The 57,671-nt window shown below is 42.5% G+C and carries 49 protein-coding genes and 1 riboswitch (1 of these 50 running past the window's edge); of the genes, 12 read left to right on the top strand and 37 right to left on the bottom strand.

Translation table 11 applies throughout. The features are described 5' to 3' along the window. Positions 1–2,186, bottom strand: the 5' portion of a protein-coding gene (locus tag SLU01_RS03630) for a M14 family metallopeptidase (RefSeq protein WP_246110857.1). It extends 556 nt beyond the left edge of the window; only the first 2,186 of its 2,742 coding nucleotides appear in the window; its start codon is at positions 2,184–2,186; its stop codon lies beyond the left edge, outside the window. A gap of 138 nt (positions 2,187–2,324) precedes the next feature. Continuing rightward, positions 2,325–3,080, bottom strand: coding sequence for a DUF6904 family protein (locus tag SLU01_RS03625; protein WP_147055449.1), 756 nt, complete (start codon positions 3,078–3,080; stop codon positions 2,325–2,327). Between the two features lie 334 nt (positions 3,081–3,414). Here SLU01_RS03625 and SLU01_RS03620 point away from each other — a divergent pair, with 334 nt between their 5' ends. Both SLU01_RS03620 and SLU01_RS03615 read left to right on the top strand, forming a co-directional pair. After that, a complete protein-coding gene (locus SLU01_RS03620; protein ID WP_147055447.1) occupies positions 3,415–4,584 on the top strand; it encodes an EAL and HDOD domain-containing protein in 1,170 nt (389 codons plus the stop codon). Between the two features lie 110 nt (positions 4,585–4,694). Next, on the top strand, positions 4,695–6,083 hold the full coding sequence (locus SLU01_RS03615; protein ID WP_147055445.1) for a DUF6612 family protein: 1,389 nt from the start codon (positions 4,695–4,697) through the stop codon (positions 6,081–6,083). A gap of 518 nt (positions 6,084–6,601) precedes the next feature. Here SLU01_RS03615 and SLU01_RS03610 read toward each other — a convergent pair. Then, positions 6,602–9,559, bottom strand: coding sequence for an S-layer homology domain-containing protein (locus SLU01_RS03610; protein ID WP_147055443.1), 2,958 nt, complete (start codon positions 9,557–9,559; stop codon positions 6,602–6,604). A gap of 221 nt (positions 9,560–9,780) precedes the next feature. Here SLU01_RS03610 and SLU01_RS03605 point away from each other — a divergent pair, with 221 nt between their 5' ends. Continuing rightward, the gene (locus tag SLU01_RS03605; RefSeq protein WP_147055441.1) at positions 9,781–10,329 is read left to right on the top strand and encodes a DoxX family protein; all 549 of its coding nucleotides are present in this window, start codon (positions 9,781–9,783) and stop codon (positions 10,327–10,329) included. 119 nt (positions 10,330–10,448) lie between these two features. Here SLU01_RS03605 and SLU01_RS03600 read toward each other — a convergent pair whose 3' ends face one another. The 7 genes from SLU01_RS03600 to SLU01_RS03570 form a co-directional block, all read right to left on the bottom strand. After that, a complete protein-coding gene (locus SLU01_RS03600; RefSeq protein ID WP_246110862.1) occupies positions 10,449–11,891 on the bottom strand; it encodes a sensor histidine kinase in 1,443 nt (480 codons plus the stop codon). Positions 11,892–11,974: 83 nt separating this feature from the next. Beyond that, positions 11,975–12,622 (bottom strand): response regulator, encoded by a 648-nt coding sequence (locus SLU01_RS03595; RefSeq protein ID WP_147055532.1) that lies wholly within the window; start codon positions 12,620–12,622, stop codon positions 11,975–11,977. Positions 12,623–12,725: 103 nt separating this feature from the next. After that, entirely contained in the window at positions 12,726–14,453 is a 1,728-nt protein-coding gene (locus SLU01_RS03590) for a methyl-accepting chemotaxis protein (protein WP_170232570.1), read from the bottom strand. A 323-nt stretch (positions 14,454–14,776) separates the two neighbouring features. Continuing rightward, positions 14,777–16,213, bottom strand: coding sequence for an aspartate ammonia-lyase (gene aspA / locus SLU01_RS03585; RefSeq protein ID WP_147055435.1), 1,437 nt, complete (start codon positions 16,211–16,213; stop codon positions 14,777–14,779). A 224-nt stretch (positions 16,214–16,437) separates the two neighbouring features. Then, positions 16,438–18,243: an ABC transporter substrate-binding protein gene (locus tag SLU01_RS03580; protein ID WP_147055433.1), complete on the bottom strand. Its 1,806-nt coding sequence runs from the start codon at positions 18,241–18,243 to the stop codon at positions 16,438–16,440. Between the two features lie 34 nt (positions 18,244–18,277). Then, positions 18,278–19,774 carry an ABC transporter permease gene (locus SLU01_RS03575; protein WP_147055431.1) on the bottom strand — a complete coding sequence of 499 codons (1,497 nt, stop codon included), beginning with the start codon at positions 19,772–19,774 and terminating at the stop codon, positions 18,278–18,280. Positions 19,775–19,787: 13 nt separating this feature from the next. Beyond that, positions 19,788–21,209 (bottom strand): ABC transporter permease, encoded by a 1,422-nt coding sequence (locus SLU01_RS03570; protein ID WP_147055429.1) that lies wholly within the window; start codon positions 21,207–21,209, stop codon positions 19,788–19,790. 117 nt (positions 21,210–21,326) lie between these two features. Between SLU01_RS03570 and SLU01_RS03565 the strand changes: the two genes are divergently transcribed. Further along, entirely contained in the window at positions 21,327–23,060 is a 1,734-nt protein-coding gene (locus SLU01_RS03565) for an ABC transporter ATP-binding protein (protein ID WP_147055427.1), read from the top strand. A gap of 110 nt (positions 23,061–23,170) precedes the next feature. On the opposite strand, the gene SLU01_RS03560 is transcribed toward SLU01_RS03565, so the two are convergent. Next, a complete protein-coding gene (locus SLU01_RS03560) occupies positions 23,171–23,434 on the bottom strand; it encodes an excalibur calcium-binding domain-containing protein (RefSeq protein WP_147055425.1) in 264 nt (87 codons plus the stop codon). 232 nt (positions 23,435–23,666) lie between these two features. On the opposite strand from SLU01_RS03560, the gene SLU01_RS03555 reads away from it, so the two are divergent. Then, the gene (locus SLU01_RS03555; protein WP_170232569.1) at positions 23,667–24,308 is read left to right on the top strand and encodes a metal-dependent hydrolase; all 642 of its coding nucleotides are present in this window, start codon (positions 23,667–23,669) and stop codon (positions 24,306–24,308) included. A gap of 140 nt (positions 24,309–24,448) precedes the next feature. Here SLU01_RS03555 and SLU01_RS03550 read toward each other — a convergent pair whose 3' ends face one another. Continuing rightward, positions 24,449–24,745, bottom strand: coding sequence for a hypothetical protein (locus SLU01_RS03550; protein ID WP_170232568.1), 297 nt, complete (start codon positions 24,743–24,745; stop codon positions 24,449–24,451). A 239-nt stretch (positions 24,746–24,984) separates the two neighbouring features. On the opposite strand from SLU01_RS03550, the gene SLU01_RS03545 reads away from it, so the two are divergent. Both SLU01_RS03545 and SLU01_RS03540 read left to right on the top strand, forming a co-directional pair. Beyond that, on the top strand, positions 24,985–25,872 hold the full coding sequence (locus SLU01_RS03545) for a PucR family transcriptional regulator (RefSeq protein WP_170232567.1): 888 nt from the start codon (positions 24,985–24,987) through the stop codon (positions 25,870–25,872). 111 nt (positions 25,873–25,983) lie between these two features. Next, on the top strand, positions 25,984–27,090 hold the full coding sequence (locus SLU01_RS03540) for an ABC transporter ATP-binding protein (protein WP_147055417.1): 1,107 nt from the start codon (positions 25,984–25,986) through the stop codon (positions 27,088–27,090). 75 nt (positions 27,091–27,165) lie between these two features. Here the strand turns inward: SLU01_RS03540 and SLU01_RS03535 are convergent, their stop codons facing one another. From SLU01_RS03535 to SLU01_RS03475, 13 genes are all read right to left on the bottom strand, one after another. Next, entirely contained in the window at positions 27,166–28,107 is a 942-nt protein-coding gene (locus SLU01_RS03535; protein WP_147055415.1) for an ROK family protein, read from the bottom strand. A 10-nt stretch (positions 28,108–28,117) separates the two neighbouring features. Then, positions 28,118–29,134 (bottom strand): SIS domain-containing protein, encoded by a 1,017-nt coding sequence (locus SLU01_RS03530; protein ID WP_147055413.1) that lies wholly within the window; start codon positions 29,132–29,134, stop codon positions 28,118–28,120. Between the two features lie 14 nt (positions 29,135–29,148). Then, positions 29,149–30,081, bottom strand: coding sequence for a 1-phosphofructokinase (gene pfkB, locus SLU01_RS03525; protein ID WP_147055411.1), 933 nt, complete (start codon positions 30,079–30,081; stop codon positions 29,149–29,151). After that, positions 30,078–30,920: a class II fructose-bisphosphate aldolase gene (locus SLU01_RS03520; protein WP_147055409.1), complete on the bottom strand. Its 843-nt coding sequence runs from the start codon at positions 30,918–30,920 to the stop codon at positions 30,078–30,080. The genes pfkB and SLU01_RS03520 overlap by 4 nt, the downstream gene beginning before the upstream one ends. 443 nt (positions 30,921–31,363) lie before the next feature. Further along, complete coding sequence (locus tag SLU01_RS03515; RefSeq protein ID WP_147055408.1) at positions 31,364–32,095, bottom strand: GntR family transcriptional regulator; 732 nt, start codon at positions 32,093–32,095, stop codon at positions 31,364–31,366. Positions 32,096–32,154: 59 nt separating this feature from the next. Further along, positions 32,155–33,360 (bottom strand): N-acetylglucosamine-6-phosphate deacetylase, encoded by a 1,206-nt coding sequence (gene nagA / locus SLU01_RS03510; RefSeq protein ID WP_147055530.1) that lies wholly within the window; start codon positions 33,358–33,360, stop codon positions 32,155–32,157. A 26-nt stretch (positions 33,361–33,386) separates the two neighbouring features. After that, complete coding sequence (locus tag SLU01_RS03505) at positions 33,387–34,031, bottom strand: YesL family protein (RefSeq protein WP_147055406.1); 645 nt, start codon at positions 34,029–34,031, stop codon at positions 33,387–33,389. A 62-nt stretch (positions 34,032–34,093) separates the two neighbouring features. Beyond that, complete coding sequence (locus SLU01_RS03500) at positions 34,094–35,707, bottom strand: extracellular solute-binding protein (RefSeq protein WP_147055404.1); 1,614 nt, start codon at positions 35,705–35,707, stop codon at positions 34,094–34,096. Between the two features lie 15 nt (positions 35,708–35,722). Beyond that, on the bottom strand, positions 35,723–36,601 hold the full coding sequence (locus SLU01_RS03495; protein WP_147055402.1) for a carbohydrate ABC transporter permease: 879 nt from the start codon (positions 36,599–36,601) through the stop codon (positions 35,723–35,725). 12 nt (positions 36,602–36,613) lie between these two features. Continuing rightward, entirely contained in the window at positions 36,614–37,594 is a 981-nt protein-coding gene (locus tag SLU01_RS03490) for an ABC transporter permease (RefSeq protein WP_147055400.1), read from the bottom strand. Between the two features lie 27 nt (positions 37,595–37,621). Continuing rightward, positions 37,622–38,773: a Gfo/Idh/MocA family protein gene (locus SLU01_RS03485; RefSeq protein ID WP_147055398.1), complete on the bottom strand. Its 1,152-nt coding sequence runs from the start codon at positions 38,771–38,773 to the stop codon at positions 37,622–37,624. A 112-nt stretch (positions 38,774–38,885) separates the two neighbouring features. Further along, positions 38,886–39,911: a LacI family DNA-binding transcriptional regulator gene (locus SLU01_RS03480; RefSeq protein WP_147055396.1), complete on the bottom strand. Its 1,026-nt coding sequence runs from the start codon at positions 39,909–39,911 to the stop codon at positions 38,886–38,888. 372 nt (positions 39,912–40,283) lie between these two features. Beyond that, a complete protein-coding gene (locus tag SLU01_RS03475; protein ID WP_373866387.1) occupies positions 40,284–41,093 on the bottom strand; it encodes a YitT family protein in 810 nt (269 codons plus the stop codon). Between the two features lie 238 nt (positions 41,094–41,331). Here SLU01_RS03475 and SLU01_RS03470 point away from each other — a divergent pair, with 238 nt between their 5' ends. Next, on the top strand, positions 41,332–42,405 hold the full coding sequence (locus SLU01_RS03470; protein ID WP_147055392.1) for an S-layer homology domain-containing protein: 1,074 nt from the start codon (positions 41,332–41,334) through the stop codon (positions 42,403–42,405). 151 nt (positions 42,406–42,556) lie between these two features. Here the strand turns inward: SLU01_RS03470 and pgoN are convergent, their stop codons facing one another. Next, positions 42,557–43,399, bottom strand: coding sequence for a glyoxal/methylglyoxal reductase (gene pgoN, locus SLU01_RS03465; RefSeq protein ID WP_147055390.1), 843 nt, complete (start codon positions 43,397–43,399; stop codon positions 42,557–42,559). A gap of 175 nt (positions 43,400–43,574) precedes the next feature. Here pgoN and SLU01_RS03460 point away from each other — a divergent pair, with 175 nt between their 5' ends. Then, positions 43,575–43,946, top strand: coding sequence for a winged helix-turn-helix transcriptional regulator (locus SLU01_RS03460; RefSeq protein ID WP_147055388.1), 372 nt, complete (start codon positions 43,575–43,577; stop codon positions 43,944–43,946). 121 nt (positions 43,947–44,067) lie between these two features. Here SLU01_RS03460 and SLU01_RS03455 read toward each other — a convergent pair whose 3' ends face one another. The 8 genes from SLU01_RS03455 to SLU01_RS03420 all read right to left on the bottom strand — a co-directional run bounded on the left by SLU01_RS03455 (position 44,068) and on the right by SLU01_RS03420 (position 50,349). Next, positions 44,068–44,799, bottom strand: coding sequence for a hypothetical protein (locus SLU01_RS03455; RefSeq protein WP_147055386.1), 732 nt, complete (start codon positions 44,797–44,799; stop codon positions 44,068–44,070). 17 nt (positions 44,800–44,816) lie between these two features. Then, complete coding sequence (locus SLU01_RS03450; RefSeq protein ID WP_147055384.1) at positions 44,817–45,590, bottom strand: hypothetical protein; 774 nt, start codon at positions 45,588–45,590, stop codon at positions 44,817–44,819. 20 nt (positions 45,591–45,610) lie between these two features. After that, positions 45,611–46,021: a hypothetical protein gene (locus tag SLU01_RS03445; RefSeq protein WP_147055382.1), complete on the bottom strand. Its 411-nt coding sequence runs from the start codon at positions 46,019–46,021 to the stop codon at positions 45,611–45,613. Between the two features lie 331 nt (positions 46,022–46,352). Beyond that, positions 46,353–46,961 (bottom strand): class D sortase, LPxTATN-specific, encoded by a 609-nt coding sequence (srtD, locus tag SLU01_RS03440; protein WP_373866386.1) that lies wholly within the window; start codon positions 46,959–46,961, stop codon positions 46,353–46,355. Positions 46,962–47,055: 94 nt separating this feature from the next. After that, entirely contained in the window at positions 47,056–47,715 is a 660-nt protein-coding gene (locus tag SLU01_RS03435) for a TasA family protein (protein ID WP_147055380.1), read from the bottom strand. A 30-nt stretch (positions 47,716–47,745) separates the two neighbouring features. Beyond that, positions 47,746–48,351: a signal peptidase I SipW gene (sipW, locus tag SLU01_RS03430; RefSeq protein ID WP_147055378.1), complete on the bottom strand. Its 606-nt coding sequence runs from the start codon at positions 48,349–48,351 to the stop codon at positions 47,746–47,748. Continuing rightward, on the bottom strand, positions 48,326–49,462 hold the full coding sequence (locus SLU01_RS03425) for a SipW-dependent-type signal peptide-containing protein (RefSeq protein WP_281288359.1): 1,137 nt from the start codon (positions 49,460–49,462) through the stop codon (positions 48,326–48,328). The genes sipW and SLU01_RS03425 overlap by 26 nt, the downstream gene beginning before the upstream one ends. A 296-nt stretch (positions 49,463–49,758) precedes the next feature. Continuing rightward, the gene (locus tag SLU01_RS03420; RefSeq protein WP_147055374.1) at positions 49,759–50,349 is read right to left on the bottom strand and encodes a TasA family protein; all 591 of its coding nucleotides are present in this window, start codon (positions 50,347–50,349) and stop codon (positions 49,759–49,761) included. A 555-nt stretch (positions 50,350–50,904) separates the two neighbouring features. On the opposite strand from SLU01_RS03420, the gene SLU01_RS03415 reads away from it, so the two are divergent. Next, the gene (locus SLU01_RS03415; RefSeq protein WP_147055371.1) at positions 50,905–51,558 is read left to right on the top strand and encodes a LuxR C-terminal-related transcriptional regulator; all 654 of its coding nucleotides are present in this window, start codon (positions 50,905–50,907) and stop codon (positions 51,556–51,558) included. Between the two features lie 69 nt (positions 51,559–51,627). Here SLU01_RS03415 and SLU01_RS03410 read toward each other — a convergent pair whose 3' ends face one another. Together SLU01_RS03410 and uppS are read right to left on the bottom strand one after the other, a co-directional pair. Then, entirely contained in the window at positions 51,628–52,266 is a 639-nt protein-coding gene (locus SLU01_RS03410) for a response regulator (RefSeq protein WP_147055369.1), read from the bottom strand. 160 nt (positions 52,267–52,426) lie between these two features. Next, positions 52,427–52,509: riboswitch (cyclic di-GMP riboswitch) on the bottom strand. 255 nt (positions 52,510–52,764) lie between these two features. Next, positions 52,765–53,571 (bottom strand): undecaprenyl pyrophosphate synthase, encoded by an 807-nt coding sequence (gene uppS / locus SLU01_RS03405; protein ID WP_147055367.1) that lies wholly within the window; start codon positions 53,569–53,571, stop codon positions 52,765–52,767. 315 nt (positions 53,572–53,886) lie between these two features. Between uppS and SLU01_RS17875 the strand changes: the two genes are divergently transcribed. Beyond that, the gene (locus SLU01_RS17875; RefSeq protein WP_170232565.1) at positions 53,887–54,027 is read left to right on the top strand and encodes a hypothetical protein; all 141 of its coding nucleotides are present in this window, start codon (positions 53,887–53,889) and stop codon (positions 54,025–54,027) included. Positions 54,028–54,479: 452 nt separating this feature from the next. Beyond that, positions 54,480–55,103 carry a hypothetical protein gene (locus SLU01_RS03400; RefSeq protein WP_147055366.1) on the top strand — a complete coding sequence of 208 codons (624 nt, stop codon included), beginning with the start codon at positions 54,480–54,482 and terminating at the stop codon, positions 55,101–55,103. Between the two features lie 66 nt (positions 55,104–55,169). On the opposite strand, the gene SLU01_RS03395 is transcribed toward SLU01_RS03400, so the two are convergent. Continuing rightward, positions 55,170–57,671: hybrid sensor histidine kinase/response regulator (locus SLU01_RS03395; RefSeq protein ID WP_147055364.1), on the bottom strand; the 2,502-nt coding region annotated here is incomplete at its 5' end.

The raw sequence follows: 57,671 nt of genomic DNA, 5'->3' as shown, positions 1-57,671 counted from the left end.
CTGCCTGCCACTTTCGGTTCAACGATCCATTTCGTATCGACCGGTCGATACGTAGGCAATGCAGTAGCTTCGAATACATATTTGTCTACAAGCGGTGCGATATCTTCCGTCCTTACAACAAAATCTCCTATTTCGAAGCCATGCTTATCTTCTTGAACGATTCCAACGTGTTTTTCTTCCTTTAGAAGTTCATTCACCAATTTAATCGTGTCGTTGTTTACATTTTTCAATACTTGCATTGCTTTACCTTCATCAACTTCACTCGTTGGGACTGCCACTTCCGTCACTTCCGCCGTGATTCCTTCCAGTACGTCTTCTTCCTTCATGCGCACATCAACGATATTGAATCCTCTTAGTGCCGGGAAGTTGGCAACGACCGGATCATACATCGCTTCCCAATCGGAAACATCATCCCCCGCGTATAGCATCGCGTTCGCCAAGCCTCTTTTTGCTTGTTTCATCGGAACGACAAACGTCCCTTCCGGATAAGTCGTCGGTCCAATCTTGACGACATCTGTCGTTTGTTCAACTTTTACACCATTACGTATCAAATAGTCGACCATATTGTAAACTTCCGATACGTTTTTCTGATTGAAAGAGTCGATCGGAATCACATAGTAATCCGGGAAGAAGTTTTCATGCTCTCCACGCACCCTACCAATGGACTCCCCTGCTGCATTAGTCAGAAGCGGATCCACAAGTCGATTGTCTTCCCCATTGAGACCGCGGTTGAAAATTTCAAGCTGCCGCGTGAATAAGTCATCTTTATTTTCAAATACATAATTAATCATCCCTAAACCTGCGCCCACCATTGCATCATATGCGTTTTGACTAAGCGTCGGAACTTCCACAGTATGCCCAAGCGTCCCGTGAAGCATGGAGAAAATCGGTGTGTAAGAAGGCCCCATGTCATCCCAACCATCCTTATACCCTTCGGATGCTAGGAAATAGGAAGTTAACTCAGAATTCCCGATTCCCGCCTGTCCCATCGCATGCGCTTGCGGGATCATCCCTTCCATGAGCAAATCATATTCGAAGTTCGGGTTATGCGGTGGTGTTGCAGGCTCAATTAAGAACCCTTTCACATATCCATGCCCCTCCATCATCGCAAGAGGTGTCCACTTGGCAATCACTTGATTCAACTGAATCGTTTCAATTTGCGTCTGGTACGCATTATCACGATTTAAATCAAAACCGTTCACGTTTGCTCGCGTATTATGGACACGGCCATCTGGGTTGTGCGAGAAGTTGAAAATGAAAATAATATGGTCTAGTACTTCGTCAACGTTTAGTACCACTTCTGTGTCATTTCCATTATCATCAGTCGTTGTGAATGAAACCTCTGATTCTAACGCAAATTGTTTCAATAAACCAGTTTGGAAATCAATTCCTTCAGCTTCATCTGGATGAATGTTATTGAACCAGATTGGAATTTGGTAATCGCCCAGCGTTCCATCTTTCAGCTTTGCCAGTAATTCTTCAGGTGTTTCTAGCGCAGCAGGCAATGTGTTTTCCAAATAGTTAGTCACTGCGTCTTCATCCTTCGCAAGAACAACAAGGTGCATGTCCTTTCCTTCGACGCTCTTTCCTGGACTTTCATAATGTAAATACCGTTCATTCAAGGAGCCGGCTTCTTCGAAGATTTGATCAATCGATGGTTTGATTTCATCCCATTCAAGGAATTCATCATACACATTCAGCTGAACGGTCGTCGCTGCTTTTGCTTCATTGTCCCCATCAATTAAAGCAAGCTCATAGTCCCCAAGCAATTCCTTGTAAATAACCCGGATAGACCTAGGCGATAAATCTTCCGTACCGAATGGCAAGCCAAACTCCAACTCGGCAGCAATCTTCGTCGTTCCATCGACATAATAAGGCTCTTTTGTTACGAGAATGAACGGGTTCCCGGAATACGATTTGGAATCTGCATCCCACTGTTTCCATTCATCTAGCGTCTTCCCACCAAATTGGAGTTCCAAATTCTCCAAATCTACCTTTCGACCAAAATCAGCCTCAATCGTCACATCCCGAATTTCGGTTAACGACAATACCGAACGACTGACATCCAGCTCCGTCGTTACAGCAACTTCGACAGCCTCAACCGACTGGGCCGCCTGCGCAGAATACGGCAACGCAAGCGAAAACGCCATAAACAATGCTAAAAACCCAACCAAAAATCGTTTCAACCTCTCATCTCCCTCTACCATTTTTTGTATTGCAGATTAGTAGTCTACAATACTCCGACTATACCAAATTAACAGTTAAATAGACAGCGTTTTACTTCGGAATCTGAAATAAAAAAAGGACCGCATTATGCAGTCCGATTACCATTCGATCTCCTCTATATTATTCTCTACAATGATGACTTCTTTCCATTCAATGCCTTGCTGTATTGAGGCTATTTCTACTTTGCGTTTAATCCTCATATAACTATCGCCTTTATCGGCAATCCGTTTTGCAGCTATGCTTATATTTGCAAGACGCTTTTCGCTGTTCATCCGTAAAAACTTGTTAGTAAGATAATCGATATATTGCGTGACATAGTTTTGATAATATCCGATGAATGTAGGTGTCAGGTAGCTTTTGATCAAGCGAAACTTATCCCAACCAATCGTTTTCTCAAGGCATTCACCGATCAGTGATTGGAATTGGCGCACATTTGCATGTATCGGGTCCCAGTAGTGGGCCTTATGCTTTGCCGCCAGTTCGACGTAATCATTTAATACGAAGCCAACGAACAATAACTCCGGCCAAAGTACTTTCATTTGAAAATTAACGTTACTCTCGGATACTTCTGAAAGGGTAATAGAAGATATTGTTTCTCGGTCTATACCGTTCGGGACAAAGACCATTTCCCCTTGGCCAACCATCGCATCCTCTAAATCTGAGCATAGTCTTAAGACCCGATGCCGTAATTGATCGTAACCGGCATATTCCCCTTCTTCCCCAATGATTGTAAGCAATGAAGCATGAAGCATACTCAAATCATGGACATCACCAGAAAGATAGACGCCTGCATAATTTGGTGTGTTTTCTAAGCAAATCATAAAAATCTCCTGCCAATCTAAGATGATAGTCATACTATACTCCTATAGTATAGTCCAATACAACTAATTTATTTTACGTAAAATAAGCGCCCATTTAATCATTCGATCAATAGTACAATGCCAGTTACCTGGTTTATCCTCATTACTACCTATAAACAAAGTACTCCAATTTTCATTACTTACTAGTGGTGTATTCCGTTTAATCGAATATATTAATACATCTATCTATGTAATTAGTATTATGTTATTATGAACTATAGTTATTATGAACTGTTTACATTATTAGTATATAAGATCTTGATTAACACCAGAAAACTTGTCGATAACCACAGGCCAGGGCCCTTAAAGTACTTAATGAGGTGAAGTAATGGAAATCTTCGTTGGGAAACAACCCATTTTAGATATGAACGGCAATTTGTTTTCATTTGAATTACTTTATAGAAATAGTGCTAAGAATACTTTTCCAGACATTAACCCTGAACTTGCAACGATTGGAGTTATTGTCAATACGTATCTCGCACCAGGTTTCGAACAAATTACGGCAACTAAAACATTCGTCAACTTTTCATCTTCCCTTCTTTCGACTGACATCTTTGACTCCCTAATACCGGAAGATATTGTTATCGAAATTTTAGAGGATATTGAAATAACGCCAGCCCTATTATCGAAACTGAAAAAGTTAAAAGAAGCGGGATTTCAATTGGCGCTAGATGACTTTGTTTTGAATAAACATCACATAGAGTATCATCAGCTATTTCAATTAATCGATTATATTAAAGTGGACTTTATCGCAACGACACTGTCGCAACGAACGGAAATAGAAGAACTCAAACTCAAATTTCCCCATATAACGCTGCTGGCGGAAAAAGTTGAAACGGAAGAAGAGTTCGAAGAGGCAAAAGCATTGGGATATGGTTTATTCCAAGGTTATTTCTTTGCGAAGCCTGAAGTATTGAAAAGTGAAAAATTACCGTCAGAAACCTTGCTCTATTTTGAGGTTATTAAACTATTGAATAAAGAAGAACCAAACATTGATGAAATAGCAACAGTGATCATGCGGGACATTTCACTAACCTATAAACTCTTAAAGTATTTGAATTCCTATATCATCAACCCAGCAAACACAGTTGTTTCCATTAAACAAGCTATCGTATTAATGGGTTTACAGGAATTTAAAAGGTGGATGCAGTACTTGATGATTTACCAATTAGGGGCTGATAACGAGAATGGTTGGCATAAGGCGCTTGTTCATTATTCTCTGGAAAGAGCAAAAATGTGTGAAATGCTCGCCGCTAAAAGCGGGAAAACCAATACAGATGCGTATTATGTGCTTGGACTTTTTTCTCTTATAGACCGTCTGCTAAAACGAGAACCAACTGATGTATTTCCTTTATTGCCAACTTCTATGGAGATCATACACACATTACTTGGTCGGAAGACTGAAATGATACCCTATCTTCAACTCGCCAAAGCATACGAGCGCCAAGATCTTGTAGCGGCAACCGAACTTGCCGAACAGCTAGGCATTCAATGGTGACATGCAATCTAAATAATGTTTTCATATTTTATGAAACTTTTTCCACCCCCCTGCGTATATGTAGTATGTCCAAGCTTTTTTGGGCTAACTATTTATAGGGGGTTTTGTTGTTGAGAAAACTTGCAACGTGGGTCTTGGCGTTTGTGTTTGTACTTTCATTCGCTTGGCCAAGTATGACGGCATCTGCTCAAGATGGGGCTATGAAACTTGTCGTTGATGGAGTAGAGGTAGAAGGTTATGAGAACGCATTCATGTCACAAGATAAGATTCTAATCCCAGTGGATGACCTTTTCAAAGAGGCTGGTTTCAAAGTAACAAAAGAAGCACCTGGAAAATTGAATGTGACAAATACTTACTTAACGCTTGACTTCAGCATTGCTGATCAGCAAATTACTGTAAATGGCGAGGCAACTAATGAAGTATTCCCGCTTACGTTGAGAAATTACGGGAATTATATTTCAAGCGATTTCCTTAATTCATTGGAAGGATTTGAAGTAACGGTTTCCGAGGATACTGTAAACGTTACGACAAATCGTGTACAAGACGTCGATGCGTTCCTTGAAAAAATGCTTGCTGCAGACTTGAAGAGCTATGCAGCGAAAATGACATTGGATCAATCAATGGAAGCTGACTCTGAGGAATTTTCCATGAACATGTTAATGGATATGGACATGAGCATGACAACTGAACCGATCAGCATGCATATGAAACAATCATTATCCATGACCATGGGTGAGGAAAAAGAAGAAGTTGAAACTGAGTCTTATTTCACAAAAGACGGGTTCTTCATGACCGAAGGTGATGAGTGGACAAAGTTCCCTGCCCAACTGACAGACGGATTGTTGGAAGCAACGATGGCTCAAGCTGACCCGTTGGCACAAATGGAAATGATGAAAGCATTCATGAAAGGCATTCATGTTTTTGAATACGACGATGTCTACATTGTTGTTCAAACGATGACGAATGATGAATTCAAAGAAATGATGGAAGAAGCAATGTCTTTGATAACAGGTCTAATTCCTGGATTGAATGACGACAGTGTGTCTGACGTTGAAGCGACTCTTGTAGAAGAAACTACTTCTGAAGAGGAAGCCACTACAGAGGAAGATGCTACAGCTGTTGAAGAAGAAGCAGTAACCGAAGAAACGGTTGAAGCTTATCTTGAAGAAGGTGCAGAGGACATCGATCTAGGGTCAATCCTTGAAATGTTGAACATCAACATCGATGAGTTCTACTCAGTGACAGTCCTTGACAAGGCGACATTATTCCCACAATCAGTCTCTGGCACAACAGTAATCACAATGTCGATGGATGGCGAGACAGTTACAATTACACAACTGATCGAAGGCATCTACAGCCAATTCAATGCTGTGAAGACAATTGAAGTTCCTGCTGATGTCATTGAAAATGCGGTTGTTATGGAATATGACGAAGTCGAAGCTGTAGACGTTGAGGAAGAAACAACAGATGAAGCTGAAACCGAAGAGGAAGCAGCTTAATATGTTTGAAAAGCCGTATGCAGAATAACCTGCATACGGCTTTTTTGTCTGGTGACATGCCCCTAGCAGCGAAAGTATCGGCCTTTACCGCATGGACATTAAAAGTTGTTTAATTGACCGTGGGAGCCTAACTTTACCGCGAACGGGACATTAAAAGCTGTTTAATTGACCGGAGGAACCTAATTTTACCGCGGCTGGGACATTAAGAGCTGTTTAATTGACCAGAGGAACCTAATTTTATCGCGAACGGGACTTTAAGAGCCCTTTAATTGACCAGAGGAACCTAATTTTATCGTGAACGGGACTTTAAGAGCCCTTTTTTAATAGACCGTGGGAACCTAATTTTACCGCGGCTGGGACATTAAGAGTCGCTTATTCGACCAATCATACTTATTTTGTCGATCCATTGGGCAATTAAAGAAAAAAGCTGTTCAGAAAATCAGTTTGCACTGACTTTCCGGGCAGCTCCTTCTCTGTATTGAATATGGACTTATTGTATCAGCAGATCCTTTGAAAAATTAGTTTACATAGATATACCGCTTAAAGAGTGCCTTATTCCCTTGTCTGTCTTGAACAGGGGAAGAACGATCCTCGATAAGTCCAACTCTTAACTGGTTCTTTATGCTATTCAAATTGACATTAACCGTATTAGCTGTATTCCGATCAGTAGATGGGGAATTATATACGTTTTCGACAATGACGTCACCATTATCGTAGATATCGTTCCCATTGATATCAAAATAAATGATATCGCCTTTATTAGGAACAGCTTTTGCAAACGAAGCTTTAATAATCGCAGCGTATTCATTTGCCGCGGAGTTTGGTTTATACACAAACGCAATGGAATTCGAATGTAACGAATATCCATTAAATGTGATGTCCAAATCATATTTATCCAAAGACACAATCTCATGGCTGAAGCCTAGCAGGAGTGTGGAGCTATCCTGTCCAACGGATGCATAATTTAGTTCCGGCTGATATCCGCTGACAAATGTTACATTGCCCGAACCTGGTGCTGCAAGTATGTTTCCTGCATTGTCTCGGATATTGTTCACGGTGAATAAAGCATTTTTGGTCTCTGTAATACCGGTAGATGGTACATGGACTGTCACTACTACAGTTGTTGCCCGATCAGCAGTCCCCTGAGTGATGTCTGCTGTGACATATGAACCATTCGGCAATGGCTTTCCATCCCACGTATAATTAGTAAGTTCCTGAACGGAAGCCAAGTTCACTCCACTATCAGCATCGCTAACTGTGTATGTTGCTGCTTGTTCCCCTAGATAAGAGCCATTCGGTAATGTGCCATTTGTAACGAGACCTACAACAGGACGGGTACCGTCAAATGATGTTACATTTTCCACGACAAATGTTTGATTTGTGATTGCGTTCGGATTAGGAATGCCTGCTTTGTCTACAACTGTATTCGCCGGTAAACGTAATTGATATGTCCCATTTGGCAAAGGATGGCTAATCGTAAGTGTATTATTTGCAATTACAGCATTTCGGGAATTGTTATAATTTAAGTAAATTGGTGTTGCCACACCCGTCCGTTGATCGATGAGCAAGACTTCATTATATCTTCCAATTGCAATATCCTCCGTGAAATTCGCAACAATTTTACCATCTTTATATTCAATTGTTGTAAATGAAGGCGCAGTCGTATCCCGGCTGATTGTAACATTTGTTGAATAAAGTGCAGCGCTATTGCCAACTGTATCTTTTACGTCGGCATCAATAAATAGGACTGCATTGTACGAATCTCTATAACCGACTCCCGTCCCTTCCAAGACAACTGTTTTTCCTTCTTTCCCGGCAGTTGCCTTCAAATTGATAACCGTTCCATTCGACTGGACAAGGCGTGCTTTCCCTGTGAAGGACGCAATATTCATTTCTTTATCATACGTCACTTCTACCCTGTTTTCGCCTATGACACTTACATCTTTGACAGTTGGTATTGCTGTATCAGCAGTAATTGTAATGGAAGCTTCCACTGGATTTGGCGATGCTAAATTATTCTTATAGTCCTTTACATTCAGCAACTTAACCTTGGCAGTTGTTCCTGCCGCAACTTGCTTTCCTCCAGTAACAGTTAACCGATTCGGGTTGGATGGATCATTTGCGACCGTTGCCGCCACGTCATTCACATATGCAATGGCACCAGCCGCACTGACAGGCTCATCAAACAGAATAGAAAATGAGTTCGTCGAAGTTTTGGCAGCTGCGGAACCAGAAACGTATTTCGGTGCGACATCATCTTTAGCTTTCAAAATCACTGTATGTTCCTCAATTTTCCCACTTGACACTGCTTGTATCGCATCTGTCGATTTAAACGCATACTCCCCGTCAAAAATCCAATTTGCTGTAATCGTCAACGTTTTACCGTCTTCCGAGAGGCTTCCTGTCAAATCACCAGGATTTACAGTTGCCCCCGTCACCATCGTAAAGCTGATGTTACGCACTTTATTCGATGAATCAAGCACGGATGACTTGGATACCGGAGTGGCGAATTTCACCTCTACTTGTTTCGCGTTAACTGTTGTCACATCAGTAATAAAGCGGTCTTCCGCAGCGTAGTCAAATGTGATGACAATTGTTTTTTCCGCTGTCGCCTCTCCTTTAGTGACCGTGACGACATAGTTGTCTGCCGTTTTCCCAAGTTCCACTTTTGCTGTGACGCTCTTTTCGGTAATCAATGAAGTGGCATACTTTTGTACTGCTGCAAGTTTATTTTCATCTGTTGCCAAAGGACCGCGAGAAACAGTGACTGCACCCGCTTTTAATTGTCCAATAGCCGCATCCACTGCCACTTGATCTTCATCCACCTTAGGAATGGCAAATGCTTCGCTTCTGAATACAAATGAAGCCATTTGGCCACGTGTCACAAATGCGTTTGGTGAAAAAGTGGTAGGGGTCGTGCCTGTTGTGATTTCGTGCGCATAAAGTGTTCTAACGAATTCCATATGCCATTGTTTATCATTAATATCTTTAAATGGCAGCTGAAGGGAGTTTACATCTTCCAATTCAAATCCAAGAGTAATGATTTTCGCCATTTGTGCTCTAGTCAAGCTGTCACCAGGTTTAAATGTGTTATCCTCATAACCTGAAATGATCCCCGCTTCTACAAGAGCGGCAATATAGCTATAGTAAGGGCTTGTCTTGCTCACATCTTTGAATCCAGGATCGCTGACATTCTTCACATCCAAATCCAGTACTAGCGCTAAAAGCTTCGCCGCGTCTTGGCGAGTAATGTTCTGGCCTGGCTTGAACGTGCCATTCGAATACCCACTGATCATGCCTGCTGCTGAATATTTCATTACCGCTTCGTAGAAATGATGACTCGGAATATCTTTTACATCTGTAAACGTTGGTGCGTCCGCTTTCGCTAATCCCGGCGCCACCGCCATCACTCCCGTAGCCGCAACCGTAGTTGCCAATGCAGCTGTGAACATTTTAGTACGTCTGTTTTTCTTCATCCTAATGCCTCCAATTTATTTTGAATGTAAATATGTATTCGAGTCTAACTCTAGCAATCTAATTACCTACTAACAGTATAGTTTAAGCAAAAAATTCATGCAACACGGTACACAACTCTATATTCCAGAGATAATAATGGTCCCACAATAATGACATTATTATGAACATTATAGATAAATAGTCACAGGTAATGTATAATTAATCAAAAGGAGGTGTTTTTATGAAAAAAGACAGTACTATAGTCATCCCGGAAAACCCAGTATCACGGTTTTTATTTAGCGACTCCCGTTCTGGACTTATTTGGTTAGTCATTCGTTTGTATGTCGGATTCGCTTGGTTGGAAGCCGGTTGGGGTAAAGTAAGAAGCGATGCATGGACCGGAGAAAATGCCGGAGCAGCAATTCAAGGTTTCGTCAATGGGGCATTAGCTAAATCCCAGGAAGGCGGAGATGTAACTGGTTGGTATGCTTCTTTCATGGAAAGTACTGTGTTGCCGAACGCAAAAGTTTTCGGTTTCCTTGTTGCCTACGGAGAATTGTTAGTCGGGCTTGGTTTGATTGTAGGATTATTAACAGGGATTGCAGCTTTCTTTGGAGCATTCATGAACGTCAGCTTTCTGTTCGCTGGAACGTTAAGTACAAACCCATTGCTTTTCATCCTTGGCACTTGGCTAGTGCTCGCATGGAAAGTCGCGGGCTGGTACGGACTAGACCGCTGGGTGCTGCCAAAGCTCGGAACACCTTGGAACAAGAAAAAACTCCAAGAGTAGAAGCGATGGACTAATTATAGGGTTTCTATCATTGCTATTTACGCTGAAGGAAGCCAGCCTCTTTCGTAGGCTGGCTTCCTTTCGATAAAACACATGCGCTACCCAAACAACACCTTCACCTATTTCGGAATTGCAATCCTTACTGTTGTTCCCACATTCTCCTCAGAAATCACCTCAAAAGAGCCACCGCATGCTTCAGCACGTTCTTTCATGCTAAACAAACCGATTCCTTTTCGTTCCGCACCACCCTGTTTTAAATAGTCTTCGATAGAAAATCCGATACCGTCATCTTGGATGATAAGTCGGATTTCATCGGGGGTGTTTGCTAACGTGATTTCAATAGATTTCGAGTTTGCATATTTTGCGCAATTCATGAGAGCCTCTTGGCAAATCCGGTACAGTGCAGTTTCAACTTCTGGGTCCATCCGATTCTTATCGCCTGACGTGTGTAGATTGATTTGTAAATTATGTACTTTTTCGAGTCGGTCTGTGTAAATTTTCAACGCAGGAAGGAATCCGAAATCATCAAGTGAGCTCGGTCGTAAAGAATGAGCTATATCCTTCACTTCTTTCATTGCCTCTGTGGTCATTATTCTTGCTTTTTGTAAACTTGGTGGTTTTTCGTCCCCTGGAATTTCGTGTTCCGCCATATTCAATTTCATTAAAATCGTATAGAGCGATTGGCCAATACCATCATGCAGCTCACGTGACACTCGTTTTCTTTCTTCCTCGTGTGCTTGCAATACGAGTTTTGACATGTTCTCTTCAGCTTCAAAAAGCATATGTTCTGCCTCCCTCCATTTGGTCTCCGCTTCTTCTTTATCGGATAAGATATGTTGGATTTTCGGATAGAACAACGAACGAAATAAATACATATACCCTATGAATTTATAAATATGACCAACTAGATTCTCGAAATCATACACTTTATCGTAAAATATAAAGTACAATTCACCAATTATAATGATGAAAATAGCCATGCACAGTTGGAGAATCTCCAATTCTCGGGAATTCCTGTACTTAATGAGTGAAGCTATGAACGCAACGAGCATGAAGAAACAGATGATGTATTCTAAACTTATCTTTGTGGCCGTAATTCCAAGTTCATTGTCAAGCAACAGCGGTAGCCAATCTTGCCTGAAAAATAGGATTGCACTCGCGATACTAACCGAAAGAACAGTGAACAGCAGTGCATGCAACCGCCGCCAAATAACTACTAAGGAAGGTAAAGCGACCGCAATAGCTATCCCAATGCTTTCTGTCAATCTTGAAAAGATCCAAAGCCAAGTCACCTGGTTTCCGGTAAACTCATCTGTGTAAAAAGGCATCCCTATGTAAAGAAGCACGTGAAGTAAATCGAATAAACCGACTGCTAAAAAAACTAGACCGATGAAGAAATTCACATCTCGGGAGCCCCTTGACGCTGAAGTCATCATAGCTAGAATAAAAATGGATATTGACACAAAAACACTAAATAACTCCAACAGTATATGAATGATTAACAATTGTGTCCCTGAAATGGTGATATTGTCACCTGTAAAAAACGAACGGAAGGCGCCCATAAGCAAAACCGCTATCATGCACATATAGAGATAGCGCAGTTCATACTTGCGCAGACTGGTTGGACTTTCTACTGTCATTTCACTCATGAGAAATCCAGAAACCCGTTTTTCGCTGCGTATTCCACTAACGCCGGTCGGGTTTTCAAATTTAATTTTTCCATGATCTTGGAACGATGTGTTTCAATTGTTTTAATAGAGACATACAATTGCTCGGCGGCTTCGCGGTTCGTATATCCTTTCGCGAGGTAGGATAGCACCTCTTGTTCACGACCCGATAGCTTCATTAAATGGTCTTCATGTGTTCCGCTCGATTTTCGGATATAATCTTCCAAGAGAAGTTTTGTCGCATTCGGATACAAATAAGCATCCCCAACGCTAACCGTCCGGATTGCTTCGAGCAAGTCGTTTTCATGATGACTTTTCAATAAATAACTCGATGCACCCGCCTGCAATGTACGGAAAATGTATTCTTTATCCTCATGCATAGTCAAGACAATGATCTTGATTTTGTCACTTGTCTCGATGATTTGCTTTATAGCCACCATGCCACTTTTCTTCGGCAGATTCAAATCCATAACAACAATATCGGGAACCAAATCCAATGCTTTTTGGACAGCGTCCTCCCCATCTTCTGCTTCCCCTATAACTTTCATGTCCGGCTGGCTATCAATCATCATTTTGATGCCAGCCCTGACTATCGCATGATCATCTACTATCAGGATAGAAATCATGATTCTAGCTCCCTTGTACAGTTTTAATAGTTCGATCATATCATAAAATTTCACCTTTTCAGGTTGAAACTTTGACAATTACTGTACAAGTCTGACTTTCATACTAACTCAATTTAAATTTACCGATGATTTCCTGTAAATCAGACGCCATGTTTGCCAATGTCTCGGAAGCAGAGGTAATTTCCTCTACAGTTGCACTTTGCTGCTCTGCCGCTGCCGCAACTGAAGTACTATTGTCAGCTGTTTTAATCGCGATTTCCTCTGCATGCCCAACAGTATGAAGAAGGTCCTCTCCTCCTGCATTAATTTCCTGGATGGACGCATTGATATTTTGGATTTGAATAGCTACGTTTTCAATATCAGAGTGAATGATGGAGATCGATTGACTTGCCGATTCAACTAAATTCCGACCTTCGATAATTTCCGTTTCTTCTTCTTTCGCGGCTGCAATCGTTTGTTCCACTTTTACCTGAATCTCATTCACCAATTCACTTACTTGGCTCGTCGCATACTTCGATTGCTCGGATAGCTTACGTACTTCATCGGCAACGACAGCAAACCCTTTGCCGTGTTCACCAGCTCGTGCCGCTTCGATTGCTGCATTTAAAGCTAGCAAATTTGTCTGGTTAGAAACGTTGTCAATCAACGAAATAATTCTCCCAATTTCTTGGGAAGTATCACCGAGGGACATAATCACTTTTGACATATCATCACTAGATGACTGGATCACATGCATCTGGTCTTTCGTCCTGCCCAATATTTCAAAACCAACTTGTGTATTCTTCTCTGTTCCGATGGCGAATTCTGAAAGGACCTCAACACTATCCGTAATCATTTCAATCTCTTTATTGATTGTTTGGACCGTATCTTTTGCATGCCTTGTCCCTTCCAATGTGTCAGCTGTCTCCTCAGAAATAACAGAAATTGAAGCTGCTACTTCCTGACTCGCACTGCTTGACTCTTCCGCACTTGCACTCAATTCTTCCGACGTTGCGGCCACTTCCGCTGCGTTCACTTGGATACCCGTCACCATTTCTCTTAAACTCCTAAGCATACCGTTAAATCCAAGAGCTAAATCACCTAATTCATCGTTTCGATTAATCTGCAATTCATCCGATGACAAATCTCCCTTTGCCAGCTCCAGCATATGATCACGCAATGTAACTACTGGCTTAATCATTCTAGATATAACAACGAACATGATTGCTAAACCAATAATTGCTGTCAAAGTGACTGTAAGGAATAAAGAAGAAAGCAATTCATTGGCAGATTCATTGAAATCCTTGTAGAACGCGCTCCCGGATAAAATCCATCCCCACTCTTCAAACATTGTAGAATATGCAATTTTTTCCGAACCGTCATGAATATATTCAGAAAAACCGCCACCAGCTTCCGCTTGCTCAATAAAATTTTCCACATAGCGGACTCCGTTCGGGTCTTCCAAATCAATGGCGTCTTCTCCTTCAATCGTCGGGTGGGCAATAACTTTTCCGTCGGTGGATACAATTGTAAAATATCCATCGGCTCCAAAATGGTAAACCGATTGCGGATCCCTCTTCCCATCCCCCACTAATGGCCCGATCAACTCGATCTTAGCCATCTGCTGTGCCTCTTCCTCCGTCATCATCCCTTTATCCACTTCATCTTGCAGTAACACAAGGGTGGATACTGCGATCTCGACTTTATCCTTTATTTCATTCCTACCTAAATCAGCAAGTGAATCACTTGCCGTAAAGTAGGAGTAAATGCCGATGAATATACTCGGCAAGAGAACTAAAACTGCTGTCAACATGACCAATTTTGTTCGAATCGATCGTAATTTCAATTTCATAATCATTCCTCCATGATGAGAATACTGTTTTACTTTTCGGCGCGCACTATGTAATGGAATATCAAGCCTTCAAACTGTTGAAAGCAGTATCAGCCTGCCATATAGGAATTTGCACTTCATCAAATTATGGACCTTCTTTCCTAGGTGGACTATAAGGAAAAACCCTATCAATTTTGGAGAAATGCCGTAAGAGGTTTGGTGCATGGTGCATGACACCATAAAAATCAATTGGAAAGCAAGTCGGATAAAAAGTGATGGCGGGGTTTAGCTTTTCTCGCCTTAAAAAGAAAAAAGCCAATCGAATGTGATTGGCTTTCCGTCTATTAAGATATTGTCTGAGTAGCTTTGCTTTCTTCTTTTTCTACTTTCTTCAATTCCGTCATTTGATACGGATTCAATAATGTATCAAGTTCATCATTGGTCAGTACTTTGTAATGAAGGCATAAATCTTTAATCGGTTCGCCGGTCTCGAATGATTCGCGGGCGATTTTCGATGACATTTCGTAGCCGATGTATGGGCTGAGTGCCGTCAATGTACCGATGCTTTTTTCGACATACTCACGCATTTGTTCCGTATTCGCTGTGATGCCGCTAATGCAGTATTCACGGAATACTTGAATGCCGTTTTTCATGATTGTTAATGACTGCAATAAATTATAAACAAGTACCGGTTCCATGACGTTCAATTCAAATTGGCCCGCTTCCGAAGCAAGACTGATAGTATGGTCGTTACCGATAACTTGGAATGCGATTTGATTCATCACTTCCGCCATGACCGGATTCACTTTCCCGGGCATGATTGATGAACCGGGCTGTCTTAATGGAAGATTAATTTCACTTAGACCCGCTCTAGGACCAGACGCCATAAGCCGTAGATCATTAGCCATTTTAGACAGATTGATCATGGAAATTTTCAAGGTTGAAGACAATTCGGTATATGCATCAGTATTTTGTGTCGAATCGATTAAATTGCCAGCGGTTTTTAATGGCAATTCACTGAACGTGCGAAGCTGCTCCGCAACGTTTTCGATGTATTCGGCATTCGCATTCAGGCCTGTTCCGATTGCCGTCGCACCCATATTGACTTCAGAAAGATGTATTTTTGTCCGAGCGACCCGTTCGATGTCGCGTTGAATGACACTCCGGTAAGCACCGAATTCTTGTCCCAATCTGATTGGAACAGCGTCTTGCAAGTGGGTTCTTCCCATTTTGATGACACTATCGAATTCCTGCTCCTTCGCCTTCAATTCATTGACAAACTGCTCCATCGTTTCCAATAGTTCGTTAACGAGTTGAAGTGTAGCAATCTTGATGGCTGTCGGGAAGGCATCATTTGTCGATTGGGACATATTTACGTGGTTATTCGGACTAATTTTAGAATAATCGCCTTTTGCATGTCCCAAAATCTCAAGCGCACGGTTCGCAATGACTTCATTCGCATTCATGTTGAATGAAGTTCCCGCTCCCCCTTGAATCGGATCGACGATGAAATGATCGTTCAATTTTCCTGAGATGACTTCGTCTGAAGCCTCAACGATTGCCATACCTACTTCTTTCGGCAGATCATTGACGAGGTAATTCGAAATAGCCGCAGCCTTTTTCACAATTCCAATCGCGCGAATCAATCCCGGATGCATGCGTTCTTTCGTGATTGGAAAGTTTTCAGTTGCTCGCATCGTTTGAATGCCATAATACACATGATCAGGAACTTCTTTTTCCCCTAAGAAATCTTTCTCGATTCTTCCAGATAATACGTTCATTGTCCTATTCCTTTCTGCTCTATATTACTAATCAGGCTTAAATTCGGTAACGCAACAACCGCGGTTCTTTACCGTTTCGCCTTCTATGTATCGTTGCCGCGTAGCTCCATCCTTATAGTACGCCTTTTATCTCAGCAAAGCCATGCTTTTTTAAAAAATCGGTGCCTGCCACCCGAACAATTCAGAATTGTTCGGGTGGCAGGCACCATAAATTTTTGTTTATGTTATTCCGCTATATACTCTTTCACTTTCGCCGGGTCGGCGATCAACTCGTTACCTGTTTCAACTAATGGACTTACCGTCGAATAAGCTTTCTTTTTATTCCCATGGTAGAAGTTGCGGAACTCATCCTGATTGATGGAGTAAAGTACCGCTTTCCGTAAGTTTTCATTTTTCGCAACTTCACGGTCGACTGCATTAAATAGCAAGTACGTGACGGCATTGCTGTCGTTCTTTTGCAAGACAAGTTTGTCATCATTTTCAACCAACTCATATTTCGTTTCCGGCACACCGTTGAACAGATGGATTTCACCGTTGCGCAAAGCTGATAATGCACTGTCCGAGTCTTCAATAAAACGGACTGTTACATTAGAGATTTTTGGTTCAAATTCACTGTCCGCCCGATAAGCAGGGTTCTTCGCAAAGTCGGCTTGGTAATCGTTCTTCTGCACGAGGATATACGGGCCGCTCGCATATAAATGATTCTTATACGTAGCGCCTTCAGTTACTGTGCGTTGATCGCCGTATGGAATGTCTTTATTGACATCAAAAGCTGCCACGTCATATGTGTTGATGCTTCCAACTTGCTTTTTCGAAACGATTCCTGCTGATTGGTGCGCCAAATAGTTTAGCACTTGCGGGAATGGCTCATTCGTCGTCACTTTGATGACTTGATATTTTCCTGCATTGCTGTCCGCAGCTGTCTTTTCTCCAACAAGTTCTGTAATGTCTGTCTCAAGCCCTAGTTCAAGTGCCTCGAGAACTGATCCTTCTACGCCTGATTGTTTCGCATCTTGCAGCTCCGCAATGTCCGTCACAATCTCAACGTCCTTTATACTCTCATGCAAGCTGTAAGTACGGTGATCTGGCACAGCGTCTTTGTTTTTCGCGCGGTTCAATGAAAAGACGACGTCATCCGCCCCAACCCGCTCTCCTGTATCCACTGCCTTTCCATCCGCCACTGCTGCAAAATTGATGTCGTCACGGAGTAAGAAGTAATAATCCGAATTCCCGTCGCCAATCGCATAATTATATGAAAGCGAACCATCGGAAACGACTTGATCGTCATCCGTTAAATTGACAAGGCGCACATACATATTCGTGTTCAACGTATTGATCGAGCCGTCATTCCCTTTGATCGGATCAAGTGACGTCAACGAACCGATTGCCTGCTGGGTGATCAACGCATCCGTATCACGCTTCGATGCATCATTGAAATCAATCGTTTCCCATGCGATTGCCCGTGATTTCGCAAGACGGACCGTATCCGGGTTCAACACATCTTTATTAACACCTTGCGCTTTGAATGAAATATACAATGGCGCAATATATGCTTTCTCTCCAACAATCCGCTGTTCAAGCTGTTTATACGTCTCTTTATATTCATCTGGCGTTTCAGTGCTTGCTTTCTCAATCAATGCATCCACTTCTGAATCGTTAATATCACTGTTGTCACCGTCTGATTTGAAGAGTGAGCGGACCGCGTAATCCGGATTCCCCGTTACAGTCGTCCAGCTTGATAATGCAATGTCAAAATTGCCTGCATCACGTTGCGCCTTGAAGCTGCCATAATCCGGTTGGATGTTCAATTTTACGTCAAAACCATTTTTAATTAGCTGGTCACGAACGATGTTCATATCATCCTCGCCAGCACTTGTTCCAAGCAGTTCAATTGTCACTTTGCCTGAACCGCCGCTGCCTTTAGTGTCTCCACTATCTTTCTCACCGGATACATCCGATTTCGTTTTCACACAGCCCGCCAACACAACTACAAGTGCAAGCATAATGGTCAGTAATTTTTTCCCCATCATCAATTCCCCTATTCTCAAGTTATTTATTCAACCGTCAATCAAGCCGCGGGTCCAGTGCATCCCTTAGCCCATCCCCTAAAAAGTTGAAAGAAAGGACGAGTAAGATGATCGCGAGTCCCGGAAAAATTGCCAAATACGAATGGGATTCTAAATACGTACTTCCGACGCGCAGTATATTCCCCCATTCCGGAATATGCGGTTCCACGCCAAGCCCTAAATAGCTAAGACTGCTTGTCGCTATGACTGCCCCACCAATCGTCAATGTCGATTTGACGATCATCGGTGCTAATGAATTCGGTACGACCTGTTTAAAAATGATCGACATATCTGACGTACCGAGCGCACGGGCGGAATCGACGAAATCGTAGTTCGATACCATCAACACATTCGCCCGCATCGTCCGTGCATATGTCGGGATCGCTCCAACACTTAACGCAATGATCAAGTTCGTCGTATTCGCACCGAATGCAGCAATAATTGCTATTGCCAGCAGAATCCCTGGAATCGCATACAGCACATCAAGCAGCCGCATAATCACATTATCCGTCCGAGTGCTGTAATAGCCCGCAATCCCGCCAAGGAATCCGCCGATAATGACCGGAATGGCTGTAGACGCAAAGCCAACGAGCAGTGAAATCCTTGCCCCGAAAATAATCCTGGAAAACACATCACGCCCGAAATTATCCGTGCCGAACGGGTAAGCCAAGCTCGGTGGCTGTAAAATATGGCTGTAGTCATTTTCAACCGCAAGCGCATAATCGAATGTGAATCGGCTCACGACTGAAATTGTCAGCATGAGAATAATGAAAAACATTCCTAAAGTAGCCGTTGAATTACGGGTAATCTTCTCCCACATGACATTCCATTTCATGATGCGCGACCGGTCATTGCTCATTGATTTCAACAACAAGCTCCACCCCAACAACAGTGCAAACAGATTACCTGTCAATGCAGTGAGAAGGACGAGGATTGCAACAATTGCCATTGATCGCGGAGCTTTAACATCTCCCACCATCTTCGCTACAATGATCAAAACAGCTACATGAAAGGCTGCAAAGATTAGCAAAACGACCATCGCTAAAGGAAATGTGTCCGTTACATACGGTTTGAAAATATTCATTGCTGAAATCGCGATGACAAATAGTTGTGTCAAAAACATATACACGGCAAAAGTGTATTCCGGCGTCTTTCGTTCATTAATCAGATTGAACGCGAAAGCTGCGGCAAAAATATTGCCGGTCACTAAACTAATTAGCTGTATATAGCCGAGCCGCCGGGCCTTTTTTTGAATCGCGCCAGTGTCCAGCAGATCCCTCTTCATCTTCCGCGTAATGAAAAGCTGCAAGAAAGTCGTAGCCAAATAGGCGATAAATATAGCAAACACAAACGTATTCATTTCCCCGGTTTTGAACGAGTAACTGTTCACGAGAAAAACCATCGAAATAATTAGCGAGATGATCCATGTGAAATTCGCTTGCGGGTATTCTTTTGATAAAACCAATGCGTGTCGATTGTTCAGCTTATCTTCCATCTTTTCACCTGCTTTATGATTGTTTCATCTTTGAACGGATACGCGGGTCAAGAAATGCGTATAAAATATCGATCAATAAATTTACGAGAGAAATGGTAATGGCAATATAGACGACTCCGCCCATGATAGCCGGGATGTCGGGGATGAATTGCTTATCCACGATATAACTCCCAATCCCTTTAATATTGAACACTTTCTCCGTCACTGCAGCTCCGCCAAGCATGCCGCCGAACATCAGTCCAATGACGGTAATAACCGGAATCATTGCATTTCCGACCGCATGCTTCCAAAGCATTTGGCTTTTCGTCAGTCCTTTCGCACGAGCCGTAATGATGTAATCCTCGTGAATGATTTCGAGTAATGAAGACCGCATCATCCTTGCAATCGACGCAGTGAGCCCAGTGCCAAGTACGATAACAGGCATGATCATCGATAAGGCATTCCCCGGACTATAAGTAGCAGGAAGCCAATTGAGCTTGATCGAGAAATTCAGGATGAAGATAAGGCCTTGCCAGAAATTCGGAATCGACAAACCGATCAATGCTATGAACATGAACGTCGTATCCAAAAACGAATTCGGACGTGTCGCGGATAAAATGCCGATCGGAATGGCGATGACGATTGCCATTAAAACAGAGAATATTGCGATCGTAAGCGTAATCGGGAATTTATTCGCAATGCTTGAAGCAACATCCTCGTTTCCCGCAAACGCAGAACCGAGATCGAACGTCGCAATTCCTTTTAACGCATTCCATAGTTGCTGTAAATACGGCAGATCCAGCCTATGGATTTGATTGAATGCGACAATCTGCTCCGGCGTTGCCGATTCGCCCAGAATATTAGATGCCGGATCGAATGGTGAAATATAAAGAATGGTAAAAACAAGTGTTCCTACACCGATTATGACAAACACGCTCTGGACAAGGCGTTCCATAATATATTTCAAAAACGGGTTACTAATCAAAAGCAGCAAACCGTACATGAAAATGCCCGGCAAAAGTGAAACGATCACGAACATCGGGCTTTCCAGAAGAGACTGGAAGTAAGCCGAATACGTCTCTTTCCGAAAACCATCCTGCGCAAGTCTTTCAGCAGTCCGTCGCTCAACCTCTTCCTGAAAACGCACCTCCGCCAATTGTTCAGCCTCGCTATGAATCTCTTCCCTACTTCTTTTCTCTTGGAAAAATTCCCATTTCCTTTGCAATTGCTCCTCATACTCTTCAAGCCAGCTATTTTTACCGCCGACAGTCTTCAACTCCTGCTGGACAGCTGCTATTGCTGCTTCGTATGTATGATCTTTTCTTTTCGATAAATAAATGAGATAGACAACTAGATGAAGAGGCAACCCCAGCACATATAGCAAAAACCGATACATCACTCTCTTTTGCGCCTCTTCGAATGTTCTCGTGAGCACGGCTGAAACGCCAAAATTCATCTACTATTCCCTCCTTTCCATATTGTATAATTCCTATCGGTATACTATACTATATTCAAACATCAAGTTAGTGTCAATTTAAGAATTTTCAATTTGACGCTGATAGGGGGATTTTTCATGTCGAATACAGTGTTGCGTGTAACGGATTTACATGTTTCATTCGCACAGAGAGAAAAGGATTTCAATGCAGTACGCGGCGTAAGTTTTGAAGTGAAGAAAGGGGAAACACTTGGGATTGTCGGGGAATCCGGTAGCGGCAAGAGCGTCACAGCGCGTTCCATCATGCGCCTTCTTCCTTCGCCTCCTTCTTATATGAAGCAAGGAATGATTGAATTCCAGGGGGAAAACCTTGCTTTGAAAACGGAAAAAGAAATGGAAAGCATTCGAGGAAAAGAGATCAGCATGATTTTCCAAGACCCGATGACGTCCCTTAACCCGACTATCAAGGTAGGAAAACAAATTGCCGAAAGCCTAGTGAAGCATAGGGGTTTATCGAAGGATGTAGCAAAAAAGGAAGCGATTGAGCTACTAACGCTCGTTGGAATAAAAAACAGTGAAAAGAGGTATAGCCAATATCCTCATGAATTTTCAGGAGGCATGCGCCAACGGGTGATGATTGCCATCGCTCTCGCATGTAGGCCTTCACTCCTCATTGCGGATGAGCCGACAACCGCACTCGACGTGACGATTCAAGCGCAGATTTTAGATTTAATGAAAAGTATGCAGCAACGATTTGACACCTCCATTATTCTAATTACGCATGATTTAGGTGTTGTAGCGGGTATGTGTGATCGTGTCGTCGTCATGAAAGACGGGGAGGTTGTCGAAACAGGAACGACAATAGACATATTCAAGAATCCGAAGCATCCGTATACGAAAAAACTTTTGAATGCATTGCCTCGGCTTGATGAAAAAAAGAAGCCGAAACGACTACCACATATTAAAGCGGGTGTGGATACGACGATTCCGCTCGTTCAAGTAGATTCTTTACGTCAACATTTCGATAGTGGAAAAGGCGAATTGACGAAAGCGGTCGATGATATAAGTTTTCATATCCGTCCGGGTGAAACTTTAGGACTCGTCGGCGAATCAGGATCGGGCAAATCGACGACAGGGCGCGCTATCTTGCGGCTTGATGAACCAACCGCAGGCGACATTCTCTACCGAGGAATGGCCATTAACCGGTTCTCTCCAAAAGAGATGAAAACGATGCGACGCCATATGCAAATGATTTTCCAAGATCCGTATTCGTCTTTGAATCCGCGCTTCAAAGTGTTAGATATTATCGGGCAGGCGCTCGATATTCATAAGTTGAGCAAATCGAAAGCGGAGCGGAGAAAGAGAGTGGAAGAGCTGCTCAAAATGGTCGGCCTCGAGCCGGAGCACGCCACACGGTACCCACATGAATTCTCAGGTGGACAGCGCCAACGGATCGGTATCGCCCGCGCCTTGGCAGTCGAACCGGACTTTATCGTCTGCGATGAACCATTGTCAGCACTTGACGTTTCCATTCAAACACAAATCGTCGAGTTGCTTGAGGACCTCCAGCATCGACTCGGCCTCACCTATCTTTTCATCGCCCACGACCTATCAATGGTGAAACATATTAGCGACCGAGTTGCTGTCATGTATGCCGGCAAAATCGTCGAACTCGCAGAAAGCGAGGAGCTATACAACAACCCTTTGCACCCATATACAAAATCCTTGCTCTCCGCCATCCCTATTCCCGACCCTCGCGTGGAAGCAAACAAACAGCGACACATACCGGAAGAAAGCACGACAGTGGACCGTTATAATCTACAGAACGCACAATTAGTCGAAGTATCAGAAGGGCATTGGGTAGCGCAGTGAACTAGTAAAAAAAAGAAAGGTGCCTGCCACCCGAACAATTTTGAGTTGTTCGGGTGGCAGGCACCTTGTTTGAGCAGCTTAAGCTTATTATTCGAATAATGTCCTAATAGTTAACGTTCACACGCAATCCCATCTTTATCGCGATCCATCCCTGTATGCAATTTGTAAAGTTCAGCTGAAACCGTGGGCTTATATTTCGTTTTCCCGCCTTTATTCCGGACTTTCGCATTTTTGGCGACGCCACCCGGATACGTTTTATTCAATTCTGTACAGTTTTTGAACTTAGCAGGCGCCGCAGCAGCTGAGTTGATTGGTATAGTAATCATTAGTAAAGCAATCGCTACCGCAAGAAGACCCGTAAAACATTTTTTCATGACGATTCACTCCATATCTATCTTTTGTAAATAATTGTAACACAATCCACCTATTAGTCTACTAAATTTTCACTATTTATGCGGATACCTATACCTAGGAAAATCTCTACTAAAGATAACTCACACAATTTATTAACTAGCATTCTTTTGAAAAGTGTTAACATCAGCCCATTGCCTTCACCCTTCTAAATAAGGGATAATGAAAAGATTACACAACGAGAGAGGTTTACAGATGAAAGGAAGTTCACATGCAATAATCGGAGTTACGGTCGGGGCAATTGCGGGGTATCAAGTACAACCCGATCCATACACGGCCGTAGTCTCCTCTTTAGTCGGAGGGGTATCGGCGCTTGTCCCCGACTTGGATACAAACGGGGTGGCAAGCAACCGGATCACTATTTCAAAAGAGCTCGGTCGCTGGTTGATGCATCTTGCTGGAATAGGTATTTTAATGGCGATTACCTATCAGTATTTCACAATAGGCTATACGCCTTCCATCCTGCTCTATGGAGGAATCGGTCTGCTATTTTTCATCATATCGCGTTTCATTACACAAAGAAGAATGTTAACCCTAACGGGAATCATGGTGATGTGGCTCGGATTCGTCATGCAACAATCCATTGGAATTTTATTGGCGGGAAGCTATATCGTCATTGCATCATTTCTGTCACACCGATCCTACACGCACTCCCTACTTGGACTCGTTTTTTACGGTTTCATTTTGAATCAATTACAACAGGAGTGGGAGATCTATGGTCTGCTCGTCGCTGGAATTGCTGGGTATGCCAGCCATCTAATTGCAGATATGAAGGTCCTACCGATGAACCGCCGAGGTGTGAAATGGTTCTCCCCGATTTGGAATAAGGAATGGTGAAATAAACAGGTGCCTGCCACCCGTACAATTCTAAGTAATAGAAATTGTACGGGTGACAGACACCGAAATTTATTCCTTCCTCTCCTTCACACGCACAATCGCTCTTTGTCCATCTCCCTCCGTCTCGACTAGCTCGCCTGTCATTTTTTCGCCATTTTCCCCAAATGCATCGATTGCTCCTCCACTTTCAACACCTTGCCATCAATAGAGGCAGTGCCCGTAAGCTCAATTTCCATCGCTCCTAAATCTTCTGCCGGTTTACTAATTTCAATTTCATCTTCCTCGTCAATCTTTTCCTCATCAGAAGCCACTTCCTCTTCAGTTTCCTCAGGCGTTGCCGCCAGTTCCATTCCCTCATCATCGACTTTCTTTGTACTACCGATCAATAAAATGACTATGCAAAAAGCCGTAAATGCCATTTGTATTCGCTGTTTCAATTTCAAACCGCTCCTTTCCACTCTTTAAATGGTCTCTTCCATTTACGAGAAACAAACGACAGAGTTTCAGTTTCATAACGATTCCAAGCAAAACAATCCTTTCGACATACGGGACTATTGATCCGGAAGTATTGGTGTCCATGGTTTATTCACGCTTTTTTCTGGCAATTAAACTCCCTATCAATCTTTTATCCGTTGTATACTAGTAGTTAGACCCCCGATGGAAGGAGCGAAATTATTTGTTAGCTGAAATGACAACTTTATTTCCATCTCTTGAAATACTATCTTCCCGACCTGCATTAAATCGACAGCATGAGTACGTTTTTCACAATTCACATGAAAACTACTGGATACGCATTTTGAAATCAGAAGTTTCGATGCGTGAATATACGATGCTAGCTGCCCTTTTCAAAGAAGTGCCGCATACTCCTTTTCCATCTAACCCGATCACGGAAAGATGGATCCGTTTTTTAGAAGGAACAGGCAATTCCCCTGTCGGCAATCAATCAGAAATCCGTGCCGTACATCTGAAGCTTCAAAGTGCGAAAGTTGAGGAGCTGGAGGATGCGGTAACTGCGTTTTTTGACGAAAATATGCAACTTGTGTACATATCAGCCGATCAAGCGGTTCTAATCGAACAGAAATCAACTTATACACAAACCATTGAGGACTTGGCTTCGTTTTTAAGTGCGCTTGAAGCGGATTTCTTTATTAAAACTAAGATGTACATTGGAAAATTCCATACAGCGGATGACGGCTACCATACGAAATTTGCTAAGGAGGCAGAATGGTTCTTACAAGGCCTATCTTTACTACCTAATAAGCGGATTTTCACGATGGAGCTTCTTTTTCCTTCTTTTTTCATCGACCAAGCATCACAAGAGATGAAAGAGATATTGCATAGAGAAATTCTTGAACCGATCGGCTTTGATGACAGCATGCTTGAAACAGTCAGATCGTTTTTCGAAAATGGATTCAACGCCTCCGTCACTTCCGAAAAGTTGCACATTCATCGAAATACGTTGAACTATAGACTTGCTAAGTTTCAGGAAACGACCGGCATCTCCGTCCGAAGCTTTGACGGTGCACTCGTAGCGTATTGCGCCAGCTTGCTCACTTCGCGCTAAGAAGACAGTTTGCACAATATAGTGATTGTACTTTTTGTGCAACGTGTCCATACCGCTCTTTCGGCTTCATTGCTATCCTTAACGTATGAACTGACAAAAGGGGTGGCTTGTATGGAAGAGTTAGTATTGGATCGTATTTATAAAAAGTACGGAGATGACGCCGTTGCTGTATCGGATTTTAATTTGCGGGTCGTGGAAAAGGAATTCATTGTCCTCGTCGGTCCTTCCGGCTGCGGTAAGTCCACTACGTTACGGATGATTGCAGGGCTTGAGGAGATCACTGAGGGTGAGCTGCGAATTGAGGGCAAACTGATGAATGATGTTGCTCCAAAAGACCGCGACATCGCCATGGTTTTTCAGAATTATGCGCTATATCCCCACATGTCCGTTTACGATAATATGGCATTCGGATTGAAGCTTCGTAAATTCTCGAAAGCCGAAATTGACGAGCGGGTTAGAAAAGCGGCAGACATTCTAGGGCTTGATGAATATTTGACACGTAAACCGAAAGCTTTGTCTGGGGGACAAAGACAGCGGGTTGCTCTCGGCAGGGCAATCGTACGGGATGCCAAATTGTTTTTGATGGACGAACCACTTTCAAATCTCGACGCTAAGTTGCGGGTTCAAATGCGGGCGGAAATTTCGAAATTGCATCAGCGTTTAGGCACGACAACCGTTTACGTAACACATGATCAGACGGAAGCAATGACGATGGCAACGCGTCTCGTCGTTATGAAGGATGGTTTGATTCAACAAATCGGGACGCCAAAGGAAGTATACGAAAATCCTCAAAACGTCTTCGTAGGTGGGTTTATCGGGTCACCAGCCATGAACTTCTTTACCGGTACAGTACAGGATGGACAATTTACCATTGGACCAGTTTCACTCAAGATTCCAGAAAAGGCTTATCATCTATTGGAGAAGCGGGATTTCGGTGGGAAAGAAGTAATACTCGGCGTCAGACCAGAGCATATCCATTATACGGTCGATAGTAAGGAGAAATCGTCCGACTCCCTAGTACAAGTACAGGTCGATGTTGCAGAATTGACCGGTGCTGAAATGATGGTGTATTCCTCTATTGAGGGCCAGTCATTCATCGCTCGACTGAATGCAGATACGGATGTTCATCCACAACAAAAATTACAATTGGCCTTTGACATGGAAAAAGCCCATTTCTTTGATAGTTCAACAGAAATGCGCATTACAGAAGAAGTATGATTGTACAAGCCTTTGCTCATTAGACGAGTGAAGGCTTTTTTGCAACATAAAAAAAGGTGCAGGACATATCTCATCCTACACCTCATTCGTTAAGCAGTAGATCGGATTGCTCTCTTCCACGGAATCCTTCTTGCGTGTTCCGAAGCGGAAAAAGGCACCCCATAAGCCGGCATTCCCTTTCAAAAGGCTCGTTTCAATTCGCTTCTCTTTGCCTTTGAATAAAGGATGCTGTAAATAGTCGGCAAGCTCGTTTTTCACAGCTTCAACGAGTCTCGGATGGTTGTTGAACACACCGCCGCCTAACACAATTGCATGCGGATCGAGCAGAAGAAGTGTATGGTGCACTTGCTTTGCTAATGCTCGAACGGCTTCATTGAGAATGAAGACCGCTTGATCGTCATTTGCATAATAACGATCCATTATATCGTGCAGCGTCATGTCCGGATCGGCGAAGGCAGTTTTCCCCTTTGCTTCCATTGCCGGTCCCGACACTTGCGTCTCCAAGCTCAGCATGCGATCATCCACAATGCCGAACCCTATTTCACCAGCCATCCCTGCCCCTCGCACGAACTGACCGCCAATTATGCTGCAGCAAGAAATGCCGGTGCTTAATGTGACGTAAACAAGTGACTCTTCAGCAAAGCCTCTCTGTTTGTATTCTCCCCAGGCAGCCATATACACATCGTTATCCACTTTGATGTCTGCCTCAGTGAAAATGCCCGACAACCGCTCCTTAATCGGAAAGTCCCGCCACGGCAAATTGTTTTGGAATACCGCGACGCCTTTATCCACATCAACGATACCGGGCAGCCCAATTGAAATGCCCTTTATACCCGTCCGTTCCACTCCAGCTTTTGTGCACAGTTCATCACACGCATTCGTAAATAAATGATAAAGCAATTCCCCGTCTTCCGTTTCGCTCTTCTTCACAGTGGAGCTGACCATTACTCCATCTGCACGAAAAAGAGCCACCGCCAACTTCGTTCCTCCGATATCCGCCGCGAGTATATATTCCATTCGGTTGCACTTACGCCAGTTTGACGACCTGTGTCAGATTTCGCGGTTGGTCAGGATTAAATCCAAGACGGACAGCACGCTGGTATGCCAGAAATTGAAGGAGCGGAACGTATAGGGAGTATCGGTTATGGTCGGTAATTTCATCGGTCAGTCGAATAAGCTGATCCGCTTCAAAATCTTCATTAGTCGGTCCGATGACGAGCACATACCCGCCGAGACGCTGTATATCTTTCACGAGACTTTGATCAAAAGCAGCTGTCTCCTTCTGTGCAAGGAGAATGACAACAGTCGATTCGTCTACAATCGAAATCGGACCATGTCTGAATTCCAGGCTGGAATAGCTTTCGCATTCTGTTTGCGTCATTTCCTTCAATTTCAATGTTGCCTCTTTCGCCAATCCGTTATATTGACCTGATCCAAGATAAATGAATCGCTTTTTCGTCAAGTTTTCTGCAATTACTTTCGTCTGGTCCTCTGACGCAATCAATGCATTCACAAGATCCGGGATACGTGAAAGCTCATTCAAATCTTGTTCTGATTCCGCCCATTTCACCGCATAGAGTTGCAAAGCATACATCATATTCGAGAAAGATTGCGTCATGACAACGCTTTGTTCCGAAATATGATCAAGAGCAATCACTTCATCAGCCATCTCAGCCATTGCCGTATCGCCATTGCAAGTGATCGCCAATGTACGGATTTGCTCATTCTCCTTCAAGTTGTCCAATGCCATAATGATTTCTGATGTCGTCCCTGATCGTGAAATAGCTACCACTAAATACTTCTTCCCAGGTATGATCCACGTAGACGCATGAAGAAACAGCTCAGAAGCCGGGACCGCTGCGGCGAACACACCCGTTGCGTTTTGATAGTATCTTGCAGCCGAAGAGGCCAAGTAAAATGACGTGCCGCACCCTGTGAAAATAACTTGATCGACTTCACCCGTATTAAAAGTTTCTTTCTCCAAAAGCTCATAAGTCTTATGCAACTGTTCCGCCTGGTTTTTAATTTCATTATACGTATGCATCATAATTTCCTCCCTCAATTAAATTCCTGAATCTTAATCATTTTCATCAAATCCTCGACTTCATTCCAATCACTGTAGCCGATCTCTGGATGGGCAGCATTGACGGAGCCGCATGCAATCGCCCGCTTATACGCTTTCACATCATCTTCGAAAGAGGAAAACCCGTACAGCAATCCGCCAATGAATGCATCACCGCTCCCTACAGGGTTTTTGAGGTCAATTAGCGGCGCTTCTGCTTGGAAAGCACCTGTTTGATTACAAAACAAAGCACCCTTCTCTCCCAATGTAAGACAAACATGCCCAATTCCTTGTTCTGCGAGGCGGCATCCTTCTTTACGCATCCTCTCCGTCGACAAGGATTCCGAACCGACCATGTCAGCGAATTCCTTCTCGTTCGGTTTGATGGCAAATGGTTTTGCTTCAATGCCATACCGCAATGCAATTCCACTCGTATCGAGCACCGCTTTCGCTCCGTTGGCATTAATGATATCGATCATTTGCGCGTAGGCATCATCGGGCAGCCCTTTCGGTAAGCTGCCGCTCAAAGCAAACCATTTCGTCTGATTCGATTTTACGCGCAACCATTCAAGCATCGACTTCCATTCTTCCTCGGAAATGACCGGGCCGCTTTCCAATAGCTCCGTGCCTTTCCCCGTCGATGTATCCATAACCGTTAGGCATACCCTGCTCTCACCAGCTATCGGTATGAACTGTTCAGGAATCCCCTTTTCTTTCACAAGGCGGCGGATTTTTTCGCCATTGCTGCCGCCTAAAAAACCGCCGGCATCTACCTCAGCACCTAATGAAGTAAGAACTTTGGCGACGTTCAGTCCTTTTCCACCTGCATCTTGGTGCATATCCATAATCCGATTGACTCCGCCAACTGCTAAACAATCAAGCCGGTAAATCTGATCGATTGCAGCGTTCAATGTAATCGATGTAATCATCGTTGCAGCATCTCAATCTTCTTCTTCACTAAGTCGATGAGCGCCTCTCTCGCCGGAAGGAAATATTTCCGTGGATCGTTTTCGTTTGGATTTTCAATGAAATAGGAACGCAATTCATCAGCAAATAAGTCCTTCAATTCCGTCGAGAAATTCACTTTCGCCACGCCATATTGCAATGCCTTCCGCACGCTTTCTTCACTGACGCCTGATGCTCCATGCATGACTAAAGGAATTGACGTCTCATCCTGAATCTTGCTAAGCAGATCGAATTGTAAATCCGGTTCTTGCTTGTAATTTCCGTGGGCAGTTCCGAAAGCAGGGGCTAATGAGTCGATACCCGTTGCCCGTACGAACTCGCCCGCGAGCAACGGATCGGTGAACGCGGCCATGTTTTCATCGACGACAAGGTCATCTTCCACACCGCCAATCGTCCCTAGCTCGGCTTCCACCGGTATCCCGATTGGTCGCGCAGCTTCCACGACACGCTTGACGAGCATCACATTCTCCTCATACGGAAGAGTGGAACCGTCTATCATGACGGACGTATAGCCTGCCCGCAAACATTCCATCACGACATTGAACGATTCCCCATGATCCAAATGCAATGCGACTGGAACTTTCGCTTGTTCCGCCGCCGCCTTAGCCATCGCAATCATATAAGGCATACCGACATATTTATATGTACTGGATGTAGTTTGTAAAATGACAGGAGCTCCGACCGATTCAGCTCCGGCAATGATTGACTTGATAATTTCCAAATTATGTGCACCAAATGCCCCAATTGCGTAATGGTTGTCGCGAGCATCCTTTAGCATTTCTTTTGTAGTAACTAATGGCATTTAAATACCTCCTGCGTGATAGGGTTGTTGGTATAACTAACGAAAAGCGAAAGGCGGCGTTTAGCCCCGACAAGCGCTGGAGGATTTGAAAAAAAGGCGCACTTTGCCTTTTCTTTCAAATCTGAAGCGACTCGAGGGGCTGCCGCCTGTAGCTGGACAATAAGAAAAGCGGAAGGCGCTTGCCCAGCAAAGGTTCGCAGTCTAAGAACGCCGCGTCCTGCGGCAACGACTGCATGACCGGCATCCTGCCGGCCTCAGGCATAAGGCAAAGATGCGGCGTGGCGGTCTTTGCCACAGAGCAGCTTTGACTTATGACCCGAGCAAGTCGAACTGCGCAGGGTTCGATTTGCCGTATTTCTGCGGTTTGTGCAGAAATTAAGGCATCCCGCTAGCGCCTGTAGCTGGACAATAACGATATGCAAGTACATAGAAAAACTATGCACTTACACCAAATCGGTATAAAATCGGCAACGATCACCACGGACAATCGATATGCAAAATTCCACCGGACGATTGTTCGTGTCAAAAGCCGTTCGTTCCAATAGCAAAGCAGGCTTTCCTACTTCCGTTTTCAAATGGACGCTTTCTTCTTCCCGGATTAAAACCGGCTCAAATGCCTCTTTTGCACGGATGACGGAAACTCCATATCGGTTTGCCAGCAATTCGTACAATGATGACGTTGCCACGTCAAACAAATCATCCTTGTTCCGTACGATTGACTTAGGCATGTAGGAGGACTCCAATATGATTGGCTCTCCATCTGCACAGCGGATACGTTTCATTTTAATTACCTTTTCTTCATGGTCAAGCTGTAACCCTTTCCTCACAGCCGAAGACGGGCTAACTTCTTCAACTTCCAGTACAATATCAGAAGGTTTGAATCCCTTATCCCTCAGCACCTGGCTGAAACTATAAAAGCCACCTAGCGATTGTTCAAGCTTCGCATGCGCAACGAAAGTTCCTTTTCCTTGAATCCGATACAGAATGTCCTCCTGCACCATTTCTTCAATGGCCTTTTTCACTGTGTTCCGACTAACATTGAGCTTTTCCATCAACTGGTTTTCCGAGTCTATTTTATCACCTGGATTCCATTCACCCGATTTGATGCGCTCCTCTAAACGTTGCTTAACTTGATAATATAATGGAATAATGCTTGCTTGATCTAGTGGCTTCATTCAAATTCATCCTTTTAAATAATTCTTCTAGTTCCAATATATCATCACTTCAGCAAATTTCACATCAAATCACACAATCTCTTAAAATTGGAATTGGCAGATGCATAGGCAATCGTACCGTTACAGATTGTCATTTCGATATGGTCCGTTTCGTCTAGAAGAACAACATCGGCATCTTTTCCTACTGCAATGGACCCTTTCCGGGAATCAATGCCTAACCGTTTTGCCTGATTCAACGAAGTAATATATGTCTGCTCAAGCAATGACAAGCCGCCCCACTTCGCTATGTTTTTCCTCGCTTCATTCATCGTCAGAATACTGCCTGCTAAGGAAGCCCCTTTTTCCAACGTACATTTCCCATCCCGTACGGTGACATTGTTGCCGCCTAGATCATAAACTCCGTCTGGCATTCCTTTCGCCCGGATGCCATCTGTTATGACAAGCGTCCGTTCGACTCCCTTCTGCCTCAATATAAGTTTCAACAAATCGGGATGAAAATGATGCCCGTCCGGAATTACTTCGACATAAACTTCGTCAGCCAACAACGCTGCACCTACTACACCAGGTTCACGATGATGAAGCCCCCTCATTCCGTTGAATAAATGAGTTGCATGTGTTACACCACTTCGCACATTTTCCAACGTTTCTGCATACGTCGCATTCGAATGTCCAATCGAAGCGATGACACCCTCTTGAACGAGCCTTTCAACAAAGGACCGATCTCCTGTCTCAGGTGCAAAGGTAACAATTTTAATTGCCCCGCCTGACAATCGTTGCCACTCGTTAAATAATTCTATATCGGGCTGTAAAATATGCTGCTCCGGCTGGGCTCCTTTTTGTACCGGATGAATGAAAGGTCCTTCCAAATGGATGCCGATCATTTCAGGAACGCCTTGCTTGATTCGCTCGCGGTACATTTTTATAGCAGACATCGCTTCACCGATCCGATTGGCCGGGTTTGTCATCGTCGTTGCCAGGAAGGAAGTCGTCCCTTCCTGTGCAAGTTTCTTTGCCATTCCGTCCAACGCCTCAACAGAAGCATCCATGACGTCAAAACCGCCTGCGCCATGAACATGGATATCGATCATGCCGGGGATGATTCGTTTTGATTGACAATCAAGTTGCAGATCACGATCTGGAATTGGCGGGCAATCCGCCATATGTCCAAATGAACAGACTTTACCCTCTTTCAAATGTAAAAAGCCGTTTTCTAGTATTGATCGCTCCAATACGATTGTTGCGTTCAGCAACCAAATAGGTTTCATCAATCAACATGCCATCCTTTCCAAGTCTACTGATCTTCCGCCTGCAATGTACCATCCATTTTCCCTTTTAAACGGAATATTCCAGAGGACATCCACGACAGGAACAAAACGGTTAAACTGATTCCGAAAAAAGGCAGCAGTCCGGGAATAAATAGAAATAGACGGTACAGACCATAAAGACCAACAACCGACAAAAAAGCTTGAACTGGAAACGATATGCTTAGCAAAATGGAAGTCGAAAAGTAGCGGGTGAATGGAAGCTCATAATGGGTGAAAACAGGAAATATATTCATTAAGAGTACCGCATATAGCAACAAAATCATACTGAGTAATGCAAGCATAACCAACCCATGCATTCCGCTAATTGTCGACACGATGCGGAAGTTCAGCACTAAAAAGTAACCGAGGACAATCAAGACGAGCCCGATTTTATTAGAAGTTACAAATTCTTTCTTATACGTCTGCCAATAGTTCCGTACTAATGTTTTCAGATCATCCTCGCCTTGCAACCTTTTTCGCATCACGTGAAACATCCCGACCGTAGCCGGAGTGATTCCAAAAACAATAGCTCCGAGCAACGTCAATCCAATCCAAAGCAACTGGGCGACCGCCAACATCATCACCAATTCCGCAAACCAATATATTTTGCCTTTCCATCCGGTCAATCCCACTGAAACCAACTCCCATAAATGCTAAAGCTCATACGGAGGACGGCCTCCGTATAAGCTTTCTGTCACTTTTCTTTTTCCATGCGCTCGTGGGCTTGCTGAGCAATTTCCAAGTAATCATTCAGCCCCATCTTTTCAAGACTTTTCGTATATTCTTCCCATTTGCTGAAATCCATTTTCCCTGTTATGAACGCCGCTTTCGACTCATCTATATATGTCTGGATATCCGTCATGATGGCGCTCACTTTTTCATTCTCTTCGACTGTATAATTCAGTCCTGGCAATATGTTTTCATCTTTAATGCGATAAGGCTTGACCTTCTCGGCATTCAACGTAGTATTTTCCTTCGACTCAGCGCCTTGGAAAAACTTCTGTCTAACAATTCCCGGATAGTAGCCGCCTGGCCATGTCAAATATTCGCTGATTGCTTGGTCCATATTCAAGCCGTCCGGGTTATTTGTGATTGTTTCAAGGTATTTGAAATTCCCTTGTTCATCTTCTTCATATGTTATACCATCGAAGCCCATGAAGAACATTTTTGTCCCTTCATCGCCATAGAAATAATCCATCCAACGAACCATCGCCTCCGGATTCTTTGCCTTATCAGTTATGACGAACATTCCCAAGTTACCTAGCCCGTTCGAGACCGTATTATACGATCGCTCTCCGTTTGGTCCTTCCAAGACTGGCAATCCGACATACCCATCAAGCTTTACCAATTCCGCTGGGTCAATCGCATTCAGGACACCATAATTACCTTTCGATATTTCAGCAGTAAAGTCCTGTGGTGCGACAGTAAAAATATCTTGGTTAATTAACCCTTCAGAATATAATTTATTCAAATACATGAGCAATTCTTTATATTCATCAGTAGTAGGAACAAAGCGGAATGTATTGGTCCCTTCCTCGAAGTCCAAGTTTAGGTTCATGGAACCTTGTTTGTTCAGTCCAAAGCTTCCGCGTAAGAAATTGACGATCGGATCAATGCCGTATACACTTCCCCACGCTTGCTCATCCGCTTGACCATTACCATTTAAATCGTTCTCTTTGAATGCTTTCAACACTTGATATAATTCTTCTGTCGTTTCTGGTTCTGACATACCTATCTTATCAAGCCACTCTTTTTTCACCCAAGGTGCACTTCCACGCAACGCGTCAAATTGCGGGTCATAAATCGTCGGGAAGCCATAAATATTCCCATCCGCCATCGTAACTCCTTGTTTCACTGATGGATTTTCATCCAAAAGCTTCTTGAAATTCGGCGCATATTTGTCGATATAATCGTTCAGCGGCAAAAAGATGCCTTGCTGCCCATATTTCAATAGATCCGTTTTCGAGAAAGCCGAAGCAAAGTAAATCTCCGGATAATCTCCACTCGTCAATGACAAATTCCGCTTTTCCGCCAACGCTTCTGTTTGGACTGTCACCCAATCGACTTCGATGTTTGTCATCTTCTCATACTCTTCCCAAAGCATAAGATCGTTCCAATCTTGTGAAGCAAAAAACTTTGCTGCAAAGCCATCCACTTGGATTTTCTCTTTCACGATTGGCATGCCTGTCTCGTTTACATTATCCAAGTCCCCTTTTTCGGATGCACCATCCGTTTTCGAACACGCCCCCAAAATTCCCGCCGATAGCAGTAGGCTTACCGCCATACCCGCAAAATATTTTCTCCTCAAACCAAACTCCCCCTATCATCCTTTTAATGAACCAATCATGACACCTTTTACAAAATACCTTTGCAAGAATGGATACAGCATGAGCATCGGTAAATTTGCAACAATGAGTACTGCATATTTCAAGCCTTCCACACTAAGCTGCTGTGCCAGGAAACTCTCGCCCGTCGTCTGAATCATGTCGTCCATTTGCCCCTGGATCAAAATTTGCCTCAAAATGAGCTGCAAAGGGAATTTCTCTTGGTCTTGCAAATAAATAAGTGCTTGGAAGTATGAATTCCAATGGCCGACTGCATAGAACAGGACCATAACCGCAATAACAGGAAAGGACAACGGCAACACGATGTTCCACAATATCCTGAAATTGCTGCACCCATCGATCATCGCTGATTCTTGCAATTCATGCGGAATCGATTGGAAGAAAGTCCTCATTATGATGATATTCCAAACAGCTACGGCGTTCGGAATGATCATGACCCAAAACGTGTTCAGCATCCCTAGATCCTTTATTAACAAGTATGTCGGAATCAACCCGCCACTGAAAAAAATTGTAAAGACGATGAACGCCATAATGAGCCCTCTGCCCTTGAAATCTCTTCGGGATAGCGGATAGGCGGCCAAAATCGTCATAATGACGTTCAACACTGTACCTACAACCGTATATTTCACCGTGTTCATGAAACCGATAATGATATCTTTGTTTTTAAAGACTTTCTCATATGCATCCACCGTGAATTCCTTCGGCCAAAGCCACATCTCACCCGAAATGACGTATTGCGGATTACTCAAAGAGGCGCTTACGACAAACACTAACGGATAGATGACAAGCAATGCGATCACCGTAAGGAAGAAATAATTAAAAAATATAAAGGCTCTATCAGTCTTAGACTCTCTCAATTACTCCACCCCTTACCATAAGCTTGTCTCATTCACTTTCTTCGCAATCTGATTCACCATGATGAGCATGATGAAATTAATAATGGAGTTGAAAAGCCCGACCGCTGCCGAGAAGCTATATTGAGCCTCCAAAATCCCGCTCCGATAGACGAAGGTGGAAATGACGTCGGATGCTGACATGTTTAGCTGATTTTGCATCAGGTACACTTTTTCAAAACCGACCGCCATTACCGATCCCGCATTCAAGATGAATAGAATGACAATGGTCGGCATGATTGCAGGTATATTAATATGGATGATGCGCTGGAACCTGGAGGCTCCGTCAATCATGGCCGCTTCATGCTGGGCAGGATCGACCGCCGCTAATGCCGCAATGTAGATGATCGAGCTCCATCCCATCGTCTGCCACACATCGGAAAACACATACAAACTTTTAAACCATCCCGGCTCCGAGATGAAATCAATCGGAGTTCCTCCGAAAAGCCTGACAGCTTGGTTAATCAACCCGTCCGTTTTCAAGAAAAGCAAGAGCATACCAACGACTACTACAGTCGATAAAAAGTGAGGCGCATAAATAACCGTCTGGACGAACTTTTTGTACCGGAGACTTTTCACTTCATTCAACATCAATGCGATAATGATAGGAATTGGAAACGACACAGCTAACGTGAATACCCCGATGCCTACCGTATTTTTAATCAGTCTCCAAAAATAGTAACTGTCGAAGAACCGCTCAAAATGCTTGAATCCTACCCATGGACTTCCAAGAATCCCTTTGGATGCGATGAAATCCTTGAATGCAATTTGCAACCCATAAAGGGGGAAGTAGTGGAACACGATAAAATAAATGATGACCGGTGAAATAAGAACATAGAGCTCCCAATTTTGCCAAATCGATTTCCACCACTTCGCCCTTGCCTTCCGTTTTGCTTTTTTCCGTTCATCTGCTTCCAACTTTTTCACCGACTGGACGTTTTCACTTACATTGGTCATACACACACCCCTTTCATTCAAACATCATCAGTTATGTACTATGCTAGATGTTTGTGAAACCTCTACTACCTTGCCTCCTGAACGAATGGACTCAGTAGCCGCGCAACCGACTGCAACACTCATCCTGCCTGCAAAAGGTGTCGTCAACGGTTCTTTGTCATACAGCACCAACTCGACGAAGTCTTGCGCAATTTTCGGATCTGCTCCCCCATGGCTCCCCTTCTCAGATTTCATGTCATATGTGACATCACTGAATTCTTTCCATGTATTCGTCTTCCGTGTTTTCAAATAAACTTTCCCATTCACATCATCATTTTCAATCCGGCCTTCCGTTCCGATGAATGTGTAATTCCGTGAATAGTCCGGTGTGAAATGGCATTGTAAATACGATGCCTTCACTCCACCTTCAAGCTCCATAATAAGCATGTTATTATCTTCCACATCAATTTCTTCTCGGAATGCACACTCTGTGAAAGTATGCGGTACATACTCAGGACACGTTTTCTTCAAACTGCATTCAGGACACGTCAAATTGTTCGGCATGTTGCCCCCATAGTAATCCAAACTGCCGAATGCCGACACTTTCGTCGTATATCTTCCCGAAATCCAATGGATGACATCGAGATCATGCGACCCCTTCTGTAAGAGAAGCGACGTCGTATTTTTCGATTGGCCGTGCCAGTCATGATAGTAGAAATAACCGCCGAATCCGACAAAATGACGCACCCAAACTGCTTTCAACTCACCGATCGCTCCCGAATCGATAAGCCCCTTCATCGTCTGGTACATGCTCATATACCGCATATTGAATCCGACCATCAAATGTTTGCCCGATGCTTGCCAAGCTTCTATAATCCGGTCACAACCTTCGACCGTAATTGCGAGCGGCTTCTCGGAATAGACATGCTTCCCTGCCTGTAATGCCGCAATTACATGCTCCTCATGTAAATAATCAGGTGATAGGACAGCAATTGCATCTATATCATCCCTATTCAAAAGATCCCGATAATCCTTCGTCAAAAATAATGGAGAACCGATCATCTCCTGAAACTTCTGCTGCCGCGCTTCAGAAATATCCGCAAGCGCCACAATCTCAGACTCGCCATCCGGCTTATGCCAATACTGCGCCAACCCTCCCCGTAAACCTGCACCGATTACCCCAATTCTCACTTTTTTCATAATGGAACCCTTCCTTTCCCTGTTGGACAATTTAGTAAAACAAACTCTGGATTTTTTCCCGATTTACGGAAAACGTTATCTCAGAGTGTAAAAATGAGTAATCGACGTAAAGTTAAGTAGACTTTCGTATGATTAACTCTGTCGCTACAAATGTTTTCAAGTCAATTCTGTCGGATTCCTCAGCGATTAAATTCAATAGAGCCTTCGCAGCAACGACACCCATTTCGTACTGAGGGATAGAGATCGTCGTTAAAGCAGGTACGACGTATTGAGCCAAATCATTATTATCAATGCCGACAAAAGCAACGTCATCCGGTATGGATAACCCTTTCTCTTGGACAGCACGCATAGCCGCAATCGCAAGTAAATCACTTGCGCATAGGAAGCCAGTCGGCAAATCGCCATCTGATTGTTCAATAGTCATTTTCAACCATTCATAGCTCCGCTCTAAATACCATTCCGTGTCAACAATGAATTTCTCATTTATCTCCAAACCGAATTCTCGCATTGCTTTCAGGTACCCCTTGAACCTTTTTTCAAGGTGTAGGTCACCGTCAACACCTCCGCCTATAAATCCAATACGGGTATGCCCTTTGGAAACGAGATGCTCAACTCCTTTCCATGCAGCTTCTTCCCGATCGTAGTCGACGACTGACAAACTATGGTCACTATAATTGAAATCGACTCCAACAACTGGGATCCATTTCTTAAGCTCAGCCAGCGTTTCCTTTCGAACAGGGTCGACTAATAAGATGCCTTCAATTTCTTTTTCTCGAACCATTCGTTGAAACTGATTTTCTTCTTCCAGATCGTCCGAATGGAGAAGCAGCAATGAATACCCCGCTTTGTTCAGCGTTTCACTAATCCCAATAAAAATTTTGGAGAAATACGGGTTCTCATTCGCAATACGAGGATTTGCCAACCAACCTATCCGTTTCGTTTGTCGTTTCTTCTCTTCAGATGAATAGACTAGCCTTCTAGCATTCTCATTAGGCGTATAGCCCATTTCTTTTACAGCCATCCACACTTTTCTTTTAATTTCCGGATTCACATTACGAGAAGAATCATTCTGAATTACACGAGAAACTGTACTAATAGACACACCGACCCTCTCGGCGATATCCTTCAACCTCACCATATCATTACTCCTTTTCACGAAAACGTTTTCAATTCATCGTAATGGAAAAATTGAATAGGAGCAACAGTAGTTAGTTAACATTCACAACACGTCATTAGGTTGTTGGTACAAGTTGCATCAAATAAAAAACGTCAGACAAATTTCTGAACATTAGTATAATGAGAATTATAAAGAGTAGCCTTGTTAATGTCAAGATAGTTTTTAAAATTTCTTGCGGCAGATTATTACTACTCCCGAACAATGACAGTAGCTTATCCAATCACTAATTCCTTCGGATTTACCGGTTGTTGAATGATTTAGACCAATAAAAGACCATCCATTCATTCGCGAATAGATGGTCTTTTGTACGGAAGCTAATCCTTTCATTTCATCTTAATGGATATTCCGCTTACTGAAATTACCGCCTCGTACTTCTGCGACTTCATACACTGTGACAAACGCCTTCGGGTCAATTTCAAGGATGATTTCTTTCATTTTGCTATCTTCCAGTCGGTTGATAATGCACGTAATTTCCTTGAACTCCTCATTGGAATACGCACCTTGGACGATGCTGTAAGTTGAACTTCGGCCGAGACGGTCACGGATTGTTTCGACCATATCTTCCGGATCGCTCGTAATGATTTTATACATTTTGGAACCGCTTAGCCCTTCTTCTACAATGCTTATCACCTTAGTGGCGATATAATAAGCAATTGCGGATAAGAAAGCTCCTTGAAGTCCGAAGACAGTTGAGACAATGGCGAATACAAAGACATTCAGGAATAGGATTAAGTCACTTGTACCAAACGGCATTTTGCGGGAAAGCAAGACGGCTAACATATCAATCCCGTCAAGAGCCCCACCATTACGCAGCGCCAACCCCATACCAAAACCGAGGATGATCCCGCCGACAACTGTAACTAATAGCGTATCTCCCTGAATAATTGTCGGTACATGGTGCATCAGGCTCGTGCTCACTGCAAGCGTTGCAATTCCGAGCACAGAGAATAGCGCAAAGCTTTTTCCGATTTGTTTGTAGCCTAAAAAGACAAATGGGATATTTAAAACGGCAATAAGAAGTCCTAATGGAAATCCAAATAATTGGGATCCGACGATACTAAGACCTGTCACGCCTCCATCCGATACTTGGTTCGGGATGAGCACCGACTCCAAACCGTAAGCCGCAATAACTGCGCCGAGCATGACCGCAAAGCCGCGGGCTATTAATTTCCATATCGATGATTTCTGTTGTGATTTGGGCATATGATGTTCCTCTTCTAAACAGTTTTTTTCTATTTTACACTTAAATACAGGGTGTTGTCAGTTCATTACCCTCGAGGAATAAAGATCCACACCTTCACTACTGTCTGTGAATCTACTATGATATAGTTGATTCACATATTCCTTTTATCAAAATTCGATTTCATTCGGGGGAAAATAAATGAAAAAGACAATAAGAAAGACTTTCCTATATGCATTATTCATATCTTTGGCTGTCGGAACATTCATAACAGCCCCAGCTTCGGCGTATGCGGCAGTCACTTCTTTCAAAGATGTACCGAAAAAACTGGACCACCATGATGCAATTCTGAACTTGGCCGAAAGAGGCATCATTCAAGGGTTTGAAGATGGCACGTTCCGGCCTGACGCAACATTGACTCGTGCGCACGCTTCGAAAATTCTTGCGTTATCGCTGAAACTTGATACACGAAACGTGAAAGATCCAGGCTTCAAAGACGTGAATAAAAATCAATGGTATTACGGCTATGTAGCAGCTCTTGCGAATTCTGGATATATCTCCGGCTTCGAAGATGGTACATTTCGACCGAACGCTCCAATGACCCGTGCGCAGGCATCGAAAATTATCGACCTGAGTTATAAACTTCCATTGGAAGCGAAAGCCAATAATCCATTCAAAGACGTCAGCAATTCTGCATGGTACGCAGGTCATATCCGCACGCTCGTTGAAAACAAAGTGACAAAAGGAAAAACGGCGGCTACCTTCGCACCAAACGCAAACGTCACACGAGCTCAAATGGCATCATTTGTCGTACGCTCGGAGGAATTAGTGAAAGCCGCCGACTTAGCCAAAGAAACGAAAACAAAAATCCGCTCCATCGTCCTTGAAAACAGCATCATCGAGAAGGATGGAAAAAAAGTGTCGCAAGCCGCCTATGATTCGAAAACCGATACATTAACAATGACTGCTTATAATCGTAACGAAGGATTAAAAGCAATCCAGGGCCTCGGCTTCTTCTCTGACAAGCTCCTGGCTCTTGGTGTTTCCCATATCCGCATAGCGAACGGTCCCCTGATCAATGTCGTCGATAATCGGACAGCTGCAAAACAGCAACTTCAAGATTCCATGGAAGATTTGCTCAAAGCACCGAAAGACAAAACAAATGGAGACTTGGTGGCGAATAACATCAAAATCACCCTATTCGGCCAAAGTGAAAGCACTCAATTTTGGGAGTACTTTAATGTGAATTTGCGAGTGTTTGCGGGAGATAAATAGAATGATCGTATGCTCATTGTCAGTGAAAACTAATACCGCCAATAACCGAATTTAAATTGAGATGAAAAAGCGCCAAGCACCAGTCAACTTATAGTTGAACGGATGCATGGCGCTTCAGCATTAGTATTCATTAAACGATCACCGCGTCTAATTAAAAATCGAAATTATCCGGATCCGGCCCGACTCGATAATCCTGATTCAACCCGTCAATGATTTGCATTTCCTCTTCCGTCAATTCAAAATCAAAGATGTCCGCATTTTCAACAATTCGATGCTCTTTCGTTGATTTCGGAATGACGACAACCCCTTGTTGCAAGTCCCAACGTAAAATGGTTTGAGCAACTGATTTATTGTGCTTGTCCGCAATTTCCTTAATAACTTCATTCGAAAGCAACTCACCTTGCATTAACGGCGACCATGCTTCAAGCTGAATGTCGTTTTTTTGGCAGAACGCTTGCAGCTCTTTTTGCGTTAATCGTGGGTGACGTTCTACTTGATTGACCATTGGCTTAACTTCAGCGTCTTTGAATAAATCTTCCAGATGATGAATTTGGAAATTACTTACACCAATCGCTTTTACTTTACCTTCTTTATAAAGAGTTTCCAATGTTCTCCAAGCCTCTTTATACTCCCCTTCAACCGGCCAATGAATCAAATATAAATCCAAATAGTCCAACCCGAGTTTCTGTATACTTCTTTCATATGCAGCTATTGTTGATTCATACCCTAAATCTGTGTTCCAAACTTTTGATGTAACGAATAGCTCTTCTCTTGAAATACCTGCTGCTTTCAAGCCTTCCTGAATCCCTTTGCCAACGCCTTCCTCATTCGCGTAAATCGCTGCAGTATCAATGGACCGGTATCCATGTGTGATTGCTGTTTTTACTGCTTTCACTAATTCAGGACCTTCATCGACTTTAAAAACGCCAAGTCCAAACCAAGGCATTTTCACGCCATTATGCAAAATTGTTGTGTCTTGTAAATTTATAACCATCCTATTGCCAACCTCCAAATTTTCAAATATGTGTTAGTTTTCGTTTCACCGAAAAAGTACGTATAGTATGCACGTTCCTGCAAATGTTATTATGGTATATATGATTCCAAAAGAAAAGTACGTACTTTAAAGTAATATAGGCACTTTTTAGTTCCTATTAAAAGGAGAATAATATATGCAAAGTAAAAAATACAATATATCTGTTGAAGCAACGCTCGAAGTAATCGGAGGAAAATGGAAATGTGTGATCCTATGCCATCTGACTCATGGAAAAAAACGGACAAGTGAATTGAAACGTCTCATGCCAAACATCACACAGAAAATGTTAACCCAACAATTGCGGGAATTAGAGGAAGACGGGGTCATTACACGTATCGTTTATAATCAAGTTCCTCCAAAAGTGGAATATGAGCTCAGCGAATATGGGCAAAGTTTAGAAGGGATTCTGCATTCGCTTTGTGTATGGGGAGAACATCATATTACGAAGGTTTATGGAGATAAATTTTCCGTATTAGAGCAAAGCGTTTTAAACGATAATTTGGAGTAGGTATTCAACGAGATGCCGACCTATAACGAAAACAACACCTTCTCGAGAAAACTCTCGAAAAGGTGACAGGCACCCAAACAGTTCGGAATTTTTTGGGTGCCTGTCACCTGTTTTACAATCATTATTCTTCAACTTGTTTGTCTGTCATTTCAAAAATGTATTCGAAATCCTGATCATCATCCTGATCATTCATGCCACTTGAAGGATAATCCATCTCAGTCGAAGAATCATCTTCCTCGGATTTTTCTTTTTCTTTTTCCTGTTCATCAGAATCCGATTCTACAATTTCAGGTTCAGGATCGTCTATGAGTTTCTCTTCTGGCTCATCAATTTCTCCTTCTTCATTGCTATTTTCTACAGTATCTTCGCCTTCTACCTTTTCTTCTTCTTCAGGTTTCTCACCGACAGATGGTGGTGACAGAGAAGGAGGAGCAGCACCGTCCATTTGAGCAGCGGCTTGGGCAAATATTGCATCCAATTCTGCAATGATTGCCGCCTTTTCAGCGCTAGTGTCGCTAGCAATGCCTTCCGCTAAATTCGCAGCATAGTCGCGCAACGAACCGATCCTATTTGCAATTTCCTGCTGTTTGAACTGTTCCAATTCTTGCTGGGCTTTCATTTTCTCCTCGTCGATCGATAGCTGTAATTGTGCTAACAATATTTCCTTTTCGGATGAAATCGCCTCTTGGACTTCATGGAGATGTTTACTTTGTTCTTTCGAAAACCAGTTCTTCATCATAGCTCCGATATCCGTTTCCGCCAACACACTCTGTATTCCATTGCCAAGGAGGAAGAAAAGCATGAGGGCAGTGGAAACGAAAACGTACTTCTTAATACCGCTTAATTTCTGCATTTCCTCTCCTCCGCAAATTAGTTGCCGTTCACTAAATCATTCATTTTCTGCACAGCAGCATCTTCAAGTTCAGCCGCCAAGTCAGCAATTAACTTTTCCTGTTCTTGAACCATATAGTTTGCCGCTGCAGTAATTTGATAAGAAACTCCAAAGATTCTTTCATCAATCATATCTTTGATCTCTTTAGCTGTCGCGTCTGATTTAGTCGCTAACAGAGCTGTCAATTCGGCCTTCGCTTTATCGATCGCCTCCTGTATATTGCTAATGGCCATTTCAGTAGCATTATCCAATCCCTTTTTAACAGTATCTCTTGCCTCTTCTCCCAATTCGTTTGTTATTTCTTCTAAATCAGTATGCGCTCCCCTAAACCATTCGGTACCAGCTACGTGGATTTCGTCGCTCACTCTCGTTTTCAATTTCTCAAACTCAGTGTTCATGTATTTCTCTAATTCTTTCGTTTCAACCCCAATTGCGCTCACATGCTTCGACGCTTCCTTAGTAATATTTTTTCCCTTACTTGCCAGTTCCGTCCTCATTTTAGTTTTTAGTTTAAGGGCTGCATCTTCCTTCTGCTTCTCAACTAATGTATCAAGCTCTCCAATTTCACCATCCCAGTATTCATTATATTCCACTTCCAATCCAGCTTTTTTCTCCAGGAAGATTCCCTCGAACCAATTCTTCAAATGAGTTCCGCCATCTGTTGCGCCAAATACCGCTCCCCCACCAGTCAATACTCCAACCGCCACAACCCCAGCAACAACTTTCTTTTTCCCCGTTTTCAACATTGACATTTCATTTCCCCCTATATTTTTTATTTGAATGCTTCATTGATAATTGATAAGATTTCTTGCTCTACCTCTTCCATCACCTTTTGCTTGTCCACTTCAAGATTTTCATCCATTAAGTTTTCTGTAACCTCTGCCAATTGCTTATTTAGTTCAGAAACTTGCGCCCGAATCCTGTTTTCACTTTGTTCAATCTGAGTTTTCACGTCATCTTCAAGAGAAATTTCCGACATGTAACTTTCAATAACTACATCAAGCTCCCCAAATCTTTCACTTTGTTCGATTTTCAGTTCATCATTGAGCGTTGCCAAATTATGATCCCACTCAGCCATAAACCATGTCCTAATATTTATGCTGGGATTCCCTTCAGCATAAACCGTAATCGAACAGGTAATTAAGATTACTCCTAGCATCGTAAATAGCATCTTTCTATTCATCATCACTCCCCCAACGAATTACTTACTTCGAGTCCCTTTCACTATACAATGTGATTATTCATAAATAAATAAAATATTTTCTTTGTTTTTTGGTAATAAAGTTGATAATTCAGCGGAATAGTACAAAAAACAACTATTTTCGCTAGCTTATTTTGTCCAATAGTGCTTAATGCTGATGAAAGTTTATTAAGTAAATAAAAAATTCTATCAGTAAGATCCTTAGGTCTTATTATAGTGTTTATAACTATGAATGGTGATAGTCTTTATGCCTAAAAATAAACTGACTGTATAAAAAATACCATTCAGTTTATTAGTATTCTCCTGTTTCTTTTCACTTCGGTTTCGCATAAACAATATACCGTTGGGGCGCATTACCAATATAACCAAACGGATAACATGTGGATAAAGTAAGCATTTCTTCTGGTGCTGTCGAATGGATAACCGTTTTATCATTTTCATCTACAATTTCCGTATCAACGATTGCATATGCAAAGGTGCCATGCTCCATCTTCACAATGATCGTATCGCCATGATTTAATTTATCCAATCCAGTAAATACAGTGTCTCTGTGCCCAGATAATAGAATTTGATCTTTTTGTCCCGGAAAGACGGTGCCTGTGTAATGACCAACACCTTGTTTTAATGAATCCTCATCTGTTCCTTCTACAATCGGCAGCTCTTTTTGGATACTGGGGATTTCAAGGATACCGATGGTTTGGCCGTTCTCGAAAGATAGTTTAGGGCGGGATGGCTTTGCCCCAAGTTTTTCTGCTTCTCCATTTCCTTGAACCCGTGCAGCTTGTTCCAAAACCGACTTTGCCTGATCCAGGGCCACCCTTTCCAACTGTCGCACAGAGTTTAGCTGCATACTAGCGTATCCAATGGCAAACAGTCCAACCGCCAGCAATAATAAAGCTATTGTTCTAAGCAATATGCACACCTCCTGTATATCCATCATATAAAATAGAAAAGCTGCCAAAGCATGATACGCCATGCATAGGCAGCTTTTTTTTATAACTCAATTTTCCAGTGTCTCACTGAGCAAACTTCATCCGTCTGTAATGCATGACGATCAACAATCCAATTCCACCAGTTACGAGTCCTGAACCAATTAGCATTATATTAAATATATTTGTCGATGTGCCAGGTAGTTTGAAGCCCCCCGATGCGGAACCGCCGCTGTCAATCATTCCATTTACCATGGCATTAACGGCAGTTGCACCTTTTCCTTCTGCTGTAAAAGTAAGAGCGAATGAAGCTTCGAGCCCTTGAAAATCATTGCCAAGATGCTCCGGGAAACGAATTGTTATATCCAGACTTTCCTCGCTGCCGACTGTGAGTTGTCTTGCAGGCAACGATTTAAATGCCGCCAATTTACCTTGATACAATTCTGTATCACCAATTTTAACTTCCATTAGCAGTTCATTGAAGAGCTTTGCATCCCCATTGTTTTGCATTTGCATATCGTAAGCAAAATCTTCACTGCCAGAATTCGTAACTGTGATAGTTCGTGGCGCCCAATCACCGGGTTTCATATTGTTAACATCAAATAAGGTATCTATTGGTGATAGGCTAATGTCTATTTCATTATTTTCTGCGTTGTTTTCACCATCCGCGAATACTGAAGATGCATGGTAGAAACCAATCCCGCTAATCAAAACAAGAAGCAGGGAAAATCGTAACAGTTTAATCAAGATAATGCCTCCTTACAGAATACGATTGATTTAGGAAGAACTTTTCCCACTATTCTCCTCTAATACTTCCGTTTGTTTCTTTTGAGGTAGTTCGATTGCAGAGAGTACTTTCCAAATCGAAAATGCGGAATAAAGAAGCAATAGGAATCCCGGTACTAACAGTAGGAACGCACCATTTTTAGATTGAGTAAAGTTCGCAAAGTAACCGAGATACGGCACTGTAAAACCGGTGTACATGGCAACGACATTGGCTGAAAGTACCGGATTCATGTCCTCCGCATTGTTGTTATCACCTTTTGTACGATACAGAACGGAATCTCCATTCTTTGTTACTTCCGTAATCCTATGCGTAATTAACATATCTTCACTTTCCCGGAAGGTGATGACGTCGCCTTCTTTTAGATTATCCTTATCTATATCCAGTTTCACTGCGATAATCGAGCCGGTTTTAATTCCCGGTTCCATGGACCCCGAAAGAACAGTTTTAATTTGGTAACCGAAAAGCTGGGGCTCTCCGCCGGAAGCTTTCGAGATGACAACCATTGAAGCTACACCGATTAATAGGACCATCAATATGCCGGTAACAAGGTTATTTATCCACTTCATTACATTAATCTTCTTTTTCTTCTCTCTCATTTAGATCACCCTTTGCTTTATCTTTTTCTTCATTTCTAACTGTGTTTTTATCATCGTCTTGTTTGTTATCAGAACCATTGTCTGAGACTTCATCTTTTCCGAAGTCCTCGTCAGAAGATATCTCTTCTTCAGATCCGTCCACAGGCTCTTCGTTGCCGTCAGGTTGTTTCTGATCGTCTCCTTCAGGCTTTTCCGTATCTTCCTCTGTGACTGCATCTACATCTACATTTTCCTCTTCATTATCTGCTTGATCATCAGAATCATTCTTCGGTTCCTCTTTCTCCTGATCAGTTGCCTTTTCATCCTCTGCGGTTTCATCTTCTACTGCCATGTCCTTTTCAGCTTCATCTTCAAGCGAATCATCCTTAGCATTGCAATCAATGTCAGTTTCTACATCTGTTGCATTTTCTTCATTAAGCTCATCACTTAAGTTTTCATTCTCCGCATTTTCTTCATTATCTTCATCCTTGCAAGCAGCTTCACCTTCCTCTTTTGGTGCAGTTGCCTTATCGTCTTCCTTTGACCCGTCATTTTGATTCCCGCATTCATCCTCGACTACTTCACTTGAATCTGCTTCTTGTTCGCTTTCTTCCAGAGAACTATCTTCATCCTCATCGTTGTTGATATTATTTTCATCGTTTACTAAAGTATCCTCGTCACTTTCGACTACGGGATTATCTTCATTAATATCCGGATTGACATTGTTTTCTTCGCCAGATTCTACGGTTTCTTCGTTAGGTGAAACTTCTACTACACCACTGTCCACGTTGACTTCCTCACTTGCTCCATCATTTTTTTCGGTTTCATCATTAGAATTACCATCTTCGTCACCGTGGTCGTCTATCACTACATCAGCCGTTACTTCATCTATATCAGTTTCTCCAATAGGAGCACTCTCTTTATCCTCTTGTTCAACTCCATTTTCTTCACTAGTTTCTGTGCCAGCTTCCGACTCAGAAGTATCATCAATATCTTCGCGAGTGAACTCGCCTTCCTCGTTCAATTCCTCACCCAGTTCTTCACCGCACTCATTTGTAGCCCAAGAGCCAGCAGTGATCATCTGGGATGTGCTCGATTGGCTACTAAAATATGCGGATGTGTCAGATGACATATAACTGATGGAGTAGATTATTAAATAACAAGCCAGTCCTACTTTCAACTTCAAGAAAATAGATTGGTAATTCTTCTTATATCTGCGTCTTCGTTCTTTACGCTTGCGAATATGTTCGTTAAGTTTGCTGAACAACCTGATCCCGCCTTTCTAATTTTTGCTTTTGAAATTTCCTTTAATATATTCCTCAAAATATAAAATTAGGTTATATGTTGAGAAATATATTTAAGTGCGATCAAAGACGGCTTGGTGAAATAAAATGAGGGAGGAGAAGGGCTCTCCTCCCGGGATAGATGTTATCTCTTTTGTCCATCAGTCTGCTGTGCATCAAATGTCCACTCAAGTTGTAGGGAAGCACCTTGAAGATCATTTTGTTCTTGGCCGTTATCGACAAATTCGAACTGAACGGCTAATTTGTCTTTAGTACCTGCTTTTAAGCCACTTTTTTCTGCAAAAATACTATGTGATAAATTTTTCACAGCGTCAGGGCTCATATTTTTCAACTCATACAAAGTCTTGCTGATAATGACATTGCTTGGAAGTAGAATTCCGCTTTTATCTTCGTTTCGAAGGAAATTAACTTTGATATGTTTTCCAAAGTCTTCATCAGTCCCATCATACGAATAATCTGTAGTAATAAACACTTTAGAAATATCCAAAGTCCCATCGTTTATCAAGTCAAAAGTACGTGGCATCCAATCGCCAGGCTTTAAATTATCAACGTCAATGATAACTGATGGATTTACTGCCAAATCCAACGTCCCTGCTGCAAATGTGTTGTTTGTTGTTTCTACATCATTGAAATAAGCATAAGTCCCTCCACCAATCATACTTACAGCCAATGCTCCAGTTGCGATGCTCATTGCTAGTTTCTTTTTAAGGTTCATTTTAATTTCCTCCTATTAGTTGGGTTTTTTAGATTTATTATTGCTTAGACTTACTCGTTACTTAACTATTTTCGTTTTAATCAAGCGGACATAGTTCCATGCACCATTTTCATAGTCAGGTAGTTATTTTGCTTCAACTATTTCATTTTGCCGGAATGATGATCATCCCACTCCCAATAGAGAAGTCTTCGACTGAATAGCTAACGTTCGTTCATCTGCATATGCAGGTTAAAAGAAGTAGAATGCCGATTATTTCTTAGCTATTCATTTATAGATTTAAGCATCTCTTATCAGCAGCCATCTCCTCCTTTTGACCTCGTTTTGATTACTATGAAATGGAACTACGTTCAGTATAAACCTAGAAAAACAATTCATCCTCCCTCGAAAGAGTAGTTTTTCGAAACCTTCACATTATTCTTTCGAGGGGTTTATTTGGTAAACTTTAGCGCCATTCAACTTTTCGCATCCTTTGGTAGAATATCTCTATTAGTTCGTTTGCACGAATTCTGGAATTTTAACCGCTGATATACATTTGAGTTGGGGGGATTGAGGAGAATGAAAATTGTAATAGTGGATGATCAAACGCTCATCCGCAAAGGGTTAATATCGATTCTGTCATCACTAGATACAATGGAAGTCATTGGAGAAGCGATGAACAGACAAGAAGCACTTCTACTAATTCAAAATGCAAAACCTGATTTAGTAATTGTTGATTTCCAATTGGGAGATGAATGTGGGTTGGAAGTAATTAATGAGGCAAGACAACTAGGGTGCACCTGCAAATTTGCAATTCTTACCTATTCTAAGGATCCATTATCTTTTGAACGGTCGAAGGCAATGGATGTGGACGGTTATATTTCATTGGAAGCACATCCCGAAGAACTCATTTATGCTCTCCAAGTAATTCAAAGAGGGAGGAGATACTATGATCCAGATATCATAGACTTGCTTATGCGATCACAGAAGAAAACGCTCGTTGAAAACAGCCATGTAGAACAACTAACCTCTAAGGAAAGAGAGGTATTACAAAAACTTGGAATGGGGTTTTCGAATAGGCAAATTGCCGAGAACCTGTTTATCTCCGAAAATACGGTAAAAAAACATGTCGGCCAGGTCTTATCAAAATTACACCTTAGCGATCGGACGCAAGCTGCCCTCTTTGCAAACGAAACAGGTTTGGTCCAATTTAAGCATGACGTGCTGGTTTAAGAATGTACCGCCCGCACAAAGAAAACAACACCTTTACGAGGAATCCCCCGAAAAGGTGTTGTTTTTTATTCAACCGACCACATACCTGACTAGCCCAGTGGCATTGGCATATAAGGCAGCATGTGTCCTGTCAGCAAGCTCAAGCTTTGCGAGCACTTGGCTTACATGTTTCTTCACGGTATATTCTGTAATGTACATCTTCCGGGAGATTTCTTTATTCGAAAGTCCTTTTCCTAGCTCCATCAACACTTCCAATTCCTTCGGTGTCAGCACTTCGACCTGGTTGTCCGCGCTATAATGGTCAGGTTTTACAACTACGTCGAGTATCCCTTGATCATAATAGGTGCGTCCTCTCTTAATCATACGCAATGCATGCAATAACTCTTCAGGAAATGCCTCTTTTAAGACATACCCATTGATGCCCATTTCCTGCGCACGCGCGAAGTGCTCCTTTTCTACAGATGAAGTCAAAATGACAAATTTACATGTCGCTCCTTGTCTCCTTGCTTCCTCAATCAAATCCAAACCTGATTCGTCACCAAGCCTTAAATCGACGATTGTCAGATCCGGTTTCAATGTATCTAATACGCGAATAGCCTCTTTACTGTCGGCAGCTTCACCTACTACTTCAAGTTCAGTTTCAAGAGAAAGAATTGACGTTAAACCTTTTCGAACTAATGGATGATCATCAACAATTACGATTTTCATAGAGTCATCATCTCCCATATTCCCCCGGATTTTTTCTTTTTCTCTATTCCTTATTCTTCATCTAAACTTCAATATTTTCTGCGGCACATACTTAAGCCTAACTCTCCCCTCTCATTTTCACCCCATAATAAAAACCTAATTAAATCGGATTTATTCCGCATTCAATCAGGTCGGTTGCACCATTCACTCCATACGTCCCAGGTGCCCACATACAGGACGTACATCATCGTTCCCATGGTTATTTAGTTTATGGTACTAGTAGTATATCCTTAATTAACTGAACATTATGTCGATTTGTGCATAAATATTTATTCTATTTTTGCACATTTTGACATTATTTTAGCGTTAATAGTCGAATGACTGGAAAATACTCCTTGTGTTTTAAAGGAAAGATGAGGAGAATAGGGGAAACAACGAGTATGAAATTCAGGTAGGTTTGGATGAAAAAACGGCGGCAACGCTTAAAAACGTCACCGCCGGCTATCATTATACGTTCATTTACTTTTTAATCAATTCAACTTCATCAGTAACGCCGCCAAATCGCCTGCTCCTCAATTGGAACTCTTCGATCGCATCAAGTAGACATTCTTCATCGAAATCTGGCCAATAAGCCTCTGTGAACACTAATTCGGAATAGGCAAGCTGCCATAACATGAAGTTAGAAAGTCGAACTTCCCCGCTCGTTCGGATTAATAAATCCGGTTCAGGTAAATGACAAGTCATTAAATGTGATTGAATAAAGGACTCATCGATATCTTCAGGAAGGACATCTCCGTTTTTTGTTAATTCCCCAATCTTTTTCACCACATTCACCAATTCATGACGACTGCCATAGTTCATGGCGAAATTTAGAATCAATCCATCATTATGCGCTGTAGCCTCCATCGCATTTTTGATGGCTTTTTGAGTATATAAGGGCAATGCGGAAAAGTCTCCGATCATTTCCACCCTGACATTCTCCTCAATAAGTTCAGGCAAATATGTGGATAAAAACTCAACAGGCAGCTTCATGAGGAAGTCGACTTCAAATCGTGGCCTTTTCCAATTCTCGGTTGAAAAAGCATATAAAGTTAAAACACGAATGCCGAGTTCGTTCGCAAATCGGGTAATCTTCCGGACTGTCTTCATACCTTCGTGATGACCTGCCACTCGCGGTAGATTGCGTCGCCTTGCCCAACGTCCATTTCCATCCATGATAATGGCAACATGAGTCGGCACATTTTTCTTCCGGACATCGTTCACTCGGGCAGATAATGTTTTCCCCTCTATATCCGACGACTTCTTCCACCATATCTTTTCAAGCATTTTGTTCCTCCACTCTGCAATTCCATCACTTATAGACACTATATACTTTAGTTTATGAAAATTAAAGTAATAGAGTCATAGTGTAACTATACCACTTTTCTTGTCGAATCGGAATTATAATTTCATACGACTTAGTTATTATGACCCACTATTTTGTCTCGAGATTAGCTCCCACTACAAAGTTATAAAAGCATTGACTTCAACTATACTTGACGATTTTTCTATTTAGAAGTTTCCACTACTTAGAGGATTACACTTCAAATATCTGAATAGATGTTATAATTAGAGTAGTCGATAATAAGGGGGAGATTTAATTTGACTAACATCGGAAACAACGTGCAATACCAAATCTACATGAACATGATACAACCAGGTCCGGATCGGTTGCCTGTCCAATTTGAGGTATGGGAAAAGGAAGCCCGGAAGAAATTAGAAGACGCGATTAAAATGCTCTAAATGTACCGTTCGTAGGAAAATTAAGCTTCCACGGGCAATTAAACGGCCCTTATTGTACCGCTCGAGAGAAAATTAAGCTTCCACGGGCAATTAAACAGCTCTTAATGTACCGTTCGAAGGAAAATTAAGCTCCTACGGGCAATTAAACGGCTCTTAATGTGCCACTCAAGCGAAAATTAAGCTTCCATGGGCAATTAAACGGCTCTTATTGTACCGCTCGAGTGAAAATTAAGCTCCTACGGGCAATTAAACGACTCCTAATGTACCGTTCGAAGGAAAATTAAGCTTCCACGGGCAATTAAACGGCTCTTATTGTACCGCTCGTGGGTAATTAAGCAGATGAGCCTGGATGCTAGGTTGCATAAGGGTCCGAAATATCAATCAAACTAAAAAGTTATACTCTTTCAACTAAACCAATGATATGATAATAGTTGAAAAAGGGGTGGCTATAAATGAAGAAATTACAAACATTTTTATTCATCGGATTGCTCGTACTTGTGCTAAGCGGATGTTCGAAGGATATCAAATCGGTCAGTTCGGAAGCGGCCGAAGCGATTAATGTATCGGAATACTTTCCGCCTATCGGCATGACGAAAACGTATTTCCAATACGGTGCTGATGGTGAAAAGTTGGAGTCGATCGAAACTGTGAACCTATCCGTCAACTCGGACGGACCCGATACGGTATACACACACAATACGGGTGGATTGGTCACGGATACGATGAAGGAATACATAGTAAGCGAAGAGTCATTAAGAAACATCTATGTAGTTAATGTAACGAGGAAAGAGGAAGTCGATGTCGTGGAGCTTGCGAACAAGCCGGAATGGGACAAGAACGACCCCGACAAATCCGTCAGCTACATGACCGCAACTGACTTGACGATGGAAGTTCCCGCCGGCAAGTATGACAATGTAATTGAAGTGACGACCGTCATCCCCGATGACATAAAAGGTCGCAAAACCATGCATTACTACGCACCTGAAGTTGGACTCATTAAAACAGTATTCGTTTTTGAAGATGGGGATGAGTTCACGTTTTCCGAGTTGAAATCGGCGGGGATGATGGACGAATAAAAATTGCATATTGTCTTTTGTTTAGGTACCTGTCATAGAGCTTGCTCAAACAGGTACCTATTCTTTTCAATGTTTAAACGGTACCGTAAAGCTAATTGTCGTTCCCACATCGGGAGTACTGTCAACACGCAAGCCTTTGCCGTATAATCGTTTTAAGCGTTGTTCGGTATTGACGAGTCCGATGCCTTTTTTCTGGCCGGGTTGGGTGATGAGGATTTGCTTCATATCTTCTTCGTCCATTCCAACGCCATTATCGATAACGGAAATCTCTGTATAGCCCTCACCGCGGCGGATTCGTATCGTTATGATTCCTCCATCGATTCGTTTCAATACCCCATGATTCACCGCATTCTCCACTAACGTTTGGATGGATAGAGGCGGAATCATCAACCCCTCAACCTCATCTACTTCCCATTTAATTTGAAGACGATCACCAAATCGCTCCTTCTCGATATACAGATAGGATTCAAGTAATTCCAACTCCTGTGTAAGCGGGACGAGCTTGTCTAAGTTTTTCATATAGAAACTGCCCTGCAAATAATGTGTAAACTTCTCAATAAGACGGCCCATTCTTGCCGTATCAATTTCGCTCAATGATACAATAGCGTTCAGGGTATTCATTAAAAAATGCGGGCGTATTTGTGCTTGCAGCCATGCAGCTTCCATCCATAATCGCTCTTGAATGGACGCTTGTAAATCGGTTAACGCATGCACCCGAACATTTAACTCAACCGCATCAACCGGTTTAGTAACGTAATCATTGGCACCAGCTAAAAAGCCCGTATAAATGTCATCTGGGTTACTTCGCGCTGTAAGAAGAAGAATTGGCAATTCAGAAATGGAATACTTTTCACGAATGGAACGAGTTAACTCATACCCCGACATGGAAGGCATCATCACATCTGAAATGATTAGATCCCAATCTCCCCATTCCAGTCGTTCCAATGCTTCTTTAGCACTTGTGACAACTTCCACCTCGTATTGGTCCTCAGAAAGGATATTTTGAAGCACCCTTAAATTTACAGGATCATCGTCAACAGCTAAAACTCTTGGTCTGTATAATGTAGAACTGTTTTTTGTAATGGTTCCTTCCATTAAATTGATTGCAATTGGTGTATCTTTAAATGAGAGTCCATCCATCTCCATAGTTGAAGTGGTTTCATCTACTTGCCGTTCAAAAGATTCCTCCGCTATTGGCAAGCTAAATGTAAATACCGAACCTTCACCTAAAGTAGACTCCGCTTCTATCGTTCCACCATGTAGTTCCACTAGCTGTTTACAAATACTTAACCCTAGTCCAAGACCGCCGCCGATTGCCGTAATACCTGAATCATCTTGTTTATATGGGTCAAATATCGTCCGTAACGTTTTTTCATTAATCCCGATTCCCGTATCGGTAATATGAATAAAGGCTTTTCCATCTTGACTATCAGCATCGATCGTAATGGTGCCTTCATCCGTATATTTCACTGCATTATGAAGAAGATTAAACAAAATTTGAATGAGCCGATTTTTATCACCCGCTACACGAGGAAAGTCACTCGGAATTCGTACGTCCATTACGATATTTTTATTTTCAATTAAAACTCTGAGCATATCCACTACACCTGCGGAGATAGCTTGCAGGTCAAGTCGGTCCTTTTGTAAACGGATACGATGTTCCTTCAAGCGAGTGATGTCTAATAAATCTTCCAACGTTCGAGACATATGATGACCAATCGACAATTGAAGCGTCAAATCGTTTTGCGTTTTTTCATCCAACTGATCGAATCGATTACGTAAAATAGACTGTGCAATATTCACAATGCCGTGTAAAGGGTTCCTGAGTTCATGGGATGTGTTGGCAAGAAAATCATCCTTTTGCTTAATCTCATGTTGAAGTTGAATCGCAAGCTCTTCGTTCGATGAATTCAAAGCTAAAAGCTGCTTGTTTTGCTGCTCCGTTTTCTTCGTCCTCTCCGCGAAATCTCTACTCATCAGGAGGACATGGATCATTACGTAAATTCCCACAGCCGGCAGCATGAGTGTCGATCCTTGGTACCAATTATTCCCGATTGCGAAATCGTTAAAGAAAGCCAGAAAGATAATTCCCATTCCGATCAAATTAATTTTTGCGGTTCGATTACGGTTACGAATGCTTTTGTAACTTACGTAAATTAAATAGAAAAAAGTAGGGATCGCTAAATAAAACACTTTAAAAAAGAGTGCCTGGAAAAATACAGGCTGTGTAAACAACGTGGCAACAATGAGGGCAGCATGTATAACAACTAACCCATACATAACTTTTTTAGAGAATTCCTTTTCATGCCATTTCCATAATAAAATAACGTAAAACATCGAACTTGCCTCTGTCAAAATGTATTCGAGCCGGGTCCCCCATAGCCAAGACATATCTAAAAATACAAATGTATAATAAAAGGGAACTGAAAATAAAGCACGAGCCGAAATGAGCATCGCAAACATTCCAAATATGAAAAACACATGCTCCTGTCGACGATATAAAGCAAAAAGGATCATAAACAGACCAATGATAAAAATACAACCATTAATAAAAAGCGTTCCAATTGA

The organism is Sporosarcina luteola (assembly GCF_007991495.1).
Lineage (GTDB): Bacteria > Bacillota > Bacilli > Bacillales_A > Planococcaceae > Sporosarcina > Sporosarcina luteola.
This window is presented reverse-complemented; position numbering and strand designations above follow the sequence as displayed.

Excerpts from the sequence above, each read along its gene's own strand:
- SLU01_RS03625 (WP_147055449.1), bottom strand. The coding sequence starts at position 3,080 with ATGACTATCATCTTAGATTGGCAGGAGATTTTTATGATTTGCTTAGAA.
- SLU01_RS03620 (WP_147055447.1), top strand. The coding sequence starts at position 3,415 with ATGGAAATCTTCGTTGGGAAACAACCCATTTTAGATATGAACGGCAAT.
- SLU01_RS03610 (WP_147055443.1), bottom strand. The coding sequence starts at position 9,559 with ATGAAGAAAAACAGACGTACTAAAATGTTCACAGCTGCATTGGCAACT.
- SLU01_RS03605 (WP_147055441.1), top strand. The coding sequence starts at position 9,781 with ATGAAAAAAGACAGTACTATAGTCATCCCGGAAAACCCAGTATCACGG.
- SLU01_RS03600 (WP_246110862.1), bottom strand. The coding sequence starts at position 11,891 with ATGGGCGCCTTCCGTTCGTTTTTTACAGGTGACAATATCACCATTTCA.
- SLU01_RS03595 (WP_147055532.1), bottom strand. The coding sequence starts at position 12,622 with ATGATTTCTATCCTGATAGTAGATGATCATGCGATAGTCAGGGCTGGC.
- SLU01_RS03590 (WP_170232570.1), bottom strand. The coding sequence starts at position 14,453 with ATGAAATTGAAATTACGATCGATTCGAACAAAATTGGTCATGTTGACA.
- aspA (WP_147055435.1), bottom strand. The coding sequence starts at position 16,213 with ATGAACGTATTATCTGGAAGAATCGAGAAAGATTTCTTAGGGGAAAAA.
- SLU01_RS03580 (WP_147055433.1), bottom strand. The coding sequence starts at position 18,243 with ATGATGGGGAAAAAATTACTGACCATTATGCTTGCACTTGTAGTTGTG.
- SLU01_RS03575 (WP_147055431.1), bottom strand. The coding sequence starts at position 19,774 with ATGGAAGATAAGCTGAACAATCGACACGCATTGGTTTTATCAAAAGAA.
- SLU01_RS03570 (WP_147055429.1), bottom strand. The coding sequence starts at position 21,209 with ATGAATTTTGGCGTTTCAGCCGTGCTCACGAGAACATTCGAAGAGGCG.
- SLU01_RS03565 (WP_147055427.1), top strand. The coding sequence starts at position 21,327 with ATGTCGAATACAGTGTTGCGTGTAACGGATTTACATGTTTCATTCGCA.
- SLU01_RS03560 (WP_147055425.1), bottom strand. The coding sequence starts at position 23,434 with ATGAAAAAATGTTTTACGGGTCTTCTTGCGGTAGCGATTGCTTTACTA.
- SLU01_RS03555 (WP_170232569.1), top strand. The coding sequence starts at position 23,667 with ATGAAAGGAAGTTCACATGCAATAATCGGAGTTACGGTCGGGGCAATT.
- SLU01_RS03540 (WP_147055417.1), top strand. The coding sequence starts at position 25,984 with ATGGAAGAGTTAGTATTGGATCGTATTTATAAAAAGTACGGAGATGAC.
- SLU01_RS03535 (WP_147055415.1), bottom strand. The coding sequence starts at position 28,107 with ATGGAATATATACTCGCGGCGGATATCGGAGGAACGAAGTTGGCGGTG.
- SLU01_RS03530 (WP_147055413.1), bottom strand. The coding sequence starts at position 29,134 with ATGCATACGTATAATGAAATTAAAAACCAGGCGGAACAGTTGCATAAG.
- pfkB (WP_147055411.1), bottom strand. The coding sequence starts at position 30,081 with ATGATTACATCGATTACATTGAACGCTGCAATCGATCAGATTTACCGG.
- SLU01_RS03520 (WP_147055409.1), bottom strand. The coding sequence starts at position 30,920 with ATGCCATTAGTTACTACAAAAGAAATGCTAAAGGATGCTCGCGACAAC.
- SLU01_RS03515 (WP_147055408.1), bottom strand. The coding sequence starts at position 32,095 with ATGAAGCCACTAGATCAAGCAAGCATTATTCCATTATATTATCAAGTT.
- nagA (WP_147055530.1), bottom strand. The coding sequence starts at position 33,360 with ATGAAACCTATTTGGTTGCTGAACGCAACAATCGTATTGGAGCGATCA.
- SLU01_RS03490 (WP_147055400.1), bottom strand. The coding sequence starts at position 37,594 with ATGACCAATGTAAGTGAAAACGTCCAGTCGGTGAAAAAGTTGGAAGCA.
- SLU01_RS03485 (WP_147055398.1), bottom strand. The coding sequence starts at position 38,773 with ATGAAAAAAGTGAGAATTGGGGTAATCGGTGCAGGTTTACGGGGAGGG.
- SLU01_RS03480 (WP_147055396.1), bottom strand. The coding sequence starts at position 39,911 with ATGGTGAGGTTGAAGGATATCGCCGAGAGGGTCGGTGTGTCTATTAGT.
- SLU01_RS03475 (WP_373866387.1), bottom strand. The coding sequence starts at position 41,093 with ATGCTCGGCGCAGTTATTGCGGCTTACGGTTTGGAGTCGGTGCTCATC.
- SLU01_RS03470 (WP_147055392.1), top strand. The coding sequence starts at position 41,332 with ATGAAAAAGACAATAAGAAAGACTTTCCTATATGCATTATTCATATCT.
- pgoN (WP_147055390.1), bottom strand. The coding sequence starts at position 43,399 with ATGGTTATAAATTTACAAGACACAACAATTTTGCATAATGGCGTGAAA.
- SLU01_RS03460 (WP_147055388.1), top strand. The coding sequence starts at position 43,575 with ATGCAAAGTAAAAAATACAATATATCTGTTGAAGCAACGCTCGAAGTA.
- SLU01_RS03455 (WP_147055386.1), bottom strand. The coding sequence starts at position 44,799 with ATGCAGAAATTAAGCGGTATTAAGAAGTACGTTTTCGTTTCCACTGCC.
- SLU01_RS03450 (WP_147055384.1), bottom strand. The coding sequence starts at position 45,590 with ATGTCAATGTTGAAAACGGGGAAAAAGAAAGTTGTTGCTGGGGTTGTG.
- SLU01_RS03445 (WP_147055382.1), bottom strand. The coding sequence starts at position 46,021 with ATGAATAGAAAGATGCTATTTACGATGCTAGGAGTAATCTTAATTACC.
- sipW (WP_147055378.1), bottom strand. The coding sequence starts at position 48,351 with ATGAGAGAGAAGAAAAAGAAGATTAATGTAATGAAGTGGATAAATAAC.
- SLU01_RS03425 (WP_281288359.1), bottom strand. The coding sequence starts at position 49,462 with ATGTCATCTGACACATCCGCATATTTTAGTAGCCAATCGAGCACATCC.
- SLU01_RS03420 (WP_147055374.1), bottom strand. The coding sequence starts at position 50,349 with ATGAACCTTAAAAAGAAACTAGCAATGAGCATCGCAACTGGAGCATTG.
- SLU01_RS03415 (WP_147055371.1), top strand. The coding sequence starts at position 50,905 with ATGAAAATTGTAATAGTGGATGATCAAACGCTCATCCGCAAAGGGTTA.
- SLU01_RS03410 (WP_147055369.1), bottom strand. The coding sequence starts at position 52,266 with ATGAAAATCGTAATTGTTGATGATCATCCATTAGTTCGAAAAGGTTTA.
- uppS (WP_147055367.1), bottom strand. The coding sequence starts at position 53,571 with ATGCTTGAAAAGATATGGTGGAAGAAGTCGTCGGATATAGAGGGGAAA.
- SLU01_RS03400 (WP_147055366.1), top strand. The coding sequence starts at position 54,480 with ATGAAGAAATTACAAACATTTTTATTCATCGGATTGCTCGTACTTGTG.